Origin of the sequence: Amycolatopsis sp. NPDC023774, from assembly GCF_040639695.1 — a bacterium.
Classification (GTDB): domain Bacteria; phylum Actinomycetota; class Actinomycetes; order Mycobacteriales; family Pseudonocardiaceae; genus Amycolatopsis.
The window spans coordinates 1-55177 of the sequence record NZ_JBFAAJ010000031.1; the positions used below are offsets into that span (position 1 = coordinate 1).

59 protein-coding genes are annotated in these 55177 nt (G+C 71.2%); 41 read left to right on the forward strand and 18 right to left on the reverse strand.

What is annotated here, in order from left to right; genetic code table 11:
* Window positions 1–210: 210 nt before the first annotated feature.
* Window positions 211–882 carry an alpha/beta hydrolase gene (locus tag AB0F91_RS38315; protein ID WP_360605868.1) on the reverse strand — a complete coding sequence of 224 codons (672 nt, stop codon included), beginning with the start codon at window positions 880–882 and terminating at the stop codon, window positions 211–213.
* A 169-nt stretch (window positions 883–1051) separates the two neighbouring features.
* Here AB0F91_RS38315 and AB0F91_RS38320 point away from each other — a divergent pair, with 169 nt between their 5' ends.
* Together AB0F91_RS38320 and AB0F91_RS38325 are read left to right on the forward strand one after the other, a co-directional pair.
* Window positions 1052–1297, forward strand: a complete 246-nt coding sequence (locus AB0F91_RS38320; RefSeq protein WP_360605870.1) for a hypothetical protein — start codon at window positions 1052–1054, stop codon at window positions 1295–1297.
* Between the two features lie 195 nt (window positions 1298–1492).
* Window positions 1493–1744 (forward strand): hypothetical protein, encoded by a 252-nt coding sequence (locus tag AB0F91_RS38325; protein ID WP_360605872.1) that lies wholly within the window; start codon window positions 1493–1495, stop codon window positions 1742–1744.
* Window positions 1745–2713: 969 nt separating this feature from the next.
* Here the strand turns inward: AB0F91_RS38325 and AB0F91_RS38330 are convergent.
* On the reverse strand, window positions 2714–3508 hold the full coding sequence (locus AB0F91_RS38330; protein ID WP_360606021.1) for a carbon-nitrogen hydrolase family protein: 795 nt from the start codon (window positions 3506–3508) through the stop codon (window positions 2714–2716).
* Between the two features lie 97 nt (window positions 3509–3605).
* Here AB0F91_RS38330 and hisD point away from each other — a divergent pair, with 97 nt between their 5' ends.
* The 3 genes from hisD to hisB are packed head-to-tail and all read left to right on the forward strand — an operon-like array spanning window position 3606 to window position 6642.
* Window positions 3606–4931, forward strand: coding sequence for a histidinol dehydrogenase (hisD, locus tag AB0F91_RS38335; protein WP_360605874.1), 1326 nt, complete (start codon window positions 3606–3608; stop codon window positions 4929–4931).
* The gene (locus AB0F91_RS38340; protein ID WP_360605876.1) at window positions 4928–6046 is read left to right on the forward strand and encodes a histidinol-phosphate transaminase; all 1119 of its coding nucleotides are present in this window, start codon (window positions 4928–4930) and stop codon (window positions 6044–6046) included. The genes hisD and AB0F91_RS38340 overlap by 4 nt, the downstream gene beginning before the upstream one ends.
* A complete protein-coding gene (hisB, locus tag AB0F91_RS38345) occupies window positions 6043–6642 on the forward strand; it encodes an imidazoleglycerol-phosphate dehydratase HisB (RefSeq protein WP_360605878.1) in 600 nt (199 codons plus the stop codon). The genes AB0F91_RS38340 and hisB overlap by 4 nt, the downstream gene beginning before the upstream one ends.
* 31 nt (window positions 6643–6673) lie before the next feature.
* On the opposite strand, the gene AB0F91_RS38350 is transcribed toward hisB, so the two are convergent.
* Window positions 6674–7177 (reverse strand): GNAT family N-acetyltransferase, encoded by a 504-nt coding sequence (locus AB0F91_RS38350; protein ID WP_360605880.1) that lies wholly within the window; start codon window positions 7175–7177, stop codon window positions 6674–6676.
* Between the two features lie 170 nt (window positions 7178–7347).
* Between AB0F91_RS38350 and AB0F91_RS38355 the strand changes: the two genes are divergently transcribed.
* Window positions 7348–7506, forward strand: a complete 159-nt coding sequence (locus AB0F91_RS38355; RefSeq protein ID WP_360605882.1) for a hypothetical protein — start codon at window positions 7348–7350, stop codon at window positions 7504–7506.
* Between the two features lie 27 nt (window positions 7507–7533).
* Here the strand turns inward: AB0F91_RS38355 and AB0F91_RS38360 are convergent, their stop codons facing one another.
* Window positions 7534–9705, reverse strand: coding sequence for an MMPL family transporter (locus AB0F91_RS38360; RefSeq protein WP_360605884.1), 2172 nt, complete (start codon window positions 9703–9705; stop codon window positions 7534–7536).
* Between the two features lie 212 nt (window positions 9706–9917).
* On the opposite strand from AB0F91_RS38360, the gene AB0F91_RS38365 reads away from it, so the two are divergent.
* Window positions 9918–10493 carry a TetR family transcriptional regulator gene (locus AB0F91_RS38365; RefSeq protein WP_285969279.1) on the forward strand — a complete coding sequence of 192 codons (576 nt, stop codon included), beginning with the start codon at window positions 9918–9920 and terminating at the stop codon, window positions 10491–10493.
* Window positions 10494–10703: 210 nt separating this feature from the next.
* Here AB0F91_RS38365 and AB0F91_RS38370 read toward each other — a convergent pair whose 3' ends face one another.
* On the reverse strand, window positions 10704–11249 hold the full coding sequence (locus AB0F91_RS38370) for an RNA 2'-phosphotransferase (protein WP_360605886.1): 546 nt from the start codon (window positions 11247–11249) through the stop codon (window positions 10704–10706).
* 45 nt (window positions 11250–11294) lie between these two features.
* A complete protein-coding gene (gene soxR, locus AB0F91_RS38375) occupies window positions 11295–11756 on the reverse strand; it encodes a redox-sensitive transcriptional activator SoxR (RefSeq protein WP_220238007.1) in 462 nt (153 codons plus the stop codon).
* A gap of 53 nt (window positions 11757–11809) precedes the next feature.
* Here soxR and AB0F91_RS38380 point away from each other — a divergent pair, with 53 nt between their 5' ends.
* Complete coding sequence (locus AB0F91_RS38380) at window positions 11810–12496, forward strand: thiamine pyrophosphate-dependent enzyme (protein ID WP_360605889.1); 687 nt, start codon at window positions 11810–11812, stop codon at window positions 12494–12496.
* Window positions 12497–12501: 5 nt separating this feature from the next.
* A complete protein-coding gene (locus AB0F91_RS38385; RefSeq protein WP_360605891.1) occupies window positions 12502–13401 on the forward strand; it encodes a transketolase in 900 nt (299 codons plus the stop codon).
* Between the two features lie 51 nt (window positions 13402–13452).
* On the opposite strand, the gene AB0F91_RS38390 is transcribed toward AB0F91_RS38385, so the two are convergent.
* The gene (locus AB0F91_RS38390) at window positions 13453–14625 is read right to left on the reverse strand and encodes an acyl-CoA dehydrogenase family protein (RefSeq protein ID WP_360605893.1); all 1173 of its coding nucleotides are present in this window, start codon (window positions 14623–14625) and stop codon (window positions 13453–13455) included.
* A 44-nt stretch (window positions 14626–14669) separates the two neighbouring features.
* On the reverse strand, window positions 14670–14864 hold the full coding sequence (locus AB0F91_RS38395; RefSeq protein ID WP_360605895.1) for a hypothetical protein: 195 nt from the start codon (window positions 14862–14864) through the stop codon (window positions 14670–14672).
* A 139-nt stretch (window positions 14865–15003) separates the two neighbouring features.
* Between AB0F91_RS38395 and AB0F91_RS38400 the strand changes: the two genes are divergently transcribed.
* The 4 genes from AB0F91_RS38400 (at window position 15004) to AB0F91_RS38415 (ending at window position 18160) form a co-directional block, all read left to right on the forward strand.
* Window positions 15004–15888, forward strand: coding sequence for a hypothetical protein (locus AB0F91_RS38400; protein ID WP_360605897.1), 885 nt, complete (start codon window positions 15004–15006; stop codon window positions 15886–15888).
* A gap of 42 nt (window positions 15889–15930) precedes the next feature.
* Window positions 15931–16551, forward strand: a complete 621-nt coding sequence (hisH, locus tag AB0F91_RS38405) for an imidazole glycerol phosphate synthase subunit HisH (protein ID WP_360606023.1) — start codon at window positions 15931–15933, stop codon at window positions 16549–16551.
* 61 nt (window positions 16552–16612) lie between these two features.
* The gene (priA, locus tag AB0F91_RS38410; RefSeq protein ID WP_360605899.1) at window positions 16613–17344 is read left to right on the forward strand and encodes a bifunctional 1-(5-phosphoribosyl)-5-((5-phosphoribosylamino)methylideneamino)imidazole-4-carboxamide isomerase/phosphoribosylanthranilate isomerase PriA; all 732 of its coding nucleotides are present in this window, start codon (window positions 16613–16615) and stop codon (window positions 17342–17344) included.
* Between the two features lie 474 nt (window positions 17345–17818).
* Complete coding sequence (locus AB0F91_RS38415; RefSeq protein ID WP_360605901.1) at window positions 17819–18160, forward strand: DUF1330 domain-containing protein; 342 nt, start codon at window positions 17819–17821, stop codon at window positions 18158–18160.
* Between the two features lie 10 nt (window positions 18161–18170).
* Here AB0F91_RS38415 and AB0F91_RS38420 read toward each other — a convergent pair whose 3' ends face one another.
* The 3 genes from AB0F91_RS38420 to AB0F91_RS38430 are packed head-to-tail and all read right to left on the reverse strand — an operon-like array spanning window position 18171 to window position 20009.
* Window positions 18171–18557 carry a PPOX class F420-dependent oxidoreductase gene (locus AB0F91_RS38420; protein ID WP_360605903.1) on the reverse strand — a complete coding sequence of 129 codons (387 nt, stop codon included), beginning with the start codon at window positions 18555–18557 and terminating at the stop codon, window positions 18171–18173.
* 19 nt (window positions 18558–18576) lie between these two features.
* Window positions 18577–19503 carry a hypothetical protein gene (locus AB0F91_RS38425; protein ID WP_360605905.1) on the reverse strand — a complete coding sequence of 309 codons (927 nt, stop codon included), beginning with the start codon at window positions 19501–19503 and terminating at the stop codon, window positions 18577–18579.
* Window positions 19500–20009, reverse strand: a complete 510-nt coding sequence (locus AB0F91_RS38430) for a sigma-70 family RNA polymerase sigma factor (RefSeq protein ID WP_360605907.1) — start codon at window positions 20007–20009, stop codon at window positions 19500–19502. Before AB0F91_RS38430 ends, AB0F91_RS38425 begins: the two co-directional genes overlap by 4 nt.
* Window positions 20010–20086: 77 nt before the next feature.
* Here AB0F91_RS38430 and AB0F91_RS38435 point away from each other — a divergent pair, with 77 nt between their 5' ends.
* From AB0F91_RS38435 to AB0F91_RS38485, 11 genes are all read left to right on the forward strand, one after another.
* On the forward strand, window positions 20087–20527 hold the full coding sequence (locus tag AB0F91_RS38435) for a transcriptional regulator (RefSeq protein ID WP_360605909.1): 441 nt from the start codon (window positions 20087–20089) through the stop codon (window positions 20525–20527).
* The gene (locus AB0F91_RS38440) at window positions 20524–21609 is read left to right on the forward strand and encodes an FAD-dependent oxidoreductase (RefSeq protein ID WP_360605911.1); all 1086 of its coding nucleotides are present in this window, start codon (window positions 20524–20526) and stop codon (window positions 21607–21609) included. The genes AB0F91_RS38435 and AB0F91_RS38440 overlap by 4 nt, the downstream gene beginning before the upstream one ends.
* A 58-nt stretch (window positions 21610–21667) precedes the next feature.
* Entirely contained in the window at window positions 21668–22441 is a 774-nt protein-coding gene (gene hisF, locus AB0F91_RS38445) for an imidazole glycerol phosphate synthase subunit HisF (RefSeq protein WP_360605913.1), read from the forward strand.
* Window positions 22438–22803, forward strand: a complete 366-nt coding sequence (hisI, locus tag AB0F91_RS38450; protein WP_360605915.1) for a phosphoribosyl-AMP cyclohydrolase — start codon at window positions 22438–22440, stop codon at window positions 22801–22803. Before hisF ends, hisI begins: the two co-directional genes overlap by 4 nt.
* Window positions 22800–23162: a DUF1304 domain-containing protein gene (locus tag AB0F91_RS38455; RefSeq protein WP_360605917.1), complete on the forward strand. Its 363-nt coding sequence runs from the start codon at window positions 22800–22802 to the stop codon at window positions 23160–23162. Before hisI ends, AB0F91_RS38455 begins: the two co-directional genes overlap by 4 nt.
* A 154-nt stretch (window positions 23163–23316) precedes the next feature.
* Window positions 23317–23691, forward strand: coding sequence for a hypothetical protein (locus AB0F91_RS38460; protein ID WP_360605919.1), 375 nt, complete (start codon window positions 23317–23319; stop codon window positions 23689–23691).
* A gap of 362 nt (window positions 23692–24053) precedes the next feature.
* Window positions 24054–24353 carry a hypothetical protein gene (locus tag AB0F91_RS38465; protein ID WP_360605921.1) on the forward strand — a complete coding sequence of 100 codons (300 nt, stop codon included), beginning with the start codon at window positions 24054–24056 and terminating at the stop codon, window positions 24351–24353.
* The gene (locus AB0F91_RS38470; protein ID WP_360605923.1) at window positions 24350–24511 is read left to right on the forward strand and encodes a hypothetical protein; all 162 of its coding nucleotides are present in this window, start codon (window positions 24350–24352) and stop codon (window positions 24509–24511) included. The genes AB0F91_RS38465 and AB0F91_RS38470 overlap by 4 nt, the downstream gene beginning before the upstream one ends.
* A gap of 105 nt (window positions 24512–24616) precedes the next feature.
* Window positions 24617–25408: a DUF3592 domain-containing protein gene (locus AB0F91_RS38475; RefSeq protein WP_360605925.1), complete on the forward strand. Its 792-nt coding sequence runs from the start codon at window positions 24617–24619 to the stop codon at window positions 25406–25408.
* A gap of 116 nt (window positions 25409–25524) precedes the next feature.
* A complete protein-coding gene (locus tag AB0F91_RS38480) occupies window positions 25525–25977 on the forward strand; it encodes a hypothetical protein (RefSeq protein ID WP_360605927.1) in 453 nt (150 codons plus the stop codon).
* Between the two features lie 40 nt (window positions 25978–26017).
* A complete protein-coding gene (locus AB0F91_RS38485; protein WP_360605929.1) occupies window positions 26018–26203 on the forward strand; it encodes a hypothetical protein in 186 nt (61 codons plus the stop codon).
* 375 nt (window positions 26204–26578) lie between these two features.
* Here the strand turns inward: AB0F91_RS38485 and AB0F91_RS38490 are convergent, their stop codons facing one another.
* Window positions 26579–27187, reverse strand: a complete 609-nt coding sequence (locus AB0F91_RS38490; protein WP_360605931.1) for a TetR family transcriptional regulator — start codon at window positions 27185–27187, stop codon at window positions 26579–26581.
* A 96-nt stretch (window positions 27188–27283) separates the two neighbouring features.
* On the opposite strand from AB0F91_RS38490, the gene AB0F91_RS38495 reads away from it, so the two are divergent.
* The 7 genes from AB0F91_RS38495 to AB0F91_RS38525 all read left to right on the forward strand — a co-directional run bounded on the left by AB0F91_RS38495 (window position 27284) and on the right by AB0F91_RS38525 (window position 33965).
* Window positions 27284–28846: an anthranilate synthase component I gene (locus tag AB0F91_RS38495; protein ID WP_360605933.1), complete on the forward strand. Its 1563-nt coding sequence runs from the start codon at window positions 27284–27286 to the stop codon at window positions 28844–28846.
* Window positions 28847–28919: 73 nt separating this feature from the next.
* Window positions 28920–29432, forward strand: a complete 513-nt coding sequence (locus AB0F91_RS38500) for a Trp biosynthesis-associated membrane protein (protein ID WP_360606025.1) — start codon at window positions 28920–28922, stop codon at window positions 29430–29432.
* A gap of 154 nt (window positions 29433–29586) precedes the next feature.
* The gene (trpC, locus tag AB0F91_RS38505) at window positions 29587–30396 is read left to right on the forward strand and encodes an indole-3-glycerol phosphate synthase TrpC (protein WP_360605934.1); all 810 of its coding nucleotides are present in this window, start codon (window positions 29587–29589) and stop codon (window positions 30394–30396) included.
* Window positions 30393–31613, forward strand: a complete 1221-nt coding sequence (trpB, locus tag AB0F91_RS38510; RefSeq protein ID WP_360605936.1) for a tryptophan synthase subunit beta — start codon at window positions 30393–30395, stop codon at window positions 31611–31613. The genes trpC and trpB overlap by 4 nt, the downstream gene beginning before the upstream one ends.
* Window positions 31610–32404, forward strand: a complete 795-nt coding sequence (trpA, locus tag AB0F91_RS38515; protein WP_360605938.1) for a tryptophan synthase subunit alpha — start codon at window positions 31610–31612, stop codon at window positions 32402–32404. Before trpB ends, trpA begins: the two co-directional genes overlap by 4 nt.
* A 58-nt stretch (window positions 32405–32462) precedes the next feature.
* Entirely contained in the window at window positions 32463–33290 is an 828-nt protein-coding gene (locus tag AB0F91_RS38520; RefSeq protein WP_360605940.1) for a MarR family transcriptional regulator, read from the forward strand.
* Between the two features lie 162 nt (window positions 33291–33452).
* Entirely contained in the window at window positions 33453–33965 is a 513-nt protein-coding gene (locus tag AB0F91_RS38525) for an N-acetylmuramoyl-L-alanine amidase (RefSeq protein ID WP_360605942.1), read from the forward strand.
* 124 nt (window positions 33966–34089) lie between these two features.
* Here AB0F91_RS38525 and AB0F91_RS38530 read toward each other — a convergent pair whose 3' ends face one another.
* Window positions 34090–35454, reverse strand: coding sequence for a glutamine synthetase family protein (locus AB0F91_RS38530; protein ID WP_360605944.1), 1365 nt, complete (start codon window positions 35452–35454; stop codon window positions 34090–34092).
* An 89-nt stretch (window positions 35455–35543) separates the two neighbouring features.
* Here AB0F91_RS38530 and AB0F91_RS38535 point away from each other — a divergent pair, with 89 nt between their 5' ends.
* The 4 genes from AB0F91_RS38535 (at window position 35544) to lgt (ending at window position 40447) form a co-directional block, all read left to right on the forward strand.
* Window positions 35544–36983 (forward strand): APC family permease, encoded by a 1440-nt coding sequence (locus AB0F91_RS38535; RefSeq protein WP_360605946.1) that lies wholly within the window; start codon window positions 35544–35546, stop codon window positions 36981–36983.
* Window positions 36980–38116 carry an amidohydrolase family protein gene (locus tag AB0F91_RS38540; RefSeq protein ID WP_360605948.1) on the forward strand — a complete coding sequence of 379 codons (1137 nt, stop codon included), beginning with the start codon at window positions 36980–36982 and terminating at the stop codon, window positions 38114–38116. Before AB0F91_RS38535 ends, AB0F91_RS38540 begins: the two co-directional genes overlap by 4 nt.
* Entirely contained in the window at window positions 38116–39291 is a 1176-nt protein-coding gene (locus AB0F91_RS38545; RefSeq protein ID WP_360605950.1) for a M20 family metallopeptidase, read from the forward strand. Before AB0F91_RS38540 ends, AB0F91_RS38545 begins: the two co-directional genes overlap by 1 nt.
* 91 nt (window positions 39292–39382) lie before the next feature.
* The gene (gene lgt / locus AB0F91_RS38550) at window positions 39383–40447 is read left to right on the forward strand and encodes a prolipoprotein diacylglyceryl transferase (RefSeq protein ID WP_360605952.1); all 1065 of its coding nucleotides are present in this window, start codon (window positions 39383–39385) and stop codon (window positions 40445–40447) included.
* A 531-nt stretch (window positions 40448–40978) separates the two neighbouring features.
* On the opposite strand, the gene AB0F91_RS38555 is transcribed toward lgt, so the two are convergent.
* The 4 genes from AB0F91_RS38555 to AB0F91_RS38570 all read right to left on the reverse strand — a co-directional run bounded on the left by AB0F91_RS38555 (window position 40979) and on the right by AB0F91_RS38570 (window position 44464).
* Window positions 40979–41800, reverse strand: a complete 822-nt coding sequence (locus tag AB0F91_RS38555) for a hypothetical protein (protein ID WP_360605954.1) — start codon at window positions 41798–41800, stop codon at window positions 40979–40981.
* 14 nt (window positions 41801–41814) lie between these two features.
* Window positions 41815–43161: a hypothetical protein gene (locus tag AB0F91_RS38560; protein WP_360605956.1), complete on the reverse strand. Its 1347-nt coding sequence runs from the start codon at window positions 43159–43161 to the stop codon at window positions 41815–41817.
* 39 nt (window positions 43162–43200) lie between these two features.
* Window positions 43201–43536 carry a hypothetical protein gene (locus tag AB0F91_RS38565; protein WP_360605958.1) on the reverse strand — a complete coding sequence of 112 codons (336 nt, stop codon included), beginning with the start codon at window positions 43534–43536 and terminating at the stop codon, window positions 43201–43203.
* A gap of 142 nt (window positions 43537–43678) precedes the next feature.
* Complete coding sequence (locus tag AB0F91_RS38570; protein ID WP_360605960.1) at window positions 43679–44464, reverse strand: SDR family oxidoreductase; 786 nt, start codon at window positions 44462–44464, stop codon at window positions 43679–43681.
* 383 nt (window positions 44465–44847) lie between these two features.
* Here AB0F91_RS38570 and gltB point away from each other — a divergent pair, with 383 nt between their 5' ends.
* From gltB to AB0F91_RS38600, 6 genes are all read left to right on the forward strand, one after another.
* Complete coding sequence (gene gltB, locus AB0F91_RS38575; protein WP_360605962.1) at window positions 44848–49389, forward strand: glutamate synthase large subunit; 4542 nt, start codon at window positions 44848–44850, stop codon at window positions 49387–49389.
* On the forward strand, window positions 49382–50890 hold the full coding sequence (locus AB0F91_RS38580) for a glutamate synthase subunit beta (protein WP_360605964.1): 1509 nt from the start codon (window positions 49382–49384) through the stop codon (window positions 50888–50890). Before gltB ends, AB0F91_RS38580 begins: the two co-directional genes overlap by 8 nt.
* A 477-nt stretch (window positions 50891–51367) precedes the next feature.
* Window positions 51368–51598, forward strand: a complete 231-nt coding sequence (locus AB0F91_RS38585) for a hypothetical protein (protein WP_360605966.1) — start codon at window positions 51368–51370, stop codon at window positions 51596–51598.
* 26 nt (window positions 51599–51624) lie between these two features.
* Window positions 51625–51903: a hypothetical protein gene (locus AB0F91_RS38590; RefSeq protein ID WP_360605968.1), complete on the forward strand. Its 279-nt coding sequence runs from the start codon at window positions 51625–51627 to the stop codon at window positions 51901–51903.
* 209 nt (window positions 51904–52112) lie between these two features.
* On the forward strand, window positions 52113–52343 hold the full coding sequence (locus tag AB0F91_RS38595) for a hypothetical protein (RefSeq protein WP_360605970.1): 231 nt from the start codon (window positions 52113–52115) through the stop codon (window positions 52341–52343).
* Between the two features lie 52 nt (window positions 52344–52395).
* Complete coding sequence (locus AB0F91_RS38600) at window positions 52396–53787, forward strand: class II 3-deoxy-7-phosphoheptulonate synthase (protein ID WP_285969235.1); 1392 nt, start codon at window positions 52396–52398, stop codon at window positions 53785–53787.
* 4 nt (window positions 53788–53791) lie between these two features.
* Here the strand turns inward: AB0F91_RS38600 and AB0F91_RS38605 are convergent, their stop codons facing one another.
* Window positions 53792–55117, reverse strand: a complete 1326-nt coding sequence (locus AB0F91_RS38605) for a wax ester/triacylglycerol synthase family O-acyltransferase (RefSeq protein WP_360605972.1) — start codon at window positions 55115–55117, stop codon at window positions 53792–53794.
* Between the last annotated feature and the right edge of the window lie 60 nt (window positions 55118–55177).

Below are 55177 nucleotides of genomic sequence, written 5' to 3' on the forward strand. Positions count from 1 at the left end.
ACAACCCCAGGCCTTTCAGCTGGACCAAGACCGCCGCTGAGATCCTCGAGTCACTCGCCAACTTCTGCCGACGAATTTCTGACGCAGGACACTAGAGGGGCTGCGGCGGTTCCCGGAGATCGGCCGGGAGGACCTGTTCCGGTTCTTCACCCTGGCCCCGGCGGACGTCGCGTTCGTCGACCCCGGCCGGGGCCGGGGCACGCGAGAACGCTAGCGGGCGGGTTGAGGGGTGTCGGCGAGTAGCCGCGCGAGCTCACGCGGCCGCGACCAGAACGGCGAGTGTGACGCGGCCAGCTCGACGATCGACGCACCGTAGCGTTCGTGGGTCAGCCGTGCGCTCTCGCGGGGGTCGATGGCGCGGTCGGCAGTGCAGACGATGTGCCGCGTGGGCACTCCCGGGTGTGCGTGGTGCACACCCGGCGCCAGCGCTCCGATCCGGTGGGGGACGAGTCGCTCGATCGCCGAATTCGCGTCGGCGCGTTCGCAGTCCTGGTAGAAGAGGTCGTAGGCGTCGTCGGAATCCCACGCGACGCCGTCCTCGGTCCGCCCCTGCCGCGCCAGCGCCTCTGCGAAGCCGGGCGCGATCGCCGCCGGCTCGCCGGGGACGATCGGCGCGAGCAGCACCAGCTCCCGCACCGGGCGTCGGCTCGCGACCAGCGGAGCGATCGCCGCGCCCCCTGAGTGCGCCACGAGCACGGTCTGTCCGGGCGCGGCGAGGGTCCGCTCCACCGCCTCGACGAGGGAGTCGAACGTCGCCCCTGGGCGGGCGAGCCCGAGGTCGGCGGCCACTGCGTGGTGCCCGAGCGCGGCTAGCTCAGGGATCAGCCGCTCCCAGCACCACGCGCCGTGCCACGAACCGTGCACCAGGACGAAATCGGTCATCGACGCCTCCTCAGCTGATCATCAGAGGCTATCCGCGTCCCGCTGTCGTGGGGAATGTCAAAGCCCAACACCCGATCCCCCGTGCACGTGCACGGCAGGGATCCCCTCGGGGTTCTCCGACTCCTCCCTCGCTGCCGGCGAGCACACCGAACGCAATCTCATCCTGGACATGGCGCTGGCGTTGGCCGAGGACCGCCGCCGCGACATCGTCCGCAAAACCCGCAACGGCCTGGACGCCGCGCGGGCACGCGGCCGGGTCGGCGGCCGGCCCCGCGTCGTCGATGCCGACAAACGCCGTGTCATCCTCGCCCGTCACGCCGACGGCGAGTCCATCCGCACCATCGCCCGCGCCACCCAGCTCTCCGTCGGCCCCGTCCACCACGTCCTCGCCGACCACCGCGCCACCAACAACTGAATCATTGCTGGTCAGCCATATCCGCCCGATTTTCCGCGGGTACTACGGGGACCCCAGGACCGCCGGTGTGGCCTGGTCAACACCACTCTTTTGTGTCATACGGCGATGACGGCGTGGGTGCGTCGACGCGACTTATCGTGAGAAAGCGGGGATCCAGGTGTGCTGCGACAGCGGCTACGAGGCGGGGGAGGCGTGATGAGCGATGCGATGAGTGGCCACTGCCCGGCCGAGCCGCCGGCGGTCGGTCATCGAGTGACCTACCTGCTCGGGGAACGCTGCTCGGGGGCGCGCCAGCTGTGCCGGCAGGGCGTGGTGGCCGGACCATCAGTCCTCGACCCCGCCACCAACCGCACGTGGGTACCGGTACAGGCCGACGGACGAGCACGCGATGCCGACCCGGAGTGGGTCCGGTCCGAAATGATCATCGACGTGGTGCCGGCGACTTGACCACACACCACACCGCCCGCGACGCGACGACCCCGATCTTCGACGCCGTGGTCGCCGACCGGCCTCGTCTGGTGGCCGCCTGCCGAAACCCGCGAACCGGAAGCCGCTACACACACCACCGCCCAGGCGGATAGGGGTGACCAGGCAACGCCTGGTTGACGGTGCGCGCGGCGTCGAGATCCACCAGCTCGCCGAGAAACGGACGGATATGCCTGAGGAGGCTCCCGACCTGCGGATCTGACCCGACGCGGTCTTGGCGGTGCTCCGCGCACCGGCTGTGGTCGACAACGAGCGCACCCACGGCGCCCAGTGACGCCGTCCGTGCTGGATTCGGCTCGGCCGTGTGCAGGTGGGTGGGCCTCGGCCTCGTCGCTCGCCGCGCGGGCGGCCACGCGCGCTGCGGCGCACGCGCTGGCCTGTTCGATCAGCATTGCGCGCCGGGTGGGACCGGCTGGAAGGCATGCGCCTGGCTTTAACGGTGATCAGAGCCGGCGGATGCATGCACCCTCACTTCGAGCGGTAGGCGCCGTTGTGAAGAGGTGATTCGGACCGGAGGCGCGAGCCTGGCGGTAACCCTCATGCCACTAAACTGGGCCATTCGGTTGATTGGTTCTCTTGCCTATTTCCCGTGCGCATGCGCATGACCCGGGCGCAGGGGAGGCGTCCCACCTGTCCCAACCAATGTTCTCGCAGCTAGAGCGTGAGCGTGAGGTGTCACGCTGCTGGGACGGATCGGGACGGCTGGGACGGGTTCGCCCAGGTCACATGTAGGTAAACAAAAGGGGGTCCGCCTTTCCCGCCTTGACAACGGCTCACCGGCCGTCAACACAATTCAGCTTCGGGGTGCACACCCCGCGCAAGACGCCCCGCGAGAACCACATCACCCCACGACCCGGCCGCAACACGTCCCCGCGAGAACCACATCAACCTCAAACCCGCCGCAACGCGCCCTACGCCGACCGAGAACCCTCACAACCTCCGATTGGCCAACGCCCCAGTAGCCCCCCGAGCCTTCCCCGCCACCCCTGGGTCCAACTCCACCACCGCCGTCTCCGGCCCATCGCCCAACTCCACCAGCACGCGCCCGAACCCATCCGCCACCACCGAATGCCCGATCCCCGTCGGCGCCTTCGGATTCACCTCGATCGCCGACGCAGCGGGATCAGCCTGCCCGCACCCCACAACCCAGCACCCGGAATCCAACGCCCGAGCCCGCACCAGCACGCGCCATTGATCCAGCTTCCCCTCACCCGCACCCCACGACGTCGGCACCAGCACGATGTCCGCACCGTCGTCCGCCAACCTCCGGAAGAGCTCCGGAAACCGCATGTCATAACACGTCGCGACCCCGAACACGGTCCCCTCGATCTCGAAGGTCACCGGACTGTCCCCAGGCGCCACCGTGTCCGACTCCGCGAACCCGAACGCGTCGTACAGGTGGATCTTGTCGTACGCCAGGCGCTGCCCGAGCCCGGTGATCAGCAGGGTGTTCCGTACCCGCCCGTCGTCGGCGGGGGTGAACATCCCCGCCACCACCAGTACCCCGTGCTCGTCGGCGATCGCCGACACGGCCGAGGCCCAGGGCCCGTCCAGCGGCTGCGCGACCGGCTTCAGCGGCCGGCCGAAGCGGGCCATCGTGGCTTCGGGGAACACGACGATCCGGGCGCCGTCCGCCGCCGCGGCCTCGACTCCGGAGCGAACCAGTTTCAGGTTGTCCTCCGGGTCGTCGCCCGAGTTCAGCTGGCACAACGCGATCCGCGGCACGGCGGCCTCCTTCATGGGCTTCCCTCATCGTGGGACGGCAAGTCACCACCGAGTATCCCTGCCCGGACGCTGAGAGCCACCTCGTACCCTGGTCACCATGCTGAACCGCACCGACCTGCGCGGGCAGGTCCCGACCGCCGCCGAACTGCGCGCCGCCCTGCCGCGCGCCGAATACGACGTGGACGCGGCGCTGCATCACGTTCGGCCGGTGGTGGAGGCGGTTCGTGACCGCGGTGTGGAGGCCGTCCTCGAGTACACCGAGCAGTTCGACAAGGTCCGCCCGGCGACCGTGCGCGTGCCCGTGGCCGAGCTCACCAAGGCCCTCGAAGCGCTGGATCCGCAGGTGCGCGCCGCGCTGGAGGAGTCGATCAGCCGCGCCCGCAAGGTGCACGCCGACCAGCGCCGCCAGGACGTGACCACGCAGGTGGTTCCCGGCGGCACGGTCACCGAGCGCTGGGTGCCGGTGGAGCGCGTGGGGCTGTACGCGCCGGGCGGGCTGGCCGTGTACCCGTCCACCGTCGTCATGAACGTCGTCCCGGCGCAGCTCGCGGGCGTGCGCTCGCTGGTGGTCTGCTCGCCCCCGCAGGCGGCTTTCGGCGGCCTGCCGCACCCGACGATCCTCGCGGCCGCCACGCTGCTGGGCATCGACGAGGTGTGGGCCGTCGGCGGCGCGCAGGCCGTGGCTCTGCTCGCGTACGGCGGCACCGACACCGACGGCGCCGAGCTCGCCCCCGTGGACATCGTCACCGGGCCGGGCAACATCTACCTCACCGCCGCCAAACGCCTGGTGCGCGGCGTGATCGGCATCGACTCCGAGGCCGGGCCCACCGAGATCGCGATCCTCGCCGACGAGACGGCCGACCCCGTTCACGTGGCGGCCGACCTGATCAGCCAGGCCGAACACGACCCGCTCGCCGCGAGCGTCCTGGTCACCACGTCGGAGGAGCTCGCCGACGCGGTGGACAAGCAGCTCACCGAGCGCGTCGCGGCCACCAAGCACAGCGAACGCGTGGGGCAGGCGCTGGGCGGCAAGCAGTCCGGCATCATCCTGGTGTCCACTGTGGACGACGGCCTGCGCGTGGTCGACGCCTACGCGGCCGAGCACCTCGAGATCCAGACCGCCCACGCCCGGGAGGTCGCCGGCCGCGTGCGCAACGCGGGCGCGGTGTTCGTCGGGGCCTACGCGCCGGTGTCGCTCGGCGACTACTGCGCCGGCTCCAACCACGTGCTGCCCACCGGCGGCTTCGCGCGGCACTCCTCGGGCCTGTCGGTGCAGAGCTTCCTCAAGGGCATCCACGTGGTCGACTACAGCGAGGACGCGCTGCGTGAGGTCGCCGGCCGCGTCGTCGCGCTGGCCGACGCCGAGGACCTGCCCGCCCACGGCGAGGCCGTGACCGCGCGGTTCGCGGGGGAGGGCCGATGACCGAGGAGACCCCGGCCGTGCCCGGCGCCGAGGTGACCCTCGACGCCCTGCCGCTGCGCGAGGACCTGCGCGGCACGAGCCCCTACGGCGCACCGCAGCTCGACGTGCCCGTGCGGCTCAACACCAACGAGAACCCGTACCCGCCGCCGCCCGAGCTGGTGGCCGACGTGGCCGAGGCCGTGCGCGCCGAAGCCGCTTCGCTGCACCGCTACCCGGACCGCGACGCCGTCGCGCTGCGCACCGAGCTCGCCGACTACCTCACGGTGTCGACGCGCGTGGTGCTGTCGGAGGCGAACGTGTGGGCCGCCAACGGGTCCAACGAGATCCTGCAGCAGATCCTGCAGGCCTTCGGCGGGCCGGGCCGCAGCGCGCTGGGCTTCGAGCCGTCGTACTCGATGCACCCGATCATCTCCTCCGGCACGCGCACGGAGTGGGTGCCGGTGCCGCGCCGGCCCGACTTCACGCTCGACACCGCGCGTGCCGCGGAGCTGGTGGCCGAGCGGCAGGCGGACATCGTCTTCGTGACGAGCCCGAACAACCCCACCGGTGGGTCGATCCCGCTGGAGCAGCTGCGCGGGGTCCTCGAGGCGGCGCCCGGCATCGTGGTGGTGGACGAGGCCTACGCCGAGTTCTCGTCGCAGGCCAGCGCGGTCCAGCTCATCGCCGAGTACCCGGCGAAGCTGATCGTCTCGCGCACCATGAGCAAGGCGTTCGCCTTCGCCGGCGGACGCCTGGGCTACCTCGCGGCCGCGCCGGCCATCGTCGACGCGCTGCAGCTCGTGCGCCTGCCCTACCACCTGTCCAAGCTCACGCAGGCCGCGGCGCGCGCCGCCCTGCGCCACGCCGACGCCACACTCGCCACCGTCCACAAGCTCTCCGCCGAACGCGACCGCGTGGTGGAAGCCTTGCTGGGCCTCGGGTTCACGCCGGTGCCGAGCGACGCGAACTTCGTCCTCTTCGGACCGTTCGCCGACGCGAAGGCGAGCTGGCAGTCCTATCTGGACCACGGCGTGCTGATCCGCGACGTCGGCATCGAAGGCCACCTGCGCGTGACCATCGGCACCCCGGAAGAGAACGACGCGTTCCTCGAGGCGAGTAAGGAAGTACCGCGATGACCCGCATCGGCAAGGTGGAACGCACGACCAAGGAGTCGTCGATCCTGGTCCAGCTGGACCTGGACGGCTCCGGCCAGGTCGAGATCTCCACCGGCGTGCCGTTCTACGACCACATGCTCACGGCGTTCGGCGTGCACGGCTCGCTGGACCTCAAGGTCGAGGCCACCGGCGACATCCACATCGACGCGCACCACACCGTCGAGGACACCGCCATCGTCCTGGGCCAGGCCCTGCGCCAGGCGCTCGGCGACAAGAGCGGCATCCGCCGCTTCGGCGACGCGTGGATCCCCATGGACGAAACCCTGGCCCACGCGGCGATCGACGTCTCGGGCCGGCCGTACTGCGTGCACGTGGGCGAGCCGGAGCAGTTCAACACCTTCACGATCGGCAACAACTACCCGTTCGTGCTCACGCGCCACGTGTTCGACTCGTTGTCGTTCCACGCGCAGATCGCGCTGCACGTGCGCGTGATCCACGGCCGCGACCCGCACCACATCGCGGAGGCGGAGTACAAGGCCGTCGCGCGGGCTCTGCGCGCGGCCACGGAACCCGACCCGCGCGCGGGCGGCATTCCGTCCACCAAGGGCGTTCTGTAGCGAAAGCGCCCCGGGTCGGTACCACGCCTGGCTAGATCTCGAGGTGCGAGTCGACTCCGTCTTCACGCAGGTCGATATTCGCGCCGACGGATTTCATCAGGCGTTGTGCCGCCTTGTTGTCCGTGGTGGTGGAAGCGACGTACCGGCCCCCGCCGCCTTCGCGGGCCGCGTCGATCAGGGTCTCGGTGACCCACTTGCCGATCCCGCGGCCCCGAGCCCGGCGGGCGACCCAGACCTGGGCCTCGATCTCGACCGACTTGCCACGGTGGACGGGGTGCAGCCGCGCGCCGCCGACGATGGTGCCGCCGACTTGGATGGTCCAAGCGGTGGTGGTCGCCGTCTCCGGGTCGAGCGAAAACCGTCGGTGGAACACCAGGAACGCCTCACGCCGCTCGGGTGTCCAGCCCGGCGGGCCGTCCATCGGCGGCATCACGTCAAGCGGGTCGGCGCCCTCGACCGCGACGTCGAGCAGCCGGATCAAGGCTTGCTCGTCGAGGGGGGTCAGGACGATCTCGGTATCGGCGGCACCACTCACCCGCAGAGCTTGCCACGTCGAGCCGCCGGACGCGACGGTCGGCTCGATCCTGAGGCAGCGAGGGAGACGTGCGTCACGCTCGACGCCGGCCGGCGTGCGTGCGCACCGGTGCCGAAGAGCGCCGCTGCCCAGTCCCGGCCGGGCCAGGGCCGTGTGGCACGCTGAGCCTCGTGAGCAAAGAGGTTGTCGCCGTCCTGCTGCTGGCCCTCGCGGGCTTCCTGGCCGGTGGCGTCTACTCCACGTGGAAGACGGCGAAGTTCATCGCCGTGGCGCTGGGTGTCGCGGCACTGCTGGCGATCGGCGGCGCCGTCGCCTGGCTGGTCGGCTGAGCGACCCGCCGGACGGCCGGCGCGGCCTCACACGCGAGCGGGCTCGCGCTCGTCGTCACCGCGGCTGCCGCGGGCGCCGGACGCTTCGAGCGCCTTGGCCAGGCCCTCACCCTCCACGTCGACGTTCGGCAGCACCTTGTGCAGGCCGCGCGGCAGCGACCAGGCGTGGCGCCCGAGCAGCGACATCACGGCCGGGACGATCGTCATCCGGATCACGAACGCGTCCACCAGCACACCGAAGGCGAGCGTGAAGCCGATCGACTGGATCAGCGTCGACTCCGCCAGCACGAAGCCCGCGAACACGCTGATCATGATCAGGGCCGCCGCTGTGACCACGCGCGAGCCGTGGCGGAAGCCGGTGACCATGGCCTCCTGCGGGTCGGCGCTGTGCACGTGCTCCTCGCGCATCCGCGTCACCAGGAACACCTGGTAGTCCATCGCGAGGCCGAAGAGGACCCCGATGAGCAGGATCGGCAGCATGCTCATGATCGGCCCGGTCGACGCGACGCCGAACAGGTCGGTCAGCCAGCCCCACTGGAACACCGCGACCACGGCGCCGAACGTCGCGACCACCGAGCCGAGGAAACCGAGCGTCGCTTTCAGCGGCACGACGATCGAGCGGAACACCAGCATCAGCAGGATGAACGCGAGGCCCACGATCAGCGCCAGGTAGGGGATCATCGCGTCGGACAGCTTCTCGGACACGTCGATGTTCGCGGCGGTCTGGCCGGTCACGGCCAGGCTCGCGCCCGTGGTCTCGTGCAGTGGCTCGGACTGCGCGCGGATCGCCGCCACAAGGTCCTCGGTCTGCTTGCTGCTCGGCCCGCTCTTCGGGATCACAGTCAGCAGCGCCGTGTCCCCGTCGGCGTTCACGCGAGGCGGGGTCACCCCGGCGACGTCGGGCAGCGTGCTGATGCCCGCGACAGCCTGCTTCAGCGCCTCGGGGTCGTGGTTCACCCCGGTGTCGACGACGACGAGCAGCGGGCCGTTGGCCCCGGCTCCGAAGCTCTCGCTCACGAGGTCGTAGGCCTTGCGCTGCGTCGAATCCGGCGCCGCGGTGCTGTCGTTGGGCAGGCCGAGCTGCATGCTCAGCGCCGGGATGGCGACCACGACGAGACCGGCGAGCGCCGTCAGCAGCACGGACCGGCGGTGTCGGGCGACGAACCAGGCCCAGCGCTCGCCGTGCGAAGCCTTGTCCGTCTTGCGGCGCAAGCGGATCCGGCCGCCCAGGACGCGGGCACCGGCGATGCCGAGGATGGCCTGCAGCAGCGTGAGCGCGATGAGCACGGCGATCGCGACGGTAGCGGCCGCGGCGAGGCCCATCTGGCCGAGGAACGGGATGCCGACCACGGTGAGCCCCGCCAGGGCGATGATCACCGTGAGCCCGGCGAACACCACCGCGGACCCGGCTGTGCCCGCGGCTCGGCCCGCGGCCTCCTCGGGTTCTCGCCCGATGCTGAGCTCGTGCCGGTAACGGGAGACGATGAACAACGCGTAGTCGATGCCCACGGCGAGCCCGATCATCAGGGCCAGCACCGGGGTGTTGGAGTTCAGCTCGAGCGAACCCGAGGCCAGCATGATGCCCGCCATGCCGATGCCGACGCCGATCAGCGCGGTGAGCAGCGGGATGCCGGCGGCCAGCAGCGACCCGAACGTGATGATCAGCACGACGGCCGCCACGGCCACGCCGAGGCCCTCAGTCGCGCCGGTCGCGGGCATCGCCTGCACCGCGTCGCCGCCGAACTCGACCTCGAAACCGCGTTGCTCGGCGCCGTTCGCGCTGTCGAGCAGAGCCTGCCGGTCGCTGTCCGTGAGCTCGAAGCCCTTGACCTGGTAACTCACCTGGGCGAGCGCCACGCGGCCGTCCGGCGAGATCGACTTCGCCTGGAACGGGTCGGCCACGCTCGCGACCTTCGGCGCCGTCTTCAGGCTCGCCACTGTCGACTCGACCGCGGTCTTGCCGGCGGCGTCGGTCACGGTGTGGCCCTGTGGGGCCGCGATCACGACCCGCGCGGTCGCGCCACCGGCCGCGGCCTGCGGGAACTTCGCCTGGAGTCGGTCGATCGCCTGCTGGGACTCGGTGCCGGGGATCGTTACCGAGTCCGAGAGCTGGCCCGACAGCGTGAGCGCACCGATGCCGAGTGCCACGAGCACGGCCGCCCACACGGCCGAGACGAGAGCGCGTCGCCGGAACGACAACCGGCCGAGCCGGTACAGAATGTCGCCACGAGTGTTTCTCCGTTTCGCCCGGATAGGGCCTTCGTCACACGAACCAGTGAGGCCGAAGCTAGCCGATCGGCAAGTATGTGACTAGCCGCACGGCTAGTAGATTGCTTGTCGATCGGCAAGTATCTCGGTTTGCCGATCGACTAGCTCTCACGTACGCTTCCCGGGCTTGACGAGGAGGAACGATGACTACCGCCGCCCCGGCAGAGGACACTCGGACGCGGCTGCTCGGCACCGCGCTGCGGCTGTTCGCCGAACACGGCGTGGAGGGCACGTCGCTGCAAATGATCGCCGACGCGCTCGGGGTGACCAAGGCGGCCGTGTACTACCACTTCAAGACCAAGGCGGAGATCACCGAGGCCGTCGCGGCGCCCGCCATCCGCGAGCTCGACCACATCGTGTCGGAGGCCGCGAAGCAGCGCCGCCGCGGCACGCAGGTCGACTACCTGCTCGAGGGGTTCGTGGATCTGGTGGTGCGCCACCGCGTGCTCGTCGCGCTGTTCTCCAGCGATCCGGGCATCAACCGCGCGATCGAGAACTCGACGCGCGGGATGGAGGGCTTCAAGAACGCCCTCATCGACATCCTGGCCGGGCCCGAGCCCGACATCTCGTCACGGGTGGCGGCGCTGGTCACGCTCACCGGCCTCGCCATGACGGGCGGCTCGCCGGACATCGCGCAGCTCGACGACGAAAGCCTGCGCCGCGAGCTCGTCGACGTCGGCCGCCGGCTGCTCGGCCGGCCCCGCCGGCACCACGACTGAGCGCCACCACGACCGAGTCGGCTTGGTCCGGACGTGCCGACGGCACCGCGGGCGGGGGTTCTCACTGCGCTGGAACTGTGCCTGCAGTGCGCCACCGGCATGACGTCGAGTTGGACGGGCGCGGTGGCCATTCGCCGCGATGGCGGGGCTTCGGTGATCGCGCGTGCTGCGTCGCCGGGCGGCGGGGCCCACCCTGCCCCGATGACCGGGCTAGTTCTGGGTCAGAAACTCCGGCGCGACGGCGGCGGTCAGCCACACCCCGTTCTCGCTGCGCTGGAACTCGTGTCCGGCGGCGGCCATTTCGCCTGCCGCAACCCGGAGCACCACCGGACGGCCGTGCCGGGCCCCGACCGCGAGCGCGGTTTCGACGGCGGCTGACAGGTGCACGGCGTGGCGGCGCATCGGGCGCAGGCCTTCCCGGCAAATCGCATACAGGAAACGCGTCGCGGTGCCGTGGTAGAGCACCTCGGGCGGAGCGAGGCTCTCCAGCCCCAGCTCGACGCTGACGCTGTGCCCCTGGTTCGCGCGGATCCTCGTTCCGCTCCGGTCGAAGGCGAAGCGCTGTTTGTTGTTGCGCTCCACCACTTCCGCCAGCTCGGTCCGGCTCACCCGCACGCCGTGGGCACGCAACGCCGCCAGGAGCTTGTCGACCCCGACCCAGCCGGCGGAGTCGAGCGTGAGGCCGATCGCTTCGGGTTCGTGGCGCAGGTGGCGGGAGAGCCGCTTCGAGACGCGGATCAGCTGTTTCTCATCCATACGACACCCAGTGACTCACATCGGCTCCGTCACCACAACGGAAATTCAGATGCCGCCCTCGGAAACCGGACGCAGCTTGCTCGCGCCGGGGCCGAAGCGGGCCAGCTCGTCGTCGGCGTTGTACAGGCTGCAGCTGCGCAGCGAGAGGCAGCCGCAGCCGACGCAGCCGGTGAGACGGTCGCGCAGGCGCTGCAGGGCGTCGATGCGTGCGTCGAGCTCGTGTTGCCACTCGCGCGAGAGCCGCGCCCAGTCGGCTTTCGTGGGCGCGTGGTCGGCGGGCAACGTGGCAAGCGCGCCGCTGATGTCCTCCAGGGAAAGGCCCACGCGCTGTGCGGCCCGGATGAACGCGATGCGCCGCAGCACCGAACGCGGGTAGCGGCGCTGGTTGCCCGCCGAGCGCTCGGACGTGATGAGCCCCTTGTCCTCGTAGAACCGCAGGGCCGTGTGCGGGACGCCGCTGCGTTCGGCGACCTGCCCGATGCTCAAGTGCTCCGCCAACCTCGTCATTGGTCCAGGTTAGCGCTTGACCTGGACATTGGTCGAGGTTGCACCGTGGGAGCATGACCACCACAGCAACGGCATACGCGGATCTGCCCCGGCTGATCTCGCTGATGACCGGCGACGACAAGCACCAGGCCGCGGCAGAGTCCACAGTGGATGTTCTCTGGGTGCTCTACGACCGCGTGCTCGACATCTCGCCCGAAAACTTCCACGACCCCGGCCGCGATCGGTTCCTGCTCTCCAAGGGACACGGGCCGATGGCCTACTACGCCGTGCTCACCGTCAAGGGCTTCCTCGACGAGGCCGAGCTCGCCGACTGGTCCTCGGCGCGCTCCCGGCTCGGCCACCACCCCGACCGCAAACGCGCGCCCGGTGTCGAGATTTCCAGCGGTTCGCTCGGCCACGGCCTGCCGATCGCCCTCGGCACCGCGCTCGGCCAGCGGGCGCGCGGCCACTGCGGCCGCGTGGTGACGCTCGTCGGCGACGCCGAACTCGACGAAGGCTCCAACTCCGAGGCGATCGTCGTCGCCGCGCGCCTCGGCCTGGAAAACCTGACCACTGTGGTCGTGGACAACCAGTCGGCCACGCACGGCTGGCCCGGCGGCGTCGCGCGCCGGTTCGAGGTCGAGGGCTGGGCCACGCGCACCGTCTCCGGCCGCGACCACGAAGCGCTCTACGACGCGTTCACCACCGAACACCCGGGGCGCCCGCTCGCTGTGGTCGCCGTTGTCGAACCGAAGGGCTGACGGACATGCCGACCACGCTGAACATGCGCGAAACCTTCCTCGCCACCACCGAAGAGATCGTGGACGCCGACCCGGACGTCGCCGTCGTCCTCGCCGACATCTCCGCCGCCCAGCTCGCCGGCGTGGCGCGGCGGCACCCGGACCGGGTGGTCAACGTCGGCATCCGCGAGCAGCTGCTCGTGAGCACGGGCGCGGGGTTCGCGCTGGCCGGCCTGCGCCCGATCATCCACACGTTCTCGTCGTTCCTCGTGGAGCGCGCGTTCGAGCAGATCAAGCTCGACCTGGTCCACCAGGACGCGGGCGCCGTGCTCGTGTCCTACGGCTCTTCCTACGACATGCCGGCGGAAGGACGCACGCACCAGTCGCCGGGCGACGTCGCGCTGATCGACTCCCTGCCGTGCTGGTACGTCCACGTGCCCGGCCACCCCGACGAGGCCCGCCGCCTGCTGCTCGACTCCGTGCCCGGCGACAGCCGCGTGTACCTGCGGCTCTCGGCCGACCAGAACGCCGAACCGCACCTCGGCGTCGGGTTCCAGCGGGTGCGCCGCGGTGGCAACGGCGTCGTGCTCGCCGTGGGCCCGGTGCTCGACCGGGTGCTCGCCGCGAGCGAAGGCCTCGACGTGACGGTGCTGTACACGTCGACGATCCGCCCGTTCGACGCGGCGGGACTGCGGGCCGCCGTGGGGGACGTCGCCGACGTCGTGCTCGTGGAGCCGTACCTGAAGGGCACTTCGGCGCACCACGTGAGCGAGGCGCTGCGAGACGTTCCGCACCGGCTGCTGTCCGTCGGCACGCTGCGCGACACGGAAGTGCGGACCTACGGGACGCGGGCCGATCACGACCTCGTGCACGGCCTCGACGCGAGCTCGATCGCGTTGTCCCTCAAGGATTTCCTACGGCCGTGAGCTTCGGGTCGCCGGGGCTGGGGGTCCCGGCGACCCGTCCGCTTCGGACGGTCAGCGGAACGCCGCGATGCCCGTGACCGACTGGCCCAGCGACAGCGCGTGCATCTCTTCGGTGCCCTCGTACGTCAGCACCGTCTCGAGGTTCGCCATGTGCCGCATCACCGGGTACTCCAGCGAAATCCCGTTGGCGCCCAGCATCGACCGGGCGGTGCGGGCAACGTCGAGCGCCGAGCGGACGTTGGCCAGCTTGCCGAAGCTCACGTGGTTGTGGTGCAGCTGGCCGGCGTCCTTGAGCCGGCCGATCTGCAGCGCGACGAGCCCCGAGCGGTTGACCTCGACCAGCAGGTCGGCCAGCTTGCGCTGCGTGAGCTGGAAGCTCGCCAGAGGCTTGCCGAACTGCTCGCGCGAAAGCGTGTAGTCCAGCGCCGCTTCGTAGCACGCGCGGGCCGCGCCGACGACGCCGAACAGGATGCCGTAGCGCGCTTCGTTGAGGCAGGACAGCGGGCCACGCAGGCCGCGCACCTCCGGGAACGCCGCGGATTCCGGCAGGCGCACGCCGTCGAGTACGAGCTCGGCCGTGAGCGACGCGCGCAGCGACAGCTTGTGTTTCACCTCGTTGGCGGTGAAGCCCGGCGTCGACGTCGGGACCACGAAGCCGCGGATGCTCTCGTCGGTCTGCGCCCAGACCACGGCCACGTCGGCGACGGTGCCGTTGGTGATCCACATCTTCGTGCCGGTGAGCACCCAGTCGGAGCCGTCGCGCACCGCGCGGGTGCGCATGCTGCCCGGATCGCTGCCGGCGTCGGGTTCGGTGAGGCCGAAACACCCCAGTGCTTCACCCGCGGCCATCTTCGGCAGCCACTCCTGCCGGTGTTCCTCGCTGCCCCAGCGGTGGATCGCGAACATCGCGAGCGAGCCCTGCACGGAGACGAAGCTGCGCAGGCCGGAATCGACGGCCTCCAGTTCGCGGCACGCGATGCCGTAGGCCACCGCGCTCGTGCCGGCGCAGCCGTAGCCCTCCAGGTGCATGCCCAGCAGGCCGAGCTGCCCGAAGCCCTTGGCCAGGTCGCGCGCGGGCAGCGAGCCCGACTCGTACCAGTCGGCCACGTGGTCGAGGAGCTGGTCGCGGGCGTAGTCGCGGACCGCGTCCCGGATGGCCCGATCCTCGTCGGCCAGTCCTGCGTCGAGATCGAGGAAGTCGTGTGGATCCGGGTTCTTGCTCATCGGCTGCTCCTACTGGCTCGCGTCGACGCGGTGCCAGCAGGAAATCACAGATGACCCCGGTTCCAGTGCGTGGGATTCATCACGTTCTCTTTGCGAGCGTCACGAGAACGACATGCGTTGACTTGTGCACGGGAGGGCTGCGGAGGGATCACCAGTGTCGTGAACTGCGGAAACGGCACGCTGTTGATGTCGTCGCGCCACGCTTCGAACATCTGGCAGAGGAGGTCCGACTCGGACATGTCTTCCTCTTCCCTTGTCCGGGGGCGCCGGCGGCGCCTCAGCCGAACGGGTGAATACCCAGCGGGGCCTCCGGTGAAACGGGGTCGCGTGCAAAAATTCGCGGCCGCCGCCAAGGTCACGTTCGCGAAGGAGCGAACCATGCGTCTGTCGACGTCGGCGGCGAAAGCCCTCGTACTCTCCACCGCGGCCCTGCTGGGCTGCGCCACCTTCGCCTCGGCGAGCCCCGCCGCCTCCCTCGGCGGCTGGCACCAGGTGGGCAAGACCGCGGTCGCCAACTCGATCAGCGGCGAAGGCATCACCACGCTGCGGCTGCCGGGCCGGGCACCGCAGACCGTGTACCGCAACGGCACCACGATCCCGCAGCCGCTCAAGGACGAGGGATGGGGCCACGTCGGCGACCCCGACTCCCTGCGCGGATACACCTTCGACGTCTACCAGGACACCGTCACCACCCCGCCGGTGTCGAAGATGTACCTGGTCACCTCGCCGTCCGGGCAGACCACGCAGTTCGTGCACCCGCTCGCGGCCGATGAACCCGCGGCCAACGCCAACGCCCAGGTCGCGGTGAGCCCCGACGGCCAGTGGCTCGTCTCGGGCGCGCTCGGCGAGGCGACGGAGCTGTTCGTCTCGCCGACGCCGTTCCTCAACCGCCGCGCCCCGCGCGTGGCCGGCGACCTGCCGCTCGCGGCGCGGATCCACCTCGACGACCCGATCCGCGCGGCCCAGGGCTGCGACTTCGTCTCGGCGACGCGCCTGTTTTGCGCGACGTCGGACTCCAACAACGACCTGTACCCCGCGAGCTACCAGCTGCTGCAGGTCGACCTGCAGCACGCGCTCACCGGCCACGACGTGCGGGCGCACGTGAAGGAGCTCGGGCAGCTGCCGCTGTCGAGCACCTGCGCCGGCGCGTTCACCCCGGAAGGCGTGGACTACGACGCGCCGACGGGCACTCTGCGCGTGGAGGTCGTGCCGCCCGCGCCCTGCAACACCGTGACGGACGTCTACTCCTTCCGCCGCGGCTGACGTGTGCGCCCATCCCGGGACTACGCTTGAGGTGTGTCTCGTGTGGTGATCCTCGACTACGGTTCCGGCAACCTCCGCTCAGCCGAACGCGCCGTCGCGCGCGCCGGCGCCGAGGTGGAGGTCACCGCCGACCCGCATGCCGCGCTCGAGGCCGACGGGCTGGTCGTGCCCGGGGTGGGAGCCTTCTCCGCCTGCATGGCGGGGCTGCTCGACGTGCACGGGCACCGCATCATCGGCAAGCGCCTCGCCGGCGGCCGTCCCGTGCTCGGCATCTGCGTCGGCATGCAGATCCTCTTCAGCCGCGGCGTCGAGCACGGCGAGGAGACCGAGGGCACGGGGGAGTGGCCCGGCACCGTCGAGCGACTGCACGCCGACGTGCTTCCGCACATGGGCTGGAACACCGTCCGCGCGCCCGCGGACTCACAGCTGTTCGCCGGCCTCGACCCGGACGAGCGCTTCTACTTCGTGCACTCCTACGCGGCGCGCGAGTGGGAGCTGGAGTCCGGCCTGGCGGGGCGGCAGCCGAAGGTGACCTGGGCCAACCACGGCGAGGACTTCGTCGCGGCAGTGGAGAACGGCCCGCTCTGGGCCACGCAGTTCCACCCTGAGAAGTCGGGCGACGCGGGCGCGAAGCTGCTGCGCAACTGGCTGGCCACTCTCTAGTCCGGTGCGGTAGGTCGGCCCGGTGGTTCGGCACCGTGACCGGCGCCTTTACGCTGTCGCAGTGACTTTCACGCTCTTTCCCGCAGTTGATGTGGCCGATGGCCAGGCCGTCCGACTCGTCCAGGGTGAGGCCGGCACCGAGACCTCCTACGGCAGCCCGCTCGACGCCGCGCTCGCCTGGCAGCGCGACGGCGCCGAGTGGATCCACCTGGTCGACCTCGACGCGGCCTTCGGCAAGGGCTCGAACCGTGAGCTGCTGGCGGAGGTGATCGGCCGCCTCGACGTGCAAGTGGAGCTCTCCGGCGGCATCCGCGACGACGCCTCCCTGGAAGCCGCTCTGGCCACCGGCGCGCGGCGCGTGAACCTCGGCACCGCGGCCCTGGAGGACCCCTCCTGGACGGCCAAGGTCGTCACCACCTACGGCGACCGCGTCGCCATCGGCCTCGACGTGCGGATCACCGAGGCCGGCCACCGCCTGTCCTCGCGTGGCTGGACCTCGGACGGCGGCGATCTCTGGGAAGTCCTGGAACGCCTCGACCGCGACGGCGTGGCCCGCTACGTGGTGACCGACGTCAGCAAGGACGGCACCCTCAAGGGCCCGAACCTCGACCTCCTCCGCGAAGTCGCCGCCCGCACCGACGCCCCCGTGATCGCCTCCGGCGGTGTGTCCAGTGTGGACGACCTGAAAGCGCTGGCCGGACTCTCCTGCGACGGCGTCGAAGGCGCCATCGTCGGCAAGGCCCTGTACGCCGGGGCCTTCACGTTGCCGGAAGCCCTGGCCGCCGTCCGCTGACGCCCCCGCCCCACTCACTCAGCGCCTCCTCACCTCACTCCAATGCGGCGTTGGTTGCGTCCAGCGCACCCAATGTGGCGTTCGTTGCGCTCAACGCACCGAACGCCACATTGGGGCCGCTCTTGCCCCCGCCGAACCGCCGGCCGCCTGCATCACGTCGGTGCCCCCCGGCCGTGCGCGCTCTTGCCCCCACCCAACCCCCACCCGGCAACGCAACCCGCGAACCCCAACCCCTCCCCGCATCCTTGCCCCGGCCGGCCCCCCGATTCTTTTCCCCAACACGGTAGAGACAATCAAAAATCGGGGTGCCCCCCACACCCCGCACACCCCTCGCGCGCTCCTGCACGCCGTGATCGCCTGGATCAAGGCTTGTCAGAACAGCCCTGGTCATTACCCCGCGGGTAATCGACATGCTTACCTCTTCTCGGCAGGATCGGTTCTCGACAGGGAACCGATCCGACCGAGGAGACGGAGATGACCGCCTACGCCATCGCCCACCTTCGCCAGCCTGGTGTGATCCACCCCGAGGTGGGTGAGTACCTGCGGCGCATCCAGTCCACTCTGGACCCGTTCGAGGGACGGTTCCTGGTGCACGGCGCACAAGCGCAGGTTGTCGAGGGAGTGTGGCCGGGTCCGATCGTCGTGATCGCCTTCCCTGACCTGGGCCGGGCCCGAGGCTGGTACGCCTCGCCCGCGTATCGCGAGATCCTGCCGCTGCGCACCGACCACCTGGTGGGTGACGTGGTGCTGGTCGAGGGCGTGGATCCGGGGCACGACCCGGCGAAGCTGTCCGAGGGGCTGAGTGTCGCCCGGTGACCGGGACCGCTCAGCCTTCGTCCAACTTGACCGCGATCCCGATCGTCCTCCGTGGACCACCACGAAGCTTGCTGAAAAACATCGACACCGGCCCCACCAGCGGGTAGTGGCGGCGAAGGGCCTTGCGCACCCGCTCAGTCCCGGCGTCGTCCAGCAGCCGTGCGGTTCCGGCGACCGTGGGCCCATGTGTACGACCGCGAACATCACTCGCCTGGATCTCCACCCGGCCGCTGTTGCGAATCCGCTTTACCTTGCCCGCCTTGCGTTCCGAGTACACCAGCAGCTCAGCACCGTCAATCCCGAACCAAACAGCGGTAGGCACAGCCCGCCCGTCCCGGCGAAACGTGGTGAGAACGACGTACTTCTCACCGGCAAACCGGCTCAGCTCCGTGGGCATGCGCCCACACTAGCCGCGATCAAGACCCCAGCCAGCCGTAATCCGGGACAGGGTCCAACACCACGGCCGCGGCGACGGCCACCAACTCCGCCCGCGGCACCTTCCCCGAAACCGTGAGCCAACGACCCGAAGCCAGCCGCACCGTCACCAGATCCGCCACGGCCGCACCCGGCACGCCGCGCACCATGACCGGCACCGACCCACCGATACCAGGCGAGGCCGCCCCCACCGTGGCTCGCACCGGCCCCGCCTCCAACGTCGTCGTCGCTTCCGCAGCACTCATCCCGCTGACCGTCGTCGCCGTCTCCCGAAGCCCGGCCGGCAGCGGCCCGAACCGCGCCTCCCCGCGAACCGGGATCGGCTCGCTCTCCGAAACATCCTCGGCGATCCGCTGCGCGACCGCCCTCGCCGAGGGCACGGCATCGACCTCGGCCCGCAGCACATGAGTCTCGTCGGGCGACCAGGTCAGCACCGCCGACGTCGTGGAGCCGGTCAGCATCGCGATGCGCCCGTGGATCAGCACCTGGTCACGGAGGGCGGCGATGCGCAGCGCGGTCGCCGACCACTCGGGGTCCTTCGTCGAAAACGCGGACAGTTCGATCCGGCTGGGCCCGGCGAACCACCGGCGTACCTGTGGTGTCGTTGCCGGGCCGGCCGACCGGTACTGCTCGGTGAACCCGGCGGGCAACCACCCCGGCGCATATCCCAGCACAGGCTCACCCGCGGCAGGCGGCACTCGCGAGGGCCACGTGACCACGACCGACACCCCGACAGTCACCGCGACCACCGCGGCGGCCACCGCCACCAACGCCAACCGGGGCCGCCGCCGTGCCTGGCGGGCGCGGACCAGGGCGTTGCGGACTTCGCGACCGTCGGGAGCGCGTTCGGCAAGCCGTTCGAGGCTGTCGCGCAGCAGCGTCTCGGTGTCGCGGGCGGGCTGGCTCATTCTCCGGCTCCGGTCGTCAGGATGGTGGGCAAGGGGCGCGCCGTGTCGCGCAGAGTCGCGAGCGCGCGCGAGATCTGGCTCCGCACGGTGGAGGTGGCGCATCTGAGAACGTCGCCGATCTCCTCGTCGGAGTAGCTCTCGTAGTAGCGCAGCACCAGCGCCGCACGCTGCTTGCGCGGCAGCGTCGCGAGGCGGGCCAGCATCTCGTCGCGCTCGTCGTAGGCCACCGACGGGTCGGCCGCCGGCGGGCTGATCGCGTCGAGTACCTCGTGGCTCGACGGCACCACGCGCCGGACCGCGCGGCGCCGCCAGGACAGGTACTCGTTGGTGACCATCCGGCGCACGTACGTGGGCGGCGAGTCGATCTTCGCCCAGCGCTCCTGGGCCCGCAGCAACACGTCCTGGACGATGTCCTGCGCCAGGTACGGATCGTCGGTGAGGACGGTCGCGTAGCGCAGGAGCCCGTCGAGGCGTTCCGCGACGAACTCGTCGAAGCTGGTGGTCACAATGCACAGACGCGCGAGGGGGCCGTTCTGATGCGTTTCGATCAAATTTCAGCGGTGACTAGCCTATGCTGACCTACATGGACGACGAGGTGCTCGACTGGGTCGAGCGGGTCGCGGGCTTCCTCACGCAGGAGTACGGCCTGCCGCCGATCGCGGGGCGCGTGCTCGGCTGGCTGATGGCGTGCCACCCGCCGGAGCAGTCGGCGGCGCAGCTGGCCGAGGCGGTGGCCGCGAGCCGCGCGTCGCTCACCACGAACCTGCGGCTTTTGCTCGACGCCGGGCTCGTCGGCAAACGGCTCGGTCGCGGCGAGCGCACCGCCTATTACCGCGTGGACGACGACGCGTGGCAGCGCGTGATCCGCCGCCGCATCGCCACGCTGGGCTCGTTCCGCGACATCACGACCGCCGGCATCGAGCTGCTCGAACGCGACGGCGGCCGGGCGGCGCGCGTGCGCAGCGCCGACGCGGCGTTCGCGTGGCTGGCCGAGGAGTTCGCGGACGCGGGTGAGCCGCAGTGAAGGCCGCGGTGGTGGGCGGCGGGATCGGCGGACTGACGGCCGCGATCGCGTTGCGCCGCAGGGGACACGAGGTCACGGTGCTGGAGCGCGCGCCCGAGCTGCGGGAGATCGGGGCCGGGCTTTCCCTGGCACCCAACGCGATGCGGGCGCTCGACGCGTTGGGGATCGGAGAGCGGGTGCGGAAGCACTCGGCGCCCTCGGAGGTCACGGGGACCCTTCGGACGTCCTCGGGCCGCTTCCTGCGCCGGTTCCGGGCCGGTCGGGATGAGCCGCTCGCCGCGTTCCACCGTGCGGAGCTGCATTCGGCTTTGCTGGCGGAGCTGCCGGAAACCATGGTGCGCACGGGAACCGAAGTGACCGAATCGTCCGGAGTGGACGCGGACGTGATCGTGGCGGCGGACGGTGTCCACAGTGGACTTCGCGGCCGGCTGTTCCCCGCCGCGCCCGGGCCCGGGTTCCGCTACACGGCCTGGCGCGGGGTCACCGAACGCGGTGCGGCGCCGCCGGTGCGTGGCAGCTTCACGATGGGCCGTGGCGCGTACTTCATGATCCATCCGCTGCCCGGCGGCCGCGCCTGCTGGGCCCTCGGCGCCGCCGAGGCCACACCCGGCGTGCGCTACCCCGGTGAGCACGCCGAGGTGACCCGCCGCGTCGAGGACTGGTCCGCCGAGGCCCGCGAGCTCGTGGCGGCGACGCGGCCGGACGCCGTGCTGCACAACGACATCCTCGACCTCGATCCGCTGCCCGCGTTCACGAGCGGGCGCGTCGCGCTGCTCGGTGACGCGGCTCACGCCGTGCCGCCGGACCTCGGCCAGGGCGCGTGCCAGGCGATCGAGGACGCCGTGGTCCTCGCCGCCTCGCTGCGGGACCACCCCGTGCCCGAGGCGCTCGCCGCGTACGACGCCGCGCGCCGCCCGCGTGCGGCGTACGTCACGAAGCAGGCGCGCGGCAAGGCGGTGGCCGACACGTCGTCGGCGTGGTGGCTGCACGCGCTGCTGGCGGTGACCGTGCCGCTGATGCCCGCGTCGGTGATCCGGCGGCAGGCCGCGCCCCTGTGGGATTGGACTCCTCCCGTCCTGTGACCGCCCGTGCTCCGACCGGGCGGGCGGACCGTCGCAGGTGGACGGCTACCCTGGTGGCATGGCTGTGGCGGTGAGGGTGATCCCGTGTCTGGACGTCGACGCGGGTCGCGTGGTGAAGGGCGTCAACTTCGCCGATCTGCGCGACGCCGGCGACCCGGTGGAGCTGGCCCGGCTGTACGACCACGAAGGCGCCGACGAGCTGACTTTCCTCGACGTCACCGCGTCGTCGGGTAACCGCGAGACCACCTTCGACGTGGTCCGCCGCACGGCCGAGCAGGTCTTCATCCCGCTGACCGTGGGCGGTGGCGTGCGCTCGAACGACGACGTGAACCGCCTGCTGCGCACGGGCGCGGACAAGGTGAGCATCAACACGGCCGCGATCGCGCGTCCGGAGCTGCTGCGCGAGGCGTCGCGCCGGTTCGGGGCCCAGTGCATCGTGCTGTCGGTCGACGCGCGGCGCGTGCCCGAGGGCGGCGAGCCGACAGCGTCGGGGTTCGAGGTGACCACCCACGGCGGGCGCCGCGGCACCGCCATCGACGCGGTCGAGTGGGCCGCGCGCGGCGAGGAGCTGGGGGTCGGCGAGATCCTGCTCAACTCGATGGACGCCGACGGCACCAAGTCCGGCTTCGACCTGTCGCTGATCGAGCTGGTCCGCCGCGCGGTGCGCGTGCCGGTGATCGCCAGCGGTGGCGCGGGCGCCGTCGAGCACTTCCTCCCGGCCGTGGAGGCCGGCGCCGACGCGGTGCTCGCGGCAAGTGTGTTCCACTTCGGACAGCTGAAGATCGGCGACGTCAAGGGCGCCTTGCGTGAAGGCGGGGTCGTCGTCCGATGAGCCTGGACGCGACCCTGTCCCAGCGGCTCAAGCGCAACGCCGACGGCCTGATCGCGGCCGTCGTCGTGGAGCACTCGACGTCCGACGTGCTGATGATGGCCTGGATGAACGACGAGGCCCTGGAGTCCACCCTCACCACCCGGCGGGCGACCTACTGGTCCCGCAGCCGCCAGGAGCTGTGGGTCAAGGGCGAGACCTCCGGGCACGTCCAGCACGTCCGCGAAGTGCGGATCGACTGCGACGGTGACACAGTGCTCCTGCGCGTGGACCAGACCGGCCCGGCTTGCCACACGGGCACCCACACCTGTTTCGACTCCGCGGAGCGCCTGCTCCTCGCCGACGATAGTGAGAACACCCCGTGACGGTTGTCGCGAACGTGCTGGTGGGACTGGTCGCGCTCATCCACATTTACATCGTGGTGCTCGAAATGTTCCTCTGGACGACCCCGCGCGCCCGAGCGGCGTTCGGCACCACCGAGGCGTTCGCGCAGGAGAGCAAGGCGCTCGCCGCGAACCAGGGGCTCTACAACGGTTTCCTCGCGGCGGCCTTGATCTGGAGTCTCATCGCGACCGACCCGACGGGCTTCCAGTTCAAGCTCTACGGCCTGGCCTGCGTGATCGTCGCCGGCCTGTACGGCGCCGCGACGGCCTCGAAGCGGATCCTGCTGGTGCAAGTGCTGCCGGGTGTCCTCGCGCTGGTATTCGTGCTGCTCGCGCGCTGAGCGCCGATCTGGCCCGCGAGACGCGGCGGCTGCGCGCCGTCGCCTCGCGAGCGTGGGCGCTCGCGGCGCTGTGGTGCCTGGTCTGCGCGGGCGGGCTCGTCGCGGTGCTGGGGTCCTCCATTCGGCGGATACCCTGCTGGCGACCGGCACGCGCGTGCCGGGGACGGTCGTTTCCGCCGCCACCCCGCCGAAGGGCACCCGCTGGATCGACTTGTCCCTCCGTGCCGGCGGCCGCGTGCTGACCGAACGCGTCGACCGCAGCTCCACGGCCGCCTGCACCCCGGGCGAGTCCGTGACGGTGGTCTTCGACCCGGCCGACCCGCCGCGCGTTCGCACAACCGCCGAGGACGGCCTGAGCGAGAACGGCGTCGACTTCGCCTGGATCGGCGTCAGCCTGGTGCTGCTGGCTTCCTGGTTGCCGCGACGGGCTCCGTCGGCTGGTCCCGCCGCTCCCGCGCCGTGCGCCGCACGGGCCGGCACGAGGGCACGGCCACCGTCGTCCTCGCGCCCCGCACCGGCCGCGGCGTGAACGCGCCGTACTTCCACGTGCGCTGCCCTCCGGTGAAGCCATCCGCCTGCGCGCCGTGCCGTCCACACACGGCGCCCGCTTCCTGCGCACCTACACCGACCGGCCCCGCCTGGCTGGGCGGCACGGGGTCGGCGTCGGTGGTCCTCTTCCGCCACGGCCGCGGCGAAGCACCGTACGCCCTGCCGACCGTGGTCGCGCGCGGGTGAGTCGAAACGCCTCGCTGGTCCGCCTCCGCCGGGTCGAGCGGCGCCGATGAGCGCGCCGACGTGGCCTCGGAACGCCCGCGCGCCGGCGGGCCAAGCGGATCGAGGAGCAGCACCGTCGGTGGGACGGCGCGGTTCGCCGCCGTTCCGGCGTTCCGTGTGGACCGCGTGGCGTGGCTGGCCGTGCTGCCCGCCGGGTGCACCGGTCTGCTGCCGGCGAGCGCCGCGGCCGAAGCGCTCCTGATCCACGGTGCCCGCACGGACGGCGAGGTGACGGACGTGAGCGACCGAGTCGTCGCCGTCGACCACGCGCTCGCCGACGTGAGTTCGCGCGCGGAGATCGACCGCCTCTCCGGGCACCGGTACACCGCCGGCGAAATCATGCCGGTGTTCTACGACCCTGCCAACCCGCACACCGCGCGCTTGCGGGACGACGTGAACCTCAGCCGACGGGGATGACGTGGGCGCCCCTCCTCGCCGTCCTCGTGAGCCTGGGCCACGTCACCGTCGAGGCGAAGACCGCCTCGGTCCTGTCCGGCCCGCTGGCCCCCCGCAACGACGAGCCGTACGCGATCCCGCTTCGCCCGACGTCCACCTCGAAGTGGAAGCTCACCTGAACCGGCGGCGAACGCTTGCCGGAGCGCGGGGCGTGGGTCACCGGCACGGTCCTCGCCGTGGGACGGCCGCGGCCGCGGTGCAGAGGGCCGTCGTACGCTTTGGCCGTGGCCCTGGGGAAGACCGATAAGAGCGCCGGTGAACCGCTTCCTGCGCCCTCGACCGCCGTGCCCGGACTGGAAGATCGCGCGCTGCGCCGGCAGTTCTGGCGGGCCGTCGGCTTGGCGGTGCTGTGCGCGCTCGTGGTGCCGGCGTCGGCGCTGGGCATCGGGTGGCAGGGCCTGCGCGCCGACTGGCTCCTCGACCACGGCGACGAGGTCACCGGCAAGGTCGTGGCGGTGGACACGCCCCGGGACGGCGACGGCACGCCCACCGTCACGGTCTCCTACACCGCCGCCGGCGTTCCCGAACAGGCCGAGATCAACCGTGACTCCGACCGCGACTACGAAGTGGGCGAACCGGTCTCGGTGTTCTACGACCCCGACGACCCGGCCCGCGTGCGCACCGCAGACGAACAGAACGTCGGCGACGGCTGGATGGCGGTCTTCTCCATCCCGCTGATCTTCGTGGTGATCCTCCTGCCGTGGACGATCACCCTCGCCGTGGGCTGGGCGCGTCGCCGCCGGCTCGCCGGCCGCACGGGGTGGCGGCCCGTCCGCGTCCAGGCCTACGACCCCGCCGACCACGCGCAGGTCGTCCGCTTCTCTGTCGGCGGCCGTCGGGTGGCCGCTCGCACGACCTCGTTGACGCGAGTGCCTCCTGCCGAGGGGAACCGTCGGGCCGGAGCGAAGGTCGCGGGGTCGGGGCGCCGGTTCGTTCTGGTGCTGCCCAACGGTTCCCGACGCGGCGGCCCGCGCGTGGTGGCCTTGCGCGCGTTCGATCCCCGCCGCGGCGGATGACCGCTGAGGGACCGTCAGCACGCTCGACAGGCCCTCTCGGTTGCCTTCCCCGCCGATGTTCTGGATCGCAGCTTTTTCACTGATGGAACGAGATTTCCCGGTCGTACGCTCTCCTGATGGCTCTGGGGACGACCGGCGCGGGCGAAACCGCGCGCCAGGAAGACGACGAACCTCTCCTACCCCGCACCGGGCCGCTGCCGAAGCCGGACCCGGTGACGTTGAACCGGGCCGTGGGCTCGCGGATCTGGCAAGCTCTCGGCGCGGTCGCCCTGTGGGGCCTCGTGGTGGCCGCGACGATCGCAGGCTCGTTCGTGCTCTTCAAGCGGGCGGACCGCCGGCTCACCGTGAGCGGCATGATCGCCCTGGACGCTTCCGCGGAAGCGCTGCTCGTGAGCGGGATGCGCGCGGTCGGCCGGGTCGTCGACGTGAAGGACCCGCCCCGCGGCACGCCGACGATCGCCGTCGACCACACCGTGGGTGCCACGCCCCTGCCCGGCCGCTACTCGTTCTTCCGGCGTCACGAACCCCAGCGCGCGTGGCTCGGTGGCGAGGGCCGCGACTGGTCCTGATGCTCGCGTGCGGTCCGCGCGCGGGCCGGCCGGTGGGCCGATGAGCAAACGCCCTGTCGGCAAGAAAAGGCGCGGCCTGCCGAAGTTTCCAGCGGTCCGCGCGACACCCGGTGACGGCGAGCCGTGGCTGCCGCCCGGGGACGAGGCGCGGCCCGGGGGCGGCGAGCGAGTGGTCGAGCGGATGGGCGGGCGAGCGGCCTTGTTCGTCGTGGCCGTCGTCGTCTGAGTCGGCATGATGGTCACCGGAGCGAACCGGTTCGCCGCCGAGGAGGCGAGGTCCGCTGCGGCGCACCAGCGCGATCTCACGGTCTAGCCACGGTGTGGGGGCAGCGCCGGCGCGCGGCACGGCGGACCGGCTGGCGAGCCGTGAACGCCGACTTCGACGAGCCCGGCGTCGTCACCCGCGACGTTCACCGACCGCAGCCGCCTGCGGTTGCGGCCGGCCAACGGTTTGTCCCGGGCGTACGCACGCTTCGGCCGCGGACGCCACCGGGGCTTCCTCGCCGGCGAAGGCGGCCGCGTGGTGCTGTTCGTCCCGGGAGCCGACGCGCTCGTGCTGAAGGCGGTCAGTACCCGGTGGCGGTGACCACCGGTGAACCGCTCAGAGCCCGAGATCCCCGGTCAGGTACCGCTGCAGGTTCGGCGCGATCGCCGTGACGAGCGTTTCGACCTCGGCCGACGCGATCGGCTCGAAGCGGGCGATGTAGCGGACCATGCCGAGTCCCACGACCTGTGAGGCGCACAGCGTGGTCCGCAGCCCGGCCTGGTCGGAGCCGATGTCGCCGATCACCTCGGCGAAGAACCGTGAGAAGAACTCCCTCAGCACGGTGGCGGCCAGCTCGTGGCCCGCGACGCTGCGGATGAGCGCCTGGAACGTGTCGCCGCCGGCGCCGTCCCAGCGGGTGACGAAGACGCGGACGATCCGTTCGCCCAGCTTGTCGTCGGGGCCGTCGCGCAGGGTCGCGAGCAGCTCGAGCGGGGAGAACGGCAGCTCGAGCACGGCCTGGGCGAACAGGCCCTCCTTGCCGCCGAACCAGTGGTTGACCATGGCCGCGTCGACGCCGGCGCGCGCGGCGATCGCGCGCACGGTGGCGCGTTTGTAACCGTGCTCCGCGAACACCGCGCGCGCGGCCTCGATCAGCGCCGTGCGGGTGTCCTGTCCGGCGGGCCGGCGGCCGCGCCTGCGGGAGGTAGTGTCTTCGGTGCTCACGGGTCCACTATGACTCCTCGTTTCCTCGAATTCAACAGGTGCTGAATTCGAGGGCCGCCCAAGGTCCGCCGAGGCCCGCGCGGCACAATGGGGCGCATGGTCAGCTCAGCAGCCGGCAAATCCGCCGGGCCCGGCCCGGTCAGCCCCTCGCGCGCCGAGTTCCGCGCCCTCGCCGAAGGCCGCCGCGTGATCCCCGTGGTGCGCAAGGTCCTCGCCGACGGGGAGACCCCGCTCGGGATCTACCGCAAGCTCGGCGCCGACCGGCCCGGTACGTTCCTGTTCGAGTCGGCGGAGAACGGCAAGTCCTGGTCGCGCTGGTCGTTCGTGGGCGTGCGCAGCCCGGCCGCGCTGACCGTGCGCGACGGCAAGGCCGTGTGGACCGGCACGCCGCCCGTCGGCCTGCCCACCGAGGGCGACCCGCTGCAGGTGCTGCGCGCGACCGTCGAGGCGCTGCACACCGAGCCGCTGCCCGGCCTGCCCCCGCTGACCGGCGGCATGGTGGGCTACATCGGTTACGACGCCGTTCGCTGGCTGGAGAAGCTGCCCGAGCTCGCCGAGCGCGACCTCGACATCCCCGAGCTGACCATGCTCCTGGCCACCGACCTCGCGGCGTTCGACCACCACGAGGGCACCGTCACGCTGATCGCCAACGCGGTCAACTGGGACGACTCGCCCGAGCGCGTGGACGCGGCCTACGACAGCGCGCTGGAGCGCCTGTCGGCGATGACCGAGCAGCTGCGCGTGTCCGCGCCGCCCACCGTCGCCACGTTCGACCGGCCGGCGCCGGAGTTCAAGCGCCGCCGCACAAAGGCGGACTTCCACGCCGCGGTCGACAAGGCCGTGGAAGCGATCAAGGCCGGCGAAGCGTTCCAAGTCGTGCCCTCGCAACGGTTCGAGATCGAGACCGGCGCCGACGCGCTCGACGTGTACCGCGTGCTGCGCACCTCCAACCCGAGCCCGTACATGTACCTGCTGCGGCTGGAGGGCTTCGACATCGTCGGCTCCAGCCCCGAGTCGCTGGTCACCGTGCGCGACGGCCGGGCGACCACGCACCCCATCGCGGGCACGCGCTGGCGCGGCGCCGACCCGGATGAGGACGCGCAGCTGGCCAAGGACCTGCTGGCCGACGAGAAGGAACGCGCCGAGCACCTCATGCTCGTCGACCTCGGCCGCAACGACCTCGGCAAGGTCTGCCGCCCCGGCAGCGTGCACGTGGTCGACTTCTTCCAGATCGAGCGCTACAGCCACGTGATGCACATCGTCTCCACCGTCACCGGCGAGCTGGCCGAGGGCAAGACGGCGTTCGACGCCGTCACCGCCTGCTTCCCGGCCGGCACGCTCTCGGGTGCGCCCAAGGTGCGGGCGATGCAGCTGATCGAAGAGCTCGAGCCCGTACGCCGCGCCCTGTACGGCGGCGTGGTCGGCTACCTCGACTTCGCGGGCGACGCCGACACGGCCATCGCCATCCGCACCGCCCTGATGCGCGACGGCGTCGCCTACGTCCAGGCCGGCGGCGGCGTGGTCGCCGACTCCGTGGCCGACTACGAGGACACCGAGTCGCTCAACAAAGCGCGCACGGTGCTCTCGGCCGTCGCGGCGGCCCAGACCATGGTTCCCGCGGGCGAGCTGGATCCGGCCGAGGACTCCGCCGGTGTCTGAGCAGGGAGAACCGCAACCAGCCGGCCGGCCGCAGGTACCGACCGAGGCCAAGCCCTCGCGCCGTCCATTGTGGATGATCGTCGTCGGCCTGCTGCTGGGCGCGCTCGCGTTGTGGGGCGCGTCCAAGCTCGCGTGGTTCGCCGAGTTCCGCGACGGCGGCGTGCTCGGCATCCAGCTCTACACCGAGGACGGCGAGCAGCGCGCCACAGCACTCGTGCCGCTGGCGTTGCTGGCGCTGGCCGGCGTCGCGGGCGTGATCGCCACCGGCGGCTGGGCGCGGCGGATCCTGGGCGTCTTGCTGGCGCTCGCGGGCGTCGCGGGCATCTGGACCGGCGTGAACGGCGTCAAGTTCAGCGGCTGGGCGCCAGGACTGCCCGTCACCGAGATGCTGCTCGGCCGCGGGCTGGCCGTGCTGGGCGGAATTCTCCTCGTCGTCGCGGGGTTGGTGGCCGTCAAGGGCGCGGGCACCGCGCGGCGGCTCGGCACCCGGTACGCGGCACCGGGCGCCCAGCGCGCCAAGCGTGATCCGGACATCGAGCTGTGGGAGGCACTTTCCGAGGGTGAGGACCCCACCGCGGGCAGGTGAACGCGGGATACCGAAGCGCATTCGGAGCAAGGCGTGCACCCGGAACGGGCCGGTCTTCGAGCGGGGGTTAGCATCGTTTCGGCGGGAAGGGGAAGGTTTTTGTGAGCGAACTTGCGACAGGATCGATGGTTTCGCCGACGGGCGGGTGCGCCCGGTGAGTGTGCTCGAAGACATCGTCGCCGGTGTGCGGGAGGACCTCGCCGTGCGCGAGTCCGCCCTGCCCTTCGACGAGCTGAAGGCCCGCGCGGCCAAGTCCCCGGCGCCCCGCGACGTGATGGCGGCCCTGCGTGAGTCGGGCATCGGCGTGATCGCCGAGGTGAAGCGGCGCAGTCCCTCCAAGGGCGACCTCGCCCCGATCGCCGACCCCGCTTCCCTGGCCAAGGACTACGAGGACGGCGGTGCGCGGGTGATCAGCGTGCTCACCGAGCAGCGCCGCTTCGGCGGTTCGCTCGCCGACCTCGACGCCGTGCGCGCGGCGGTCGATGTTCCGGTGCTGCGCAAGGACTTCATCGTCAGCCCGTACCAGGTCCACGAGGCGCGCCTGCACGGCGCGGACATGGTGCTGCTGATCGTCGCCGCGCTGGAGCAGAACGCGCTGGCCGCGCTGCTCGACCGCGTGGAGTCGCTCGGCATGACCGCGCTCGTGGAGATCCACAACGCCGAAGAGGCTGACCGCGCCCTCGAGGCCGGCGCCCAGGTGATCGGCGTCAACGCCCGCAACCTGCACACACTGGAAGTCGACCGGGACGTGTTCTCCCGCCTCGCCCCGGGGCTGCCGTTCGAGGTGTTCAAGGTCGCCGAGTCCGGCGTCCGCGGCCCCGGCGACCTGATGTCCTACGCCGGCCAGGGCGCCGATGCCGTGCTGGTCGGCGAGGGCCTGGTGGCCTCCGGTGACCCGAAGGGCGCGCTGGTGAAGCTCGTCACCGCCGGTTCGCACCCCGCCTGCCCGAGGCCGTCGCGGTGACCCAGGAGCACAGCAAGCACGACCCGGACGAGCGCGGCTACTACGGCCCCTACGGCGGGCGGTTCATGCCGGAAGCGCTGATCGGCGTCGTCGACGAGGTCGCTGCCGAATACGACAAGGCGCGTCGCGACCCGGAGTTCACCGGTGAGCTGCGCCGCCTGCTCAAGGACTACGCGGGCCGCCCGTCGCTGCTCACCGAGGCCAAGCGCTTCGGCGAGCACGCCGGGGGCGCGCGGGTGTTCCTCAAGCGCGAGGACCTCAACCACACCGGATCGCACAAGATCAACAACGTGCTCGGCCAGGCGCTGCTCACCAAGCGCATGGGCAAGAAGCGCGTGATCGCCGAGACCGGCGCGGGCCAGCACGGTGTGGCCACGGCCACCGCGTGCGCGCTGCTCGACCTCGAATGCCTGGTCTACATGGGCGAGGTCGACACCGAGCGCCAGGCCCTCAACGTCGCTCGCATGAAGCTGCTCGGCGCCGAGGTCGTGCCGGTCAAGACCGGTTCCCGCACGCTCAAGGACGCGATCAACGAGGCCTTGCGCGACTGGGTGACCAACTCCGAGACCACGCACTACCTGTTCGGCACCGCCGCGGGCCCGTACCCGTTCCCGATGATGGTGCGCAACTTCCACAAGGTCATCGGCGAGGAAGCGCGCGAGCAGATCCTGGAGCAGGCCGGCCGGCTTCCCGACGTCGTCGCCGCGTGCGTCGGCGGCGGGTCCAACGCCATCGGCATCTTCTCCGGCTTCTACGACGATCCGTCGGTGCGGCTGGTCGGCCTGGAGCCGGGCGGCGAGGGCCTCGACGGCGACCGTCACGGCGCGACGCTCACCAAGGGCAGCCCGGGCAACCTGCACGGCGCGATGTCGTACCTGCTGCAGGACGAGGACGGCCAGACGGTGGAGTCGCACTCCATCTCGGCCGGGCTTGACTACCCGGGCGTCGGCCCGGAGCACGCGTGGCTCAAGGACTCCGGCCGCGCCGAGTACCGCCCGGTCACCGACGCCGAGGCCATGGACGCGTTCCGGCTGCTCTCGCGCTCCGAAGGCATCATTCCGGCCATCGAGTCGGCCCACGCGCTGGCCGGTGCCCTGGTGCTCGGCCGTGAGCTCGGGCCCGAGGGCCTCATCGTCGTGAACCTCTCGGGGCGCGGCGACAAGGACATGGACACCGCGGCCAAGTGGTTCGGCCTCGTCGACGGGGAGGATCAGTGAGCGCGCTCGACGACGTGTTCGCGGCGACGCGGGCGGAAGGCCGGGCCGCACTGGTCGGGTACCTGCCCGCCGGATTCCCGTCGGTCGACGGCTCGAAGGACCTCCTGGCCGCCACGATCGACGGCGGCGCGGACCTGCTCGAGATCGGCGTCCCGTACTCCGACCCGGTGATGGACGGGCCCACGATCCAGGCCGCCGCCGAGTCTGCGCTGGCCGGTGGGTTCAAGCTCAAGCGGCTCTTCGAGGTCGTCGAGTCGGTGTCGGCGCGCGGCGGCAAGGCCGTGGTGATGACGTACTGGAACCCCGTGCACCGCTACGGCGTGGACCGCTTCGCGCGCGACCTCGCGTCGGCCGGCGGGCTGGGCATGATCACACCGGACCTGATCCCGGACGAGGCCGCCGAGTGGACGGCCGCGTCCAAGGCGCGCGGTCTGGACCGGATCTTCCTGGTGGCGCCGTCGTCGTCGGAGGAACGCCTGGCGTTGACCACCGCCGCGTCGTCCGGCTTCGTCTACGCCACCGCGGTCATGGGTGTCACGGGCGCCCGCGACGCGGTGGGCGTGCACGCGGAGGACCTGGTCCGTCGCACGCGGGCCCACACGCACCTTCCGATCGGTGTCGGCCTCGGCGTCCGCTCCGGCGACCAGGCGGCCCAGGTGGGCGGCTTCGCCGACGCGGTGATCGTCGGGTCGGCCCTGGTCACGGCCGCGGCCGAGGGCAGCGTGGACGGGGTGCGGAAGCTGGCGGAGGAGCTCGCGGAAGGCGTGCGCCGGGCTCCGGCTCGGGCCTGACTTCGGCCGATTCGGCGTTTTGCTCCGCAGGGCCGTGTTCGCTGGCAGGATGCGGGCCATGACCTGCACCGCCCGTCGCATGCACGAGCTCCTGGAGCCGATCTGCCTGGTCACGTTCTTCTCGGAAGAGTGCAACGAGGAGCTGGCCGCGCTCGGCCACCGCACCTACTGGGACGGCTACTTCGCGAGCCGTGCCGCGCCGTTGGGGCGCGTGCCGGCTCAGGTCGTGGACGCGGCTTTCTACAACTTCGCCGACGGTGAGGTCGCGCGGCACATCCCGAGCGCGTGGGAGACGATCCCGCCCGAGGCGTCCGTCGCCGCGCGGGAGCGGGGCAGCGCGGCGTCGCTGCGGCGGATCCTCGGTGACGGGCTGGCCGGCTCCCCGGGCCTGGTGCGCGCCGCCGACCTGACCACCCAAGCCGCGGCGAACACGCCCACGGCGGGCCGGGTGATGTTCGCCGGGATGCGAGCCCTCCCGGTGCCGAGCGACCCCGTCGCGCGCCTGTGGCATTCCGCGACCACGCTGCGCGAGCACCGCGCCGACGGCCACATCGCCGCTCTCGTCGGCGCGCGCATCGGCGGCGCGGAGGCCCACGTGCTCTCCGCGCTCGACATGGGCATCCACCCGCCGGAGTCGTTCGGGCGCATCCACCACCTGCCGAAGGCACGGCTGGCCGCGGTCATGTCCGGGCTGCGCGAACGCGGCCTCGTCGACGCCGACGGCCATTTCACCGACGCCGGCCGCGAGACCAAACACCGCATCGAGACCATGACTGACGAGCTCGCTGCTGCGCCGTACGACACGTTGTCGCCTGCAGAACTCGACGAGTTGATCGCCGCACTCGAACCGATCACGGCGAAGGTGGCGGCCACGGGGTCCCAGTGACGAGTGGCGACTGATCTGAGTTGTCCACACCCCGGGCCGAGTTGTGGACTCGGCCGCCGATTGGCTTCATCACGGGTTTTGTCGGTGGGGGCCGATAGGCTGGACATGGGCACGCCCCCCTGGGACGGCGGGGACTGTGTTCGGGCGGGGACTGTGTTCGGTATGGAGTTCACCCACCTCCCTCGGCGCTCGTTCCTCGATGGCGCCGTCGGCCTCACCGCCGCGACCGGCCGGGCTGCTCCTGTCCGGACCCCGAGCCCAACAGCAACCGAGCCCCGCGTCTACAGCTGCGCCGAGTGGGGCGCGCGGCCGCCCGCCGATCCGTTGACGACGCTGGACCATCCGGCCAACATCGCGTGCCCCAACAGCACGGATTACTCGCTGTCCCACGCGTTCCAGGTCGCGCGCGACGACCAGGCCGACCACATCGACAACAACGGCTGGTCCGACACCGGCCAGCACTTCACCATCTCCCGCGGGGGCTACCGCATGGAGGGCCGCCACGGCAGCCTCGACGCGCTGCGCGACGGCAACCGGATCGTCCGCGCCGCGCACTGCCCGGGCCAGAACGACAACGCGATCGGTATCGAGAACGAAGGCACGTACACGTCCGTCGAGCCCCCGCAGGCACAGTGGGACTCGCTGGTCGTGTTCATCGCGTATGCGTGCGGGTAGTACGGCATCCCCGTCGAGGAGATCAAGGGCCACCGCGACTACTACAACACCGAATGCCCGGGCGACCAGCTCTACGCGAAGCTGCCGCAGCTGCGTTCGGAAGTCGCCGGACTGCTGGGTGAGGTCAGTGGAGCCAGCGCATCACGGCGCACAGCTCTTCGGCGTCGAGCCCGCCCAGTTCGTCGATCTCGCCGCGGCGCACGTCCATCAACGTCGTCGCCAGTTCCGCACCGAAGGCCGATTTCAGCACGTCGTCGGCGACGAACGCGGCCACGGCCTCCTCCAGTGAGCGGGGGAGGCGCACCACTCCCGCGGCGGCGGCGTCCCCGGCCGACAACGTCCCCGGATCCACCTCCACCGGCTCCGGCAACCGTGCCGCGGAATCGAGCCCCGCGATTCCCGCGAACAGCAACCCGGCCACGACCAAATACGGATTGGCCGTGAGATCAAAGCATTTCACTTCGAAATTCGCGGCCGTTTCCCGTTTCCCCACCGGGCCGCGCACCAACCGCAGCGGCGCTTCCCGGTTCTCCAGGCCCCACGCGGTGAACACGCCCGCCCAGCGGTGGGGTTCCAGCCGCAGGTAACTCACCACCGAAGGCGCTCCGACGGCCAGCAATGCCGGCAACCGCCTGAAAATGCCCGCGGCGAACGACTCGGCGACCTCGTTCAGCCCGCACATCCCGGCGCCGCCGGCGCACAGGTTCCGCCCGCCCTCCCACAGGCTGCAGTGCACGTGCCCGCCGTTGCCCACGCCGCCGGGCGCGAACTTCGGCGTGAACGACGTCCTCAGCCCGTGGTTCGCCCCCACCGCGCGGATCGTCTCCCGCGCCAGCACCGCGACGTCCGCCGCCCGCACCGGATCGTCGGCGGACACGGAGACCTCGAACTGCCCCGCCGCGTATTCCGGGTGCACTTGCTCGACCCCGAGATGCTGACTGTCCAAAGCGGACACCAGATCCCGCGCGTACGCCGACTGCTCGGCCAGCCGCGAATACCCGTACGCCGGCCCCGCCACCGGCGCCCCGCCCGGTCCGGCGATCACCCACTCGAGCTCGAACGCCATCCGCGCCGAAAACCCGCGTTCGGCCAGCTTCGCCACCGCTGTCGTCGCCAGCGCCCGCGAGTCCTGCGGATGCGGCTCGCCCTCCTGGTCGTAGCGCAGCGCCGGCGCCCACGCCCACCCGGGTTGCGCGGCGAGCACCGTGAGCGCGTCGAGGTCCGGGTGCAGCCGCAGGTCGCCGACGGGGCCGCGCGAGTAGGCGCCGGCTGTGATCGTGTCCGTGCACAGGAAGAAGTCGAACGAGTTCGACGCGCCCACGCCCCACGCCGCGACCTCGGCGAGCCGGCTCACCGGAACCGCCTTCACCCGCGAGATCCCGGAGTTGTCGACGAAGGTCAGCGCCACCAGCTCGACCCCCGAACGGCCCAGCCGCGTCGCTTCCTCGGCACCCCGCCTGGAAAGTTCAACCCGATCGAGCTGGCTCATCCTGCCCCCGCGATGTTCACTGTTTACTTCACGCCGTCGTCCTCGCCGGCCGTGGAACCACCTGCTGCCTCCGGACGAAGGAGCGCATCGTGTCAGACATCGTCGAAACCCGTCCAGCGCTGCGGCGCACCCTCTCCGTGTGGCAGGCCGTGGGCCTGTCCGTGGCGCTGATGGCGCCGAGCATGGCCGCCAACATCAACCCCCAGCAGACGGCGGCCGCCGCCGGGCGCGCCGTGCCGCTGGCCTTCCTGCTCTCGGCCGCCGGCGTGCTGCTGGTCGCATACGGCTTCGTCCGCCTCTGCCAGCACTACCACCACGCGGGCTCGGTCTACGCGTTCGTCGGCGCGACGCTCGGCCCGCGCGCCGGCGTCGTGTCCGGCATCGGGCTGCTCGGCACGTACACTTTCTACGCCGTGGTCACGAGTTCCGCCGCGGGCACGCTCGGCACCGCGTTCCTCACGCAGGTGGGGATCTGGCCGAATCCGCCGTGGTGGGGGCCGTTCGTGCTCACGGGCGTCGCGCTCGTCGGCAGCTGGCTGCTGGCGGTGGCGCCCGCGCGCCGCGGCACGTCGACGCTGCTCGCCGTGGAAGGCGCCACGATCGCGGTGATCCTCCTGGTCACCGCCGTGATCCTGGTCCGCCTGATCGCCGGCAACGCCCCCGGCGACGCCCACTTCACGATGTCGGTGTTCACCTTCACCCCGGACATCGGCCTGTCCGGGGTGTTCCTCGGCGCGGTGTTCGGCTTCCTGTCCTTCGCCGGTTTCGAAGCCGCCGCGACGCTCGGCGAGGAGACCCGCGACCCGCGCCGCAACATCCCGCGCGCCATCCTCGGCACGGCCCTCTTCGGCGGCGCCTTCTTCGTGATCGTGACGGCCGTGGAGATGATGGCGTTCCGCTCCGACGCCCAGGCCTTCCACGACTCGCCCTCGCTGCTCGGCGACCTGGGCAGCACGTTCGTCGGCTCGTGGGCCGGCGACGTCATCAGCGTGGGCGCGGCGATCAGCGCGTTCGGCTGCTGCCTCGCCTGCGTGGTCGGCGGCTCGCGCCTGCTGTTCGCCCTGGGCCGCGACGCCTTCGACGGCCGCGGCATCGGCCGCACGTCCCCGAAGGGCACGCCGGTCACCGCCGTCACCGCCGTCGCCGCGGCGGCCGCGCTGATCATCGTGGTGTGCGCCGTCTTCTTCGGCGCGACGGCGGCGGATACCTTCGCCTGGTCGGGATCCATCGGCACCTTGATCCTCTTGGTCATCTACCTGCTGACCACCCTCGGCGCCATCCTGTTGCTCTTCGTGCGCCGCCGCATGCATGTCCCGTGGTGGCACCTGATCTTCCCGCTCGGCGCGCTCGCGCTGCTGGGCTACACGGTCTACGTCAACGTCGTGCCCTACCCGACCGAGGGACCGGCCCGCTGGTTCCCCGTCGCGGCGGGCGCGGTCCTCGTGCTGGCCGTGGTCTTGGTTCTCGCAGCGCCAGGTTTCGCCCGTAGGGTGGGGGAACGGCTGGGCGTCAGCGAAGGAGGCCGATGAGCGAGGTGCTGGACTTCGTCGCCGAGGCGCCGCTGGTCGATCACCACTGTCACGGTGTGGTGACCGGCAAACTCCAGCGCGAGGGCTTCGAGCGGATGCTCACGGAGGCCGACGCGGTGTCGCCGCTGGGGACGTCGCTGTTCGACTCGCTCATCGGGCTCGCCGTGCGCGAGCGGTGTGCGCCGGTGCTCGACCTGCCGAAGCACGCGCCGGCCGACGAATACCTCGCGCGGCGCGCCGAGCTGGGGGCCGGGGAGGTCAACCGCCGGTTCCTGCGCGGCACGGGGACCACCGACTTCCTGCTCGACGGCGGTTTCCAGCCCGGCGAGCTCACCGGTGCCGCCGAGTTCGCCGGTCTCGCCGGAGCCCGCGCGCACGACGTGGTCCGGCTCGAGCAGGTCGCCGAAGACGTGGTTCGGGCCGGCACAACCGCGGGCCGGTTCGCGGAGGCCTTCGGGGCGGAGCTGGAAAAACGGGCGAAGTATTCGGTCGGGGTGAAGTCGATCGCCGCGTACCGGGTGGGCCTGGAGCTGTCGGGTGAGCGGCCCGACGCCGTGGAGGTGGTCGACGCGGCCGGGCGGTGGCTCTCGCGCGTCGGGGCCGGGCTGGGGCTGCGTCTGGCCGACGAGGTGCTGCACCGCCACCTCGTGTGGGCGGGCCTCGACCTCGGGCTGCCCGTGCAGTTCCACGTGGGCTACGGCGACTCCGACGTGGACCTGCACCGCTGCGATCCCTTGCTGCTGACCGGGTTCCTGCGCGCCACGCGCGGGACGGGCGTGCCGATCCTGCTGCTGCACAACTACCCGTTCCACCGCAACGCCGCCTACCTCGCGCAGGTCTTCGAGCACGTCTTCGTGGACACGGGCCTCATCACGCACAACGCCGGCTTGCGCGCCCCGGCGATCCTGGCCGAGACGCTGGAGCTCGTGCCGTTCGGCAAGCTGCTGTTCTCCACCGACGCGTTCGGCCTCGCGGAGCTCTACCACCTCGGCACAGCCCTGTTCCGCCAAGGGCTTTCCGACTTCCTGCGGTCCGCTCTGGCGGCCGACGCACTGTCCGAAGTGGACGCGCAGCGCCTCGTGCGCCTCGCCGGCCACGAGAACGCCACCCGGATCTACCGCCTGGAGCCCTGATGACCGACCTGGCCGCGCGCTGGCGTGCCGCCCTCGCCGACGAGCTGCCGAATGCCGTCGAGCTGCGCCACCGGCTGCACGCCGACCCGCGCGCGTCCGGCGACGAGGAGGACACCGCCCGCGTGGTCGCCGCCGCGCTGGGCGCCGGCGAAGGCGTGCGCGTCGCCAAGACGGGACGCCTGGTCGAGCTGCCCGGCGAGCACCCCGGCCCCGCCGTCGCGCTGCGCGCGGAGATGGACGCGTTGCCGATCGTCGAGCGCACGGGTGCGGCGTGGGCTTCGGGCTCCGGGCTGATGCACGCGTGCGGCCACGACGTGCACCTGGCCTCGCTGGTCGCCGTCTGCCGGGCGGCGCAGCGCGTGGGCCTGCCGCGGCGGCTGGTCGCGGTGCTGCAGCCGCGCGAGGAGACGGCGCCTTCGGGCGCGCTGGACATCGTCGAGTCGGGGGCGCTGGAGGAACTCGGCGTGGACACCGTCATCGGCGCCCACGTGCAGCCGCGGCTGTCGCACAACGTCGTCTCCGCCGCGCCCGGTCCGGTGAACGCGTCGACCGACGAGTTCGAGATCGTGCTCCACGGCCAGGGCGGCCACGCGGGTTACCCGCACCTCGTGCGCGACCCGGTGCTGGCGCTGAGCCAGCTCGTGGTGAGCCTGCAGCAGGTCGCGAGCCGCCGGATCGACCCTGTGCATGGCGCCGTCTGCACGATCGGGCGCATCCACGCCGGCACGGCCGCCAACATCGTCCCCAACACCGCGACCGCGCTCGGCTCGCTGCGGCTCATGCGCGCGACCGACCGCGCGCACGCGCTGGACGTGCTGGCCGAGATCGTGCACTCCACCGCCCGCGCGTACGGCTGCACCGCCGACGTGCAGATCAGCCCGTGCGAGCCCGTGCTGGTCAACGACCCGGCGCTGGCGACGGCCGCCCAGACGTGGCTGCTCGACGGCGGCGCCGACGTCGACGTGGACTTCCGCTCCTTCGGCGCCGACGACTTCGCCCACTACTGCGGCACCGGCACGCGCGGGCTGATGCTGTTCGTCGGCCTCGGCGACACCGCGGGCGCGCCCAGCCTGCACGACGAGGTGTTCCTGCCGGAGGACGCCGCCGTCGGCCAGGTGGCACGGGCACTGATCGCCGGGTACCTCGCCGCTCTGCAGCCGGGCGGCTACGAGTAGTCACCGTCGCGACCGGACCGTGACCGGTCCTTCACGAACCCTTCGGCAGCTCCCTCACCACACCGGAGCCTTGACGCGCTACGGTGACCGCGTGTATTCCGCCTCGGCAGCCTTCCTGGCCACGATCCCGAGCCCCGACCGCGGTGTGTGGCACCTGGGGTTCATCCCGATCCGTGCCTACGCACTGTGCATCATCGCCGGCATCATCGTGGCGATCTGGTGGGGAGAGCGCAGGTGGGCCGCGCGCGGGGGCACCAAGGGGACCGTGATCGACATCGCGGTGTTCGCCGTGCCGTTCGGGCTCGTGGGCGGCCGCCTCTATCACGTGATCACCGATCCCGAGCTGTACTTCACCGCCGGCAAGAACCCGTGGAACGCCTTCGCCATCTGGGACGGCGGCCTCGGCATCTGGGGCGCCATCGCCCTCGGTGGTGTCGGCGCCCTGATCGCCTGCCGCCGCAAGGGCATCCCGCTCCCGGCGCTGGCCGACGCGATCGCGCCCGGCATCGTCACGGCGCAGGCCATCGGCCGCATCGGCAACTACTTCAACCAGGAGCTCTACGGCGCGCACACCGACCTGCCGTGGGGCCTGGAGATCTACCAGCGCATCGACCCGACGACCGGGCTGCCCAACGAGCTCACCGGCATCGCCACCGGCCACATCCCGCTGCCGGACAGCCCCGTGCACCCGACCTTCCTGTACGAGCTGATCTGGAACCTGCTCGTCGCCCTGGTCGTGGTGTGGGCCGACCGCCGTTTCAAGCTCGGCCACGGCCGCGCGTTCGCCCTGTACGTGGCCGGCTACACCCTCGGCCGCTGCTGGATCGAGTTCATGCGCACCGACACCGCGAACCACATCCTGGGCCTGCGCGTCAACGTCTGGACCTCGATCCTGGTCTTCCTCGGTGCGGTGATCTACATGATCGTGGCCAAGAAACGTGGTCCTCGCGAGCTGCCGGAAACGCTGCGCAGCCGGGGTGACGAGCGGGACGCGGTGGCGGAGTCCCCGGACCTGGGCTCGTCTTCGTCGGACTCCGCCCCTGGTTCGTCGGAGGCCGATTCGCCCGACGGCGGCCCCGAGGCGGAGGCCCGCGACGAGATCACCGTGGACGCCGGTTCCTCCGGCCCGGACTCGGACAAGCCTGAGAAGTCCTGACCCGGTTTTTTCACCACGCACGAGGTCCCCGGCCCGAAGTCGAGCCGGGGACCTCGTGCGTTGCGAGTTCGGGCACTCGCCGTCGGCCGCGCGCGCCGGGAGCTGGTATCGAGCGTTGCGGGCCCGATGCGGTGGCCGGTCGGAGGTGAGCTTCGGGGGTTGCGCCGGCTGGTCGAGCGCGGCTCTTCTCAGCACTTGCTCGGCTGAGGTCCCAACCTGAGGCGGGTCGGACCTCGTGCGTTGCGGGTTCGGGCACTCGCCGTCGGCCGCGCGCGCCGGGCTGGGCGCCGGGAGCTGGTATCGAGCGTTGCGGGCCCGATGCGGTGGCCGGTCGGAGGTGAGCTTCGGGTGTTGGCGGTGCCAGGCGCGGAAGTCCCGCGTGCGGCGCTGCGGGAGGCAGGTCCCCCGCGTTGCGGGCCCGGTGTGTGGCGGCCGGTCCAAGGCCGCTCTCGCGGGCTCGCGGCTCGGATTCCCGGCGCTCGTGCGTGGTGGTGCCGGGTGAGCACCGGCACCACCACCCACGAGCCGGGCTCAGCCGAGCGGGGAGCCGCCGAAGTAGTCGTCGTCTCCGTCGGAGCGGTCTTCGCCGCGGGGGCGACGCGGGGAGGGCGGGTCCTGGCGCTTCGGGGTGCCGCGGTCGGCGAGGGGGTTGGTGAACTCGTCGTCGTCCGGGGTGGTGAAGCGCAGACGCGGGTCTTCCTGCCGGGGCGCGGCGTGCCGGCCGTGGTCCGGCTCGGGCGAAGGCGGCGAAGGCGCGGGCGGTGCCGTCGGCTTGCGGTCGGCCAGCGGGTCGGCGAAGTCGTCGTCCGGTGGGGGAGCGCTGTGGCGGCCAGGTGGCGGCGGAGCCGGGTGCGACGGTGAGGTGCTGCTCGCCAGCGGGTCGTCCGTCGAGAAGCCCTTCGGCTCCTGCGCGGCGGCCGGGTAGGTCGAGCGGTTCGAGTCGGCGAGGAAGTCGCGCGAGCCGGTGCGGGCTTCGAGCACCTCCTCGGGCGACAGACCCTCGCGCATCTCCTCGTACATGTCCTTCGCGTCGCCGAGCTTGGCGTCGGCCAGGGCGCGCACCTCGGGATCGGCGAAGGCCTTCCCGGACGCGACGTCCTTCCACGTCAGCTCGCCGGCGTCGACCTTGCGTTTGACCAGACGCAGCGCGGCCGGGGCGTCGGGCTTGGAGGCGGCAGTCTTGAGCGCCTCGATGCGCTCGGGAGTGTCGGTCTGCGGCAACGGCTTCAGGCGGATCTTCTCGAGGTCCTTCAGCAGCTGCCGCGACTTGCTCACGGTGCTGTCGAGCGCCGATTCCGCCTCGCGGATCTCCGGCGTCTTCCACGCGTCCTGCGCGGGGGTGGGACGTGACATGACGGCGGGTCCTCTCAGTCGTCGATGCGGCCGCTGATCCGGCCGCTGCCCGAGTGCGCGGGCGTGCGGCCGCGGCGGCTGTCCCAGTGGTCCTTGTTGTCCTGGTGGTTCTCGCGCGTCTCTTTCACGCCGTCCTTCACCGAGTCCTTGATGTCACCCACGTCGCCGGCGATGTCGGAGGCGTTGTCCTTGATGTCGCCGACGTCGCCCGCGATGCCCTTGCCGATGTCGATCACGTCGGAGATGCTGCCGACGTCCTTGATCTTCGCCAGCTGCGACCCGATGTCCTTCACCGAGTTCCACAGGTCACCGACCTTCTGCACGATGTCCTTGATCATGTCGATGATCGAGATCAGCGCGTTGATGAGCGGCAGGATCTCCGACAGCCCGGTGATCGCGTCGGCGATCCACCCCGCGATCGGCACGCACGCCTCGGCCGCCATCACCAGCAGCCGGTCGATCAGGCTCTTCAACAGGTCGAGGGCCTTGGCCGCCAGCTTCTGCGACGTGTCCGAGAGCAGCTCGAACCCCTTGGCGATCAGCTCCGCGATCCCGGCCTCCGCGGCCAGCCCCGCGCGCCACCCGAGGTCCACATACGCCTTGTGCGCCAGCGACGCCGGGCCCGACCAGCTCTCGCCGAGGATCTTCTCGTTGCTCACCATCACGGTCGAGAACGCCTTCATCGCCTCGGCGATGTTGCGCCACGCCTCGGCGTCGGCCGAGATCTTCGAGAAGTCGCCCGTGATCGGCTCGATGAACATCTGCGTGAGCGTCTGGCCCGTCAGCTGCTGGAAGATCCACTCGACGGCCATGACCTCGACGCCGGCCTCCTTGACGAGGTCCTGGATGTCCTCTCCGGACGTGTCCTCGGGCGGCTGCAGCTGCTCGCTGATCGAGCTGCCCTCGTCGAACCCGCTCGGCGACGTTGTCGGCGCGGCGCCGGGATCCCCTCCGGACGACGCGGGCGAATCGCCACCGTCATCCGAGTCGTCCGAGTCCTCGTCCTCGTCCCCTTCTTTTTTCTTTTTGGGCTTTTCCTCGTCGTCATCATCGTGGTCGTCGGGTGGCTCCGGAGGCTGACCGCCGGCCCCGTGCCCACCCGGACCGTTAGGCGGCCACGGCCCGTTGCCTCCGGGAGCGGCGCGAGGACCGTCCTCGCCACCGTGTGGTTGAGGTGAGCCACTGTGTCCTCCGGCCGGGGTGCCCGGGTTGCCCTGCTGCGGCGGAGAACCCGGCCGGTTCGGCGGCGTGTTCGGGTGCTGCGGCGGTGTGTTCGGGTGCCCTTGCCGGGGCGGGGCAGGGTGCGTCGGCGTGTGGTGCGTCGTTCCGCCGGACCCGCCCGGGTGGCTGTGCCTGGCCATGTCGTTCCCCCTCAGTGGTGGTCGGAGTCAGTGGTGGGTTCACTTCGCGGGCGTGCCGACCTCGTCGATCGCGATGCCGAACTCCTTGAGGATCGCGGCGACCTGGCCGTCGTGGTGGTCGTAGGAGTCGGCGGCGGAGCGGACGCCCTGGCTCAGCGAGGTGAGCCGGTTGTCGCCGAAGTCGAGGGTGCTGCCGTAGAGGTTGCCCACGAGGTCGACGACGGGGCGCAGCAGCGCGAACAGGCCGGTGAAGCCCGAGGTGTCGCACGCGGTCGTGCGCATGTAGTCCCTGATCTTGCCGACCTGGGCGTGCAGCCCGTCGACGACGTCCGCGTACTCGCGCATGACGTCGGTGTGTACGTCGAAGTCCGACACCGATTCCCTCCCCGTGATCGCCGGTCGACGGACACTATGGCAGGAAGTGATCACCCAGCGTGGGGTGTTTGGGGAAATCCACCGGTTCGAAAACGGCAACCCGGCAAAGAGGTCAAATCAGGCAAAGATCTACAAAGGACGGTCAGAGGTCCGGCAGCCCGAGCTCGAGGTTCGGTGCCTGGAGCCCACCGTCCACTTCGAGCACCTTGCCCGTCACGTACGCGCCGGCCGGCGAAGCCAGGTACAGCACCGCCGAAGCCACGTCCTCCGCGGAACCGATGCGCTGAAGCGGGGTCGCGCTCTCCATCTTCACGCGGATCTCTTCGTTGCCCGCCACCAGTTCCAATGCCGACGTGAGCACCGAGCCGACGCTGATCGCGTTCACGCGCACCTTCGGCGCGAGGTCCACGGCGGCCAGCCGCGTGTAGTGCGACAGCGCGGCCTTCGCCGTGCCGTAGGCGAGAAAGCCGCGGCCCTGCACGCGGCCCATGATCGACGAGATGTTGACCACCGCGCCGCCGCTGTCGAGCAGCGCCGGGGTCGCGGCGACGGTCAGCGCGTGAGCCGTCGCGACGTTGAACCGGAACGCTTCCTCGAGGAAGTCCGTCGTCGACTCGACGAACGGCCGCGGGTATGTGCCGCCGACATTGTTGACGACGATGTCAAGTCGCCCGAACGCGTCCAGGGCGGCCGAAGCCAGCGCGCCGGCCGCTGCCGGGTCCGACAGGTCGGCCGCCACCACGTGCGCGCGGCGCCCGGCCGCGGCCACGCGGGCGGCCACCTCGTTCAGCTGGGACTCGGTGCGCGAGGCGATGACCACGTCGGCACCCGCTTCGGCGAGCGCCACGGCGGTGGCCGCGCCGATGCCGCGACCGGCGCCGGTGACCACCGCGACCCGGCCCGTGACGCGGAACCGATCGAGGATCATGGGGCGGACGCTAACACGTTCCACCGGCGAGCGGCATCAGTCACACAGGTGGTCGCGCAGGCCCGACCGGCGCCGCGAAGACCCCAGGAAAACCGCCGGAAACGGCCGTGCCGGGACGGATGCGTAAAAACGCGGTTACACTTGACGACATCCGCCCAGATCCGATAGTTAGCTAAGCGAACAACCTGGGTGCCATCAAGAACTGTGTCGTTCCGCGCAGCCAGATCGTTACCGTTCACCGCTGTCCGGGGCGCTCTGAGGTGCTGCTCCGGTGTTTCCCAGGTGTTAAAGTCGCGCTAACAAGCGGGCCATCGTCGTCCCGTGCGCTCCCCACGGCCGGTCCGCCGGCCTCGCACGAAGACGACGAAGGAGGTCCCTTTTCCATGATCTTCTCCGCCATTCCCGGCAAGCAGGGTCTCTACGACCCGGCGACCGAGCTGGACTCCTGCGGTGTGGCCATGGTGGCCGACATCCAGGGGCGCCGCTCCCACGGCATCGTCGCCGACGGGCTGACCGCGCTGGCGAACCTCGAGCACCGCGGCGCCGCGGGCGCCGAACCCACGAGTGGTGACGGGGCGGGCATCCTGCTGCAACTGCCCGACCAGCTGTTGCGCGCCGAAGCCGGGTTCGCCCTGCCCGCCGCGGGCGCCTACGCCGCAGGTATCGCGTTCCTGCCCGGCGAGGCCGAGCAGCGCCGCAAGGCCGTCGAGCTGGCCGAACGCGTCGCCGCCGAAGAGGGCCTCGACGTCCTCGGCTGGCGCGAGGTCCCCGTCGACGTGGACCGGGCCGGAATCGGTCCCACGGCGCGTTCGGTGATGCCGCACTTCGCCATGCTGTTCGTCGCGTCGCCGGGCGGCGAAGCCGGGCTGGAGCTCGAACGGCTGGTCTTCTGCCTGCGCAAGCGCGTGGAGCACGAGAGCGCGGCCTCGGGCTGCGGCACGTACTTCCCGTCGCTGTCGGCGCGCACGATCGTCTACAAAGGCATGCTCACCACCGCGCAGCTGCCCGCGTTTTTCACCGATCTCACCGACGAGCGGCTCGAGAGCGCGATCGCGCTGGTGCACTCGCGGTTCTCCACCAACACGTTCCCGTCGTGGCCGCTCGCGCACCCGTTTCGGTTCGTGGCGCACAACGGCGAGATCAACACCGTGCGCGGCAACCGCAACCGCATGCGCGCCCGCGAGGCGCTGCTGGAGTCCGACCTGATCCCGGGTGACCTCACGCGGCTGTACCCGATCTGCTCGCCGGACGCGTCGGATTCGGCGTCGTTCGACGAGGTGCTGGAGCTGCTGCACCTCGGTGGCCGGTCACTGCCGCACGCGGTGCTGATGATGATCCCGGAGGCGTGGGAGAACCACGCCACCATGGATCCGGCGCGGCGCGCGTTCTACCAGTTCCACGCGAGCCTGATCGAGCCGTGGGACGGCCCGGCCTGCGTCACGTTCACCGACGGCACGCTCGTCGGCGCGGTCCTCGACCGCAACGGCCTGCGCCCCGCGCGATGGTGGCAGACGGCCGACGGCCGCGTGGTCCTCGCCAGTGAGGCCGGTGTGCTCGACGTGGCCCCCGGCGACGTCGTGGCGAAGGGGCGCCTCAAGCCGGGCCGCATGTTCCTGGTGGACACCGAGGCCGGCCGCATCGTCTCCGACGACGAGGTGAAGTCGGCGCTGGCCGCGGAACAACCCTACGAGGGCTGGCTGCACGCCGGGCTGCTGAAGCTCGCAGACCTGCCCGACCGCGACCACGTGGTGCAGAGCCACGACTCCGTGCTGCGCCGCCAGCTCGCCTTCGGCTACACCGAGGAAGAGCTCAAGATCCTGCTCGCGCCGATGGCCGCCAAGGGCGCCGAGCCACTCGGTTCGATGGGCACCGACACCCCGGTCGCCGCGCTGTCGAAGCGATCGCGGCTGCTGTATGAGTACTTCAAGCAGAACTTCGCGCAGGTCACCAACCCGCCGCTCGACGCGATCCGCGAAGAGCTCGTGACCTCGATGTCCCGTATCATGGGCCCGGAGCGCAACCTGCTCGCGCCCGGCCCCGCGTCGTGCCGGCACCTGAACCTGCCGTACCCCGTCATCGACAACGACGAGCTCGCGAAGCTCATCCACATCAACGACGACGGCGACCTGCCGGGCTTCGCGTGCAGTGTCCTTTCCGGACTGTACGAAGTGGACGGCGGCGCCGAGGCGCTGGCCGCCGCGATCGAACGAGTACGCCGGGAAGCGTCGGAGGCGATCGCAGCCGGCGCGCGCACGCTCGTGCTGTCCGACCGCGACTCCGACCACCGCATGGCGCCGATCCCGTCGCTGCTACTCGTCTCCGCGGTGCACCACCACCTGGTGCGCACCAAGGAACGCCTGCGTGTCGCGCTCGTCGTGGAGACCGGCGACGCGCGCGAGGTGCACCACATCGCCGTGCTCCTGGGCTACGGCGCCGCCGCGGTGAACCCCTACCTCGCGTTCGAGACGATCGAGGACATGATCGCGCAGGGCGCGGTCACGGGGATCGAGCCGGCCAAGGCGATCCGCAACTACGTGCAGGCGCTCGTGAAGGGCGTCCTGAAGATCATGTCGAAGATGGGCATCTCCACCGTCGGCGCGTACACGGCGGCGCAGGTGTTCGAGTCGCTCGGCCTGAGCCAGGACCTGCTCGACGAGTACTTCACCGGCACGTCGTCGAAGCTCGGCGGCGTGGGCCTCGACGTGCTGGCCGAGGAGGTCGCGGTGCGCCACCGCCGTGCCTACCCGGACAACCCGACCGACCGCGTCCACCGTGGACTCGACACCGGCGGCGAGTACGCCTACCGCCGCGAAGGCGAGCTGCACCTGTTCACACCGGAGACGGTGTTCCTGCTGCAGCACGCGTCGAAGACCGGCCGCGAAGAGGTCTACCGCAAGTACACCGAAGAGGTGCACCGCCTCTACCGCGAGGGCGGCGCGCTGCGCGGGCTGTTCAAGTTCCGCGACAGCGTGCGTGAACCCGTGCCGCTCGACGAGGTGGAGCCCGCGTCGGCGATCCTCAAGCGCTTCAACACCGGCGCCATGTCCTACGGCTCGATCTCGGCCGAGGCCCACGAGACGCTCGCCATCGCGATGAACCGCATCGGCGGCCGCTCCAACACCGGTGAGGGCGGCGAGGACCCGGAGCGCCTGTACGACCCCGAGCGGCGCAGCGCGATCAAGCAGGTCGCGAGTGGACGGTTCGGCGTCACGAGCGAGTACCTGGTCAACGCTTCCGACATCCAGATCAAGATGGCCCAGGGCGCGAAGCCCGGCGAAGGCGGTCAGTTGCCGCCGAACAAGGTGTACCCGTGGATCGCGCGCACGCGGCACTCGACGCCGGGCGTCGGGCTGATCTCGCCGCCGCCGCACCACGACATCTACTCGATCGAAGACCTGGCGCAGCTGATCCACGACCTCAAGAACGCCAACGACCAGGCCCGCGTCCACGTGAAGCTGGTGTCCTCGCTCGGGGTCGGCACGGTCGCGGCCGGCGTTTCCAAAGCCCACGCCGACGTGGTGCTCATCTCCGGGCACGACGGCGGCACCGGCGCCTCGCCGATGAACTCGCTCAAGCACGCCGGCACCCCGTGGGAGATCGGCCTCGCCGAGACCCAGCAGACGTTGCTGCTCAACGGTTTGCGCGACCGCATCACGGTGCAGGTCGACGGCGCCATGAAGACCGGGCGCGACGTGGTGATCGCGGCGCTGCTCGGCGCCGAGGAGTACGGCTTCGCGACGGCCCCCCTCGTCGTCGCGGGCTGCGTGATGATGCGCGTGTGCCACCTCGACACCTGCCCGGTCGGCGTCGCGACGCAGAGCCCCGAGCTGCGCAAGCGGTACACCGGCCAGGTCGAGCACGTCGTGAAGTTCTTCGAGTTCGTGGCCGAGGAGGTGCGGGAAACGCTGGCGCAGCTGGGTTTCCGCACGCTCGACGAGGCCATCGGGCACGCCGAGATGCTCGACACCGCCGAGGCGCAGGCACACTGGAAGGCGGCCGGGCTCGATCTGAGGCCGATCTTCGAGGTGCCGGCCGAGACCCCGTACGGCGGGGCGAAGCGGCGCGTGCGGGCGCAGGACCACGGCCTCGAGCACGCTCTGGACCGCACGCTCATCCAGCTCGCCGAGGCGGCGCTGGAAGACGCGCACCCGGTGCGCCTGGAGCTGCCGGTGCGCAACGTGAACCGCACCGTCGGCACGCTGCTGGGCGCGGAGATCACCCGCCGCTACGGCGGTGAGGGCCTGCCCGAGGACACGATCCACGTGCTGCTGACCGGTTCGGCCGGGCAGTCGCTGGGCGCGTTCCTGCCGCGTGGCATCACGCTCGACATGGTCGGCGACGCCAACGACTACGTCGGCAAGGGCCTCTCGGGCGGCCGCATCATCGTGCGCCCCGACCCGGAAGCGATCTTCGCCGCCGAACGCCAGACGATCGCGGGCAACACGCTCGCGTACGGCGCCACGGCCGGCGAGATGTTCCTGCGGGGCCAGGTGGGTGAGCGCTTCTGCGTGCGCAACTCCGGGGCCACGGTCGTCGCCGAGGGCGTCGGCGACCACGCCTTCGAGTACATGACCGGCGGCCACGCCGTGGTGCTCGGCCCGACGGGCCGCAACCTCGCGGCCGGCATGTCGGGCGGCACCGCCTACGTGCTCGACCTCGATCGCGCCAAGGTCAACGGTGACATGGTGGATCTGTCCGCGCCGGGTTCCGAGGACCTGGCGTGGCTCAAGCAGATCGTCCAGCAGCACTACGACCTGACCCGCTCGACGGTGGCCGCGTCGCTCCTCGGCGACTGGACGCGGCGCTCGGTGGCCTTCACCAAGGTGATGCCGCGCGACTACCAGCGGGTCCTCGACGCGGCCACGGCAGCTCGTGCCGCCGGCCGCGACGTCGACGAAGCGATCATGGAGGCCGCTCGTGGCTGACCCGACGGGTTTCATGAAGTACCGGCGCGAAGAGCCGAAGAAGAAGTCCAAAGAGGACCGTCTCGCCTCCTGGGGTGAGGTCTACGCCGACGTGGAGCCGAGCGAGCGCAACGAGACCGTGCGCACGCAGGCCTCGCGCTGCATGGACTGCGGCATCCCGTTCTGCCACTCCGGCGGCTCGGGTTGCCCGCTCGGCAACCTGATCCCGGAGTGGAACGACCTCGTCCGGCGCGGCGACTGGGCCGCGGCGAGCGACCGGCTGCACGCCACCAACAACTTCCCCGAGTTCACCGGGAAGCTGTGCCCGGCGCCGTGCGAGGCCGGCTGCGTGCTGTCGATCTCGCCGCTGTCGGGCGGGCCGGTGGCCATCAAGCGGGTGGAGGCGACGATCGCCGACCAGTCGTGGGAAGCCGGGTATGTGCAGCCGCAGGTGTCCGAAGTGTCCTCGGGCCGCCGCGTCGCCGTGGTCGGCTCCGGGCCGGCCGGCCTCGCCGCCGCGCAGCAGCTCACCCGCGCGGGCCACGAGGTCACGGTGTTCGAGCGCGACGACCGCCTCGGCGGCCTGCTGCGCTACGGCATTCCCGAGTTCAAGATGGAGAAGAAGGTCCTCGACCGGCGCCTCGCGCAGCTGCGCAAGGAAGGCACGCAGTTCGTCACCGGCTGCGAGGTCGGCGTGGACCTCACGGTGGAGGACCTGCGCGAGCAGTACGACGCCGTGGTGCTCGCCGTGGGCGCGCTGCGCGGCCGCGACGACCGGACAACGCCGGGCCGCGAGCTGCGCGGAATCCACCTCGCCATGGAGCACCTCGTGCCCGCCAACCGGTTCGTGGAGGGCGACGGCCCGCCGCTGATCGACGCGGCCGGCAAGCACGTGGTCGTGATCGGCGGTGGCGACACCGGCGCCGACTCCTACGGCACCGCCACCCGCCAGGGCGCGCTGTCGGTGACGCAGCTGGACCAGTACCCCGTGCCGCCGACGAGCCGTGACGACGGCCGCTCGCCGTGGCCCACGTGGCCCTACATCCTGCGCACCTATCCGGCGCACGAGGAGGCCGGCGAGCGCAAGTTCGCCGTGGCCGTGAAGCGGTTCGTCGACGACGGTGCCGGGAACGTGAAGGCGCTGGAGCTGCAGCAGGTCCGTGTGGTGAAGGACCCGGAGACGGGCCGGCGCGAGGTCGTGCCGACCAACGACGAGGTCGAGGTGCTGCCGGCCGACCTGGTGCTGCTGGCGATCGGCTTCGAGGGCGTGGAGCAGATGCCGCTGCTCGACGGTCTCGGTCTTTCCCTGACGCGGCGCGGCACGTTGTCGTGCGGCGCCGACTGGCAGACGGGGACGCCGGGCGTGTTCGTCTGCGGCGACGCCCACCGCGGCGCGTCGCTGGTGGTGTGGGCCATTGCCGAGGGCCGGTCCGTGGCCAACGCCGTGGACGCGTTCCTGATGGGCGACTCGGACCTGCCGGCGCCGGTGCACCCGACGGCGTTGCCGCTCGCAGTGGTCTGATCCCCGCTTCTCCAGGCCCCCGATTCGCAGGCCCCCCAGCGCAATGGCGCGCTGGGGGCCTGTTTTTCACCGGTGCCCCCCGCGCGGACGAGATCTCCGACGAAGAACTCCGGGACACTAGGTGAGCTGGGCCAGGCGATGGCCGCCGACCACCCGGAGTCGGCAGTGGCATCGGCGGGTGCGATCACGAATGAGTGGCGTCCGACTCGGTCTTCGCCGAGGCAGCGAGGAGCCTTTTCCGGCACAGTGAGGCAGCGTGGGCTCAGGATCTGACCGAGAGTCGTGGCACGACGGCCGCGCTCCGGCACCTCGAGCTCGCTTTCGACCTGGCCGCGTCGGAAGATCTCAGGAAGGCAGCAGGTCGGCTGGGCCAGGGGCTCACCGAGGCAGAACGGGAACGGGAGTTCCTGCCGACCTTGGTGCGGGTTCTGATCGCGGCAGGGCCGCCTGTCCGACGTCCCCGCCGTGCTGACCTCGATGACCAACCCGTTGAGCCGGGACGAAGCGACGATCCCGTTCATTCGGGCGCTCGTGTCGGCGGACGACACCGAACGCGCTTTCGACTGGGCCGCGAGGTTCCGCTCGAATCTCTCGTCCGTTTTCGACTTGTGCAATGACCTGAACCGCTTCAGGTCCTCGCGGACGGGCTCCTGGCAGCAGGCGACCGTGACCGCGCTCGCCGAGCTGCCGAGCGAGCGGAAGCGCTGACCCGCCGCCCGGCGGGGGATCAGCGCATGGTGGATGCGATCAGCGAGCTGACCGCGACGGTCGTGGCGGCCGGTGACGTGCGGCGAGCCGGACTGCTCGCACCTTTGGTGCAGAAGGACCGGCAGTCGCCGAGCGCCCTGACGGAACTTGCGGAGCTCCTCGCCGCTGAGGGAGACCCCCGGATCGCCGAAAAGCTGATCTGCGGTGTGGACTTCTGGCAGAGGATGCGCGACCCCCTCGTACTGCTTGCCCGCCGGCTCCGAGCCGCCGGAGACGACCCGGCGTTGACACGGCTGGCGGCGTAAGTCCGCAGGCGGGTGAAGAAGCTGCGAGAAGAACCCGGTACGGCAGGGACGCTGCGATCGTGATGCTGTGCGCGGTTGGGGGAACCTGCCGAGGTCACGGCGCTGGTCGCGGCGTACCCCGAGGAAAAGCCGGCCTGGACCTGGCGATTGCCGAGGGGATGGTGGATCTGGCGGCGCGTGGGGAGACTGCGGCGGCCTCGGCTTCCGGCGTGGTCGAGGCTGTGGTCCGGGTAGCCGCGGCCGCGTTTGCGCCGCCGCTCCTGGCGGAACAACGCCGGCGGATCCTCGCCGAAGCCGTGCGCCTGCACCACTGGTCCGTGGTCGTTCCCGCACTCGACGCGGACGAGCTGGGCGGGCTGCTCGGCGTCATCGACCGGTTCGGCGCGCTCTATCACCAAGACGACCACCAAGACGACCACCAGGACAACCCGGACGTGTGACCCGCACCGCCCTCCCGGAGCCACGTGGGCGGCGAACCTTATCCTGGGTGCCGTGAACTGGACAGTGGACGTTCCCGTCGACACGCTTCCCGAGCTCCCGCCGCTCCCGCCTCAGCTGCGCGAACGCCTCGACGCGGCGCTGGCCCTGCCCGCCGCCCAGCAGCCCGAGTGGCCGGACGTCGAGCTGGCCAAGCGCGTCCGGGGCGTGCTGGAGAGCGTGCCGCCGATCACCGTGCCCGCCGAAATCGACCGGCTGCAGAGCCGGCTGGCGATGGTCGCGCGCGGCGAGGCCTTCCTTCTGCAGGGCGGTGACTGCGCCGAGACGTTCGAGTCCAACACCGAGCCCCACATCCGCGCCAACCTGCGCACGCTGTTGCAGATGGCCGTGGTCCTCACCTACGGCGCGAGCCTGCCCGTGGTGAAGATGGGCCGCATCGCCGGCCAGTACGCCAAGCCCCGCTCGGCGGCCACCGACGCGCTGGGCTTGCCCGTGTACCGCGGCGACATCATCAACTCGCTGGTGCCCAAGCCCGAGCTGCGTGTGCCCGACCCGGGCCGCATGATCCGCGCGTACGCCAACGCGGGTGCCGCCATGAACCTGGTCCGCGCCCTCACCGGCGCCGGGATGGCCGACCTGCACCAGGTGCATGACTGGAACAAGGACTTCGTGTCGGCGTCGCCGGCGGCGCAGCGCTTCGAGGCGCTGGCCAACGAGATCGACCGCGGCCTGCGGTTCATGAACGCCTGCGGCGTCACCGACACGTCGCTGCAGTCCACGGAGATCTTCGCCAGCCACGAGGCGTTGCTGCTCGACTACGAGCGCGCCCTGCTCCGCCTCGACAACGCCGACGCGGCCAATCCCAAGCTGTACAACCTGTCCTCGCACTTCCTGTGGATCGGCGAGCGCACCCGCCAGCTCGACGGAGCGCACATCGCGTTCGCGGAGCTGCTGTCGAACCCGATCGGCCTCAAGATCGGCCCGACGACCACGCCCGAGCAGGCACTGGAGTACGTCGAGCGCCTCGACCCGCGCCACGAGGAAGGCCGGCTGACGCTCATCTCGCGCATGGGCAACGGCAAGGTCCGCGAGGTGCTGCCCGCGATCGTCGAAAAGGTCGAGGCCTCGGGCCACAAGGTCATCTGGCAGTGCGACCCGATGCACGGCAACACGCACGAGTCGTCGACCGGTTACAAGACCCGCCACTTCGACCGCATCGTCGACGAGGTGCAGGGCTTCTTCGAGGTCCACCACAAGCTCGGTACCTACCCGGGCGGCATCCACGTGGAACTCACGGGCGAAGACGTCACCGAATGCCTCGGTGGCGCCCAGGAAATCTCCGACGTCGACCTCTCCGGCCGCTACGAAACCGCCTGCGACCCCCGCCTGAACACGCAGCAGTCGCTCGAGTTGGCGTTCCTGGTGGCGGAGATGCTGCGAGGCTGAAGCCCTACAGGGTGTTGAGCAGCGTCGCGGTGGATTTGAGGACCGCGTCGCGCAGGCCGCCGAGGTCGGGGACGGCCTCGGCGTTCGCCTGGAGTCCGATGTGGACGCCGTCGCGGTAGGTGGCGACGGCGATGCCCACGGCGTGGCGTGGGGCCAGCGGCACCAGCGGGTACACCTGCGCCAGCGGGGCGCCCCCGAGCGTGAGACGTGCGGCCGGCAGCGGCACGGTGGTCACGACCAGGTCGAACAACAGCGGCGCGGCCAGTCCGGCCGTTTTCGTGCCGAGGCGGTGCAGCGCCGTGGGCACCCGGTCGGCCAGCAGCGGGAACGCGCCGGCGCCGCGGGCCGGGCCGGCGGCTTTGTTGCGCGTCATCGCGCGGCGCACCACGTGCAGGCGCTCCACCGGGTCGTCCTCGCCGATCGGCAGGTCGCACAGGTAGCCGGACAGCTTGTTGCCGCCGATCCGGCCACCCGGACGGCCGCGCACGCTCACCGGGATCAGGGCCCGCAGAGTGCGTCCGTCGGCGCGTTTGCCGCGGTTGACCAGCCACTCGCGCAGCGCGCCGGCCAGCACGGCGAGCACGACGTCGTTGCCGGTGCCGCCGTGGGCGCGGCGGATGCGGCGGATGTCGGCGGTGGGCAGCCGCACGAAGGCCAGGCGCCGCTCGGCCGACGCCGGCGCCGACACCGGCGACAGCGGCGGCCGCGCCGCGCGGACGAGCGAGGTCGCGATCCCGGCCGTCTCGCCGGCGTGCGCGAGGCCGTCCTTCACGCTTTTTTTCACGCTGTGCAGCACCGAGCGCGGCCGCGGGATCGGCGCCGGCCCGGATGCGCGGGCGAGGGTGCGGTCCGCGACGGCCAGCCCGTCGAGCAAGCCCACGGTCACCGCGTACGCGCCTTCGCCGTCGGTGAGGGCGTGGTGCAGCTTGAGCAGCACGGCGAAACCACCCTGGGGCAGCCCGGTCACCACGGTCAGGTCCCACAATGGACGACTCGTGTCGAGCGGCTCCGCGATCCACTGCGCGGCGAAGTCCGTGAGTGGGTCGGGGTCGTACAGCGTGCTCAGCTCGTGGTGGTGGATATGTTGCGCCGCAACGAAACCCGGGTCATCCGCCCAAGTCGCGGAACCGGGTGGAAACAGCTCGGCCCGCGTTTTCCTGCGCAGCTGCGGCATTTTCTCCGCGCGCGACGCCAGCAGCGTCGCGAGCTCCGCGCCGTCGGCTCGCCCGCGAGAGGTGAACACCAGTACCGCACCCATGTGCATCGGCGCGGTTTCGCTTTCCAGGCACAGGAACGCGACGTCGAGCGGGCTGAGCGGGGTGCGAACCATCGCGACCGTCCTCGTGCGGCGGGGCAGGGGTGAGATCCGCCTCCACGACACCACCTTGAC

Bases quoted from the DNA above. Each gene is read 5' to 3' on its own strand.
- AB0F91_RS38545 (WP_360605950.1), top strand. From the start codon at position 38,116: ATGACCGACCTGGCCGCGCGCTGGCGTGCCGCCCTCGCCGACGAGCTG.
- AB0F91_RS38480 (WP_360605927.1), top strand. From the start codon at position 25,525: ATGGCTCTGGGGACGACCGGCGCGGGCGAAACCGCGCGCCAGGAAGAC.
- AB0F91_RS38485 (WP_360605929.1), top strand. From the start codon at position 26,018: ATGAGCAAACGCCCTGTCGGCAAGAAAAGGCGCGGCCTGCCGAAGTTT.
- AB0F91_RS38370 (WP_360605886.1), bottom strand. From the start codon at position 11,249: ATGGATGAGAAACAGCTGATCCGCGTCTCGAAGCGGCTCTCCCGCCAC.
- AB0F91_RS38420 (WP_360605903.1), bottom strand. From the start codon at position 18,557: ATGCCCACGGAGCTGAGCCGGTTTGCCGGTGAGAAGTACGTCGTTCTC.
- AB0F91_RS38500 (WP_360606025.1), top strand. From the start codon at position 28,920: ATGATCGTCGTCGGCCTGCTGCTGGGCGCGCTCGCGTTGTGGGGCGCG.
- soxR (WP_220238007.1), bottom strand. From the start codon at position 11,756: ATGACGAGGTTGGCGGAGCACTTGAGCATCGGGCAGGTCGCCGAACGC.
- AB0F91_RS38325 (WP_360605872.1), top strand. From the start codon at position 1,493: ATGAGCGATGCGATGAGTGGCCACTGCCCGGCCGAGCCGCCGGCGGTC.
- AB0F91_RS38315 (WP_360605868.1), bottom strand. From the start codon at position 882: ATGACCGATTTCGTCCTGGTGCACGGTTCGTGGCACGGCGCGTGGTGC.
- AB0F91_RS38495 (WP_360605933.1), top strand. From the start codon at position 27,284: ATGGTCAGCTCAGCAGCCGGCAAATCCGCCGGGCCCGGCCCGGTCAGC.
- AB0F91_RS38320 (WP_360605870.1), top strand. From the start codon at position 1,052: ATGGCGCTGGCGTTGGCCGAGGACCGCCGCCGCGACATCGTCCGCAAA.
- AB0F91_RS38340 (WP_360605876.1), top strand. From the start codon at position 4,928: ATGACCGAGGAGACCCCGGCCGTGCCCGGCGCCGAGGTGACCCTCGAC.
- AB0F91_RS38555 (WP_360605954.1), bottom strand. From the start codon at position 41,800: ATGTCACGTCCCACCCCCGCGCAGGACGCGTGGAAGACGCCGGAGATC.
- AB0F91_RS38570 (WP_360605960.1), bottom strand. From the start codon at position 44,464: ATGATCCTCGATCGGTTCCGCGTCACGGGCCGGGTCGCGGTGGTCACC.
- AB0F91_RS38585 (WP_360605966.1), top strand. From the start codon at position 51,368: ATGACCAACCCGTTGAGCCGGGACGAAGCGACGATCCCGTTCATTCGG.
- hisD (WP_360605874.1), top strand. From the start codon at position 3,606: ATGCTGAACCGCACCGACCTGCGCGGGCAGGTCCCGACCGCCGCCGAA.
- AB0F91_RS38520 (WP_360605940.1), top strand. From the start codon at position 32,463: ATGACCTGCACCGCCCGTCGCATGCACGAGCTCCTGGAGCCGATCTGC.
- AB0F91_RS38605 (WP_360605972.1), bottom strand. From the start codon at position 55,117: ATGGTTCGCACCCCGCTCAGCCCGCTCGACGTCGCGTTCCTGTGCCTG.
- AB0F91_RS38365 (WP_285969279.1), top strand. From the start codon at position 9,918: ATGACTACCGCCGCCCCGGCAGAGGACACTCGGACGCGGCTGCTCGGC.
- AB0F91_RS38540 (WP_360605948.1), top strand. From the start codon at position 36,980: ATGAGCGAGGTGCTGGACTTCGTCGCCGAGGCGCCGCTGGTCGATCAC.
- AB0F91_RS38380 (WP_360605889.1), top strand. From the start codon at position 11,810: ATGACCACCACAGCAACGGCATACGCGGATCTGCCCCGGCTGATCTCG.
- AB0F91_RS38400 (WP_360605897.1), top strand. From the start codon at position 15,004: ATGCGTCTGTCGACGTCGGCGGCGAAAGCCCTCGTACTCTCCACCGCG.
- AB0F91_RS38560 (WP_360605956.1), bottom strand. From the start codon at position 43,161: ATGGCCAGGCACAGCCACCCGGGCGGGTCCGGCGGAACGACGCACCAC.
- AB0F91_RS38425 (WP_360605905.1), bottom strand. From the start codon at position 19,503: ATGAGCCAGCCCGCCCGCGACACCGAGACGCTGCTGCGCGACAGCCTC.
- hisB (WP_360605878.1), top strand. From the start codon at position 6,043: ATGACCCGCATCGGCAAGGTGGAACGCACGACCAAGGAGTCGTCGATC.
- AB0F91_RS38525 (WP_360605942.1), top strand. From the start codon at position 33,453: ATGGAGTTCACCCACCTCCCTCGGCGCTCGTTCCTCGATGGCGCCGTC.
- hisF (WP_360605913.1), top strand. From the start codon at position 21,668: ATGGCTGTGGCGGTGAGGGTGATCCCGTGTCTGGACGTCGACGCGGGT.
- AB0F91_RS38435 (WP_360605909.1), top strand. From the start codon at position 20,087: ATGGACGACGAGGTGCTCGACTGGGTCGAGCGGGTCGCGGGCTTCCTC.
- hisI (WP_360605915.1), top strand. From the start codon at position 22,438: ATGAGCCTGGACGCGACCCTGTCCCAGCGGCTCAAGCGCAACGCCGAC.
- AB0F91_RS38415 (WP_360605901.1), top strand. From the start codon at position 17,819: ATGACCGCCTACGCCATCGCCCACCTTCGCCAGCCTGGTGTGATCCAC.
- AB0F91_RS38395 (WP_360605895.1), bottom strand. From the start codon at position 14,864: ATGTCCGAGTCGGACCTCCTCTGCCAGATGTTCGAAGCGTGGCGCGAC.
- AB0F91_RS38590 (WP_360605968.1), top strand. From the start codon at position 51,625: ATGGTGGATGCGATCAGCGAGCTGACCGCGACGGTCGTGGCGGCCGGT.
- AB0F91_RS38390 (WP_360605893.1), bottom strand. From the start codon at position 14,625: ATGAGCAAGAACCCGGATCCACACGACTTCCTCGATCTCGACGCAGGA.
- gltB (WP_360605962.1), top strand. From the start codon at position 44,848: ATGATCTTCTCCGCCATTCCCGGCAAGCAGGGTCTCTACGACCCGGCG.
- AB0F91_RS38470 (WP_360605923.1), top strand. From the start codon at position 24,350: ATGACGTGGGCGCCCCTCCTCGCCGTCCTCGTGAGCCTGGGCCACGTC.
- AB0F91_RS38530 (WP_360605944.1), bottom strand. From the start codon at position 35,454: ATGAGCCAGCTCGATCGGGTTGAACTTTCCAGGCGGGGTGCCGAGGAA.
- AB0F91_RS38385 (WP_360605891.1), top strand. From the start codon at position 12,502: ATGCCGACCACGCTGAACATGCGCGAAACCTTCCTCGCCACCACCGAA.